The organism is Chryseobacterium sp. RU33C (genome assembly GCF_900156015.1).
Classification (GTDB): Bacteria; Bacteroidota; Bacteroidia; order Flavobacteriales; family Weeksellaceae; genus Chryseobacterium; species Chryseobacterium candidae.
The window spans coordinates 1-46598 of the sequence record NZ_FTMT01000030.1 but is presented as its reverse complement, the minus strand read 5'-3'; the positions used below and the strand labels follow the sequence as shown (position 1 = coordinate 46598).

Sequence of the window (46598 nt, the reverse complement as noted above, 5' to 3'; positions counted from 1 at the left end):
TAATAAAAAGTTATTTCCGTAAAATTTTTTGAGCTATGAGGGCTCAAAATTTTCCAGAATAACTTTTTAACTTACACAGTTAGTGAAACACTACCGACATTTTTTGTGATGTATAATATTGATGCAAGAGTTTTTTGACGCAAAAGGCATAGTAATTCGAATGTTTTTTATTTCAGGAGGCAAAGAGCTGCGACATTGTCGCTGATGAAGCTTTGAGTAATACATTCGCTTAGAAAGAATCAATGAAATGGATTCCGGCTTTGCTCTCTTAAAAATATTACGATATTCAGAGAAAACTTTGCGTGAAAAAGATTCTTTGAAATTCACAATTCATCCAGCGGATTCCAAAAGAGTTTTCTGAAGTTTTTTATTCTAAGATTTTCCACAATGATTCCTTCAGCTTCCAGCTTAGGCTGAAATTCGGGGACAGATAATACTCCTGAGCTTGAAATCACTCGGTGTGCAGGAACATCTTTGGGACATCCTCCCATCGCTTTTCCTACATGTCTGGAATGATTAGGGTAACCAACAGCCTTTGCTATGGCGCCATATGTAGATACTCTTCCTTTGGGAATAAGTCTTGCCACTTCGTAGACCTGTTGTTTGAAAATTTCGTCCATATCTGTTTTCTATATTTTTGCATCATTTTTGAATTCTATCAAACTCGATGATGTTTCATTAAAAGATAAAGATATGAAAAAATCATTTTTCAGGCTGTTGAATACCGTTAATAGAAAAGTTCTTCCGAAACTGAGTAATAAAGATCCTAATCATCTGACTAAGATAGAAAAGGGAATTCTGGCCTATCGATACTTTGTGCTGGTGAATTCTTTGGATTGATTTTATTTTCCCACGGATTGCACAGATGTTTGTAAAGAATTTTTGGAAAACGCAATCTAACAAATAAAAAAGCGCTCCAAATGAATTGAAGCGCTGGTATTGTAATCTCTGGTGAGACTTTTATTCTTAAGCGTTTTCTAAGATATAAGAGAACATCAATGGTGCACAGATGGTTGCATCACTTTCAACGATAAATTTCGGTGTAGTAATATCCAGTTTACCCCAGGTGATTTTTTCATTTGGAACCGCTCCTGAATATGAACCGTAAGATGTTGTAGAATCAGAAATCTGGCAGAAATAAGACCAGAAAGGAATATCATGCATTTCCATATCCTGATATAGCATTGGAACTACACAAATAGGGAAATCTCCAGCGATACCTCCACCAATCTGGAAGAATCCAACTCCTTTTCCTCCTGAATTTTTAGTATACCAGTCTGCAAGGTAAGTCATATATTCGATCCCTGATTTCATGGTAGTCGCTTTAAGCTCTCCTTTGATACAGTAAGAAGCGAAGATGTTACCCATTGTAGAATCTTCCCATCCTGGTACTACAATTGGTAAGTTTGCTTCTGCAGCAGCAATCATCCATGAGTTTTCTCTAGGAATTTCATAATACTGCTCCAATACTCCTGAAAGGATCATTTTGTACATAAATTCGTGAGGGAAGTATCTTTCTCCTTTAGCTTCTGCATCTTTCCAGATCTCCACGATATGTTTTTGTAATCTTCTGAAAGCTTCTTCTTCAGGGATACAGGTATCTGTAACTCTGTTCAGGCCTCTTTCCAAAAGATCCCACTCATCCTGAGCTGTTAAATCTCTATAATGAGGAACTCTTTCATAGTGAGAGTGTGCTACAAGATTCATTAAATCTTCTTCAAGGTTAGCCCCTGTACAAGAGATAAAATCCACTTTTCCCTGACGGATCATTTCAGCAAGAATCTTTCCTAATTCAGCAGTAGACATTGCTCCTGCCAAAGTAATCATCATTTTTCCGCCATCTTTAAGATGTGCAACATATCCTTTAGAAGCATCCACCAATGCAGCTGCGTTGAAGTGCAGGTAATACTTTTCTATGAATTCAGTTATCGGTTTGCTCATTTTTTTAATTTTTGCAAAGATAAAACTTAAAAACGGAATGAAGCTAAAGCACCTGAAGAAAGTGTGATAGAAGAGTATTTTTTATCATTTGTTAAATTCCAACGCTGTTTTGTAAAATATGCAAAGAGTTCCCAAACATAGCGCCTTAAAGCTTTTAACTTATAAAAAAACTTGTGCCATTTAATTTTTAAGATGGATTATATTAATAAAAAAGCGCAGCCCAAATAAGCCGCGCTTTCATTGTAATTCAACTTAATAATATTCAAAGAGATTTATCCTTCCCAGGCTTCCACTTTCAGGATCTCGATTTTCCTTTCTCCGTCTTTGAAAGGCCAGTTGATGATATCTCCTACTTTATACCCTACTACTGCAAGCGCAATCTCCGACAGTATGGAATGCTTATTCTTTTTTAGTTTTTCTTTGTTAGATGCCACAAAAATATACTCGTGTTCAAAATCTAAGGTATGGTCTTTTAATGTTACTTTTCTTTCAACCGTTACAATATCTGCAGGAAGATCTCTTCTCAACACTTGTTTTGCCTTTCTAAGTTCTTCAGTTAATCTCTTTTCTTCTCCGATGCTCACTTTTTTTCTTCTCAGTGTATCTTTTATAGCATCATAAATTCCGGTGGTTACAATAATATGATTAGACATTTTCTTCATTTTAAAAAAATTAAATGCAGTTATTCCCTGATGATCCAAAGTAGAATCCAGGCATATAACAGCCTTCTTCTCTGGAAAACTGCAAAAAGCGATAAATAAAATTCGTGATGATTCCCTGTCCTGGATCCTGACAGGGCTTAAATAATGAAGTCCTTAGAACTTTTCAGAAAAGAATCTGTGTGAAGATAAAGTAAAGACAGCAGCAATCCTGACCGTCGGTGTTCTGCAGATAAAAAGATTGTTGCTGTCATTATCAATTATTATTAATTCTAACAAAGATACGGCTTAAAAACGAAATGTAGCGGCTGCACTTAAAGAAACTCTGTGCAAACCTTCTTTTTGGTCATCATCAAATTTATAGGTAACTCCGTTTATCTTCATTTTATTCAGAGTACCGCCGCTTAAACCTACTTTTGGCCCAATCAGAAAATTCTTGCTTACCTGATATTGATATCCAAAATCAACTTCTGCCCCGAACGTACTTCCGGTACCTTTTACAGATCCTGTTTTTGTAGTATAAGATAGTACTCCCAGTGCGATATCTGCAAATACCTTATGTCTGGTAGACAGATGGTTATTTGAAATAAGTCCGGAGAAACCGAAAAATGTAATATCATCTTTTGTTGTTACAGGAACAGAGACAGGCATTCCGTTGACATTTCCAAGTAAAAATCCGTCACTGGACGCACTGTAATTAGAATACTTCAGTCCAAACGCAAGACCGTTTTTCACTTCATAATGGGCAGCAATATCAAAGTTCACTCCGTTTTTAAGACCTTTTACATATTGTTCTTCTTCCCTGCTAAGGCCGGAAATTGTTTTTGCTGTTCTCCATGCATATCCTACGGAAGGCCTGATAGAAAATTTCTGAGCGAAAGATAAAGTGGAGATTGAGAACACTCCAACTACGATTATTTTTTTTATCATGGTTTTAAAGTTTCCGACAAAAATAAAGTTTTTTATGGAAAAACTAATTAAAATCTGAAACGTCTGTTTTCTTTTTTGTCTGAAAGCTTTTTCTTGTTATCCAGCCTTTTTTGTTTCTGTCCTTTTGAAGGCTTGGTTGCTGTTCTTTTTTTGGGAACAACAAGAGCTTTGTTTACCATTTCAAGTATTTTTTCAATGGCTTTATTTTTATTCATGAGCTGGGTTCTACTTTCAGAAACTGAGAGGAATAAAAAACCGTCTGCATTGATCCTGTTTTTCAGTTTAAGCTGAATCAATATTTTTTCGTCTTCATTAAAAAACTCTGATACATCTACTTTCCAAAGTACGGTGACTGCAGTCTCCACTTTATTGACGTTTTGTCCTCCTGCACCGCTGCTGCGGGAAGTTTTGAAACTGAGTTCTTTTGAAAAGTCTTTCATGGTTTTTAAGATTTTAAAATAATAGAATCAAAAGCTGAGACTATTGGTTTGAGTTTATATTTTTATACAATTCTAATCTATTTATTTTTCCATTGGGAGTTCTTGGAATTCCACTCACAAAAATAATTTCTTTAGGTCTGTGAAAATTTTTCTCAAATGATATTTCTGAAACTTTCTTTTTCACCTCATCAGATTCATCTCCTTCTATAATCAATATCAATTTCTGACCTAAACTTTCGTCAGGCAACCCCATAAATACAGCTTCGTTCGGGAATTCTTTTTTTACCAGGGCTTCCAGGGTTTCCGGAAAAATTTTTGCGCCTCCGGAGTTAATTACATTATCAATCCTGCCAAGGAATTTAAACTGTTTATCATTTCTGATTTCAACTAAATCATTAGTTTGCAACTCTTCAGCATTTACATTGGGAGCAAAAATCTTCAGACAGCCTCTGTCATCTAAAGAGATTTTTACATTTTCAAAAACGGTGAAATACTCTTCCTGTTCCGGCATCAATTGCTTTAAGCCAATATGGGAAAGGGTTTCAGACATTCCATAGGTTTCAAAAATACGATTTGAAGGACTAAGATTCATTTGCAGGATTTTACTTTTCAGACTTTCTGAGACGGCAGCACCACCAATGATCAGGTTTTTAATCAGATGAAGCTTTTCCAGAGAGTTTTCCACCTGAAGGGGTGTCATGGCACAAAAGTCTATTTCTTCATCCAGACCTTCCATTGGTTTTAAAGAAGGATCAGTAATTTTTAACTTCAGTTTTCTTTCTATGGAACGCACAATCATCATTTTCCCGGAGATATATTCTACAGGCAGACAGAGTAATGCGGCATCCCCTTCTTTTAATCCTAAAAAATTACAGGTCATTACTGCTGAATTGACCATTTTCTTTTTTTCGATCTCAAAAATTTTCGGAACTCCGGTAGAGCCTGAAGTCTGGACCTTTACTACTGCATTTTCTGAAAACCATTCTTCGAGAAAAATTTTCACTTTCTTTTCAAATTCGGTACCGAATGATAATTGATTAATATTGAGATTATTGAAGTCTATCAGCATGTTTTCCGTGAATAAATTCTACAGTAAATTTAAAAAAAAAATCAAAAAGTTCTTGTATGTAAAGAAAAAAGCTGTAAATTTGCACCACTAAAACAAACACAGACTCATGGTGTAGCGGTAACACTACTGATTTTGGTTCAGTCATCTGGGGTTCGAATCCCTGTGAGTCTACAAACCATCCTTAAAAAGGATGGTTTTTGTTTTTTATTCTAAAATTAGTAAATCAAACACAAAAGTTGGGAAAAGAAAAAGTTTAGCTGATCTAAAAAGAAAAATGTACTGTTTATCACTTCCTCTAAGCTTAGTACAGGAAAATATTTTTCTATTTTAAGAATCAATCCTTCAATTAAAATACAAAATTGAAATTCCTATTTTTCATTGATTAGTTTCAGGCAAAAGAATACTTTGATATGAAAAAAAATAATGTGAGATTACGAAAAAATAAGAGTGAAATTTCTTCCACTCTTATCTAATTTGATGATAATATTAGAGCAAGTATTAAACTTACTTATAAGGCTTTCCTTTACAATACCAATCATGTCTAATAATTGTATCTTTTTTATGAATGACAAGTTCTAGATTTCCCGCTCTCTTAATTATTGTATCTCCTGCTTCCACTTCATTATAATCATCAATCCAGTTATTGTGCACCATAATATTTGATTTTTTATAAGTTATAGGATGATAACCTATAATTTTGATCCAGGAATTATCTATACTTGCTTCTCCGACAATCAAATTATATTCATCAGGATAGAACGCTTTTTTCACATCATTGCAATCAGGTTCCACACATGAAGACACCAAGATTAAAAAGCTAAAAAAAACAAATATTTTCATACTTTAATCGAATTGAGGCTTAAGGTAAATAGTTTTTTTAAACCAACTTTCATTTAATATAGTTATTTGAGTAAAGGAATACAATCATCATATTATTTATTTTTTAAGCTCATCAATTTCTTCCTGTATTGATTTGATTTTATCCCTTAATTCCTGACTTACTTTTCCCGGAATTTTTTTGACTTTTCTTAAGTCTAAAGCCAGCATAATGGAAGCTATTCCCATGAAGATGAAAGAAACACCAGTAAGGGTAACCAGTGAAATTCCTGTGAATACCGGATTGAATATCAGCAACAGGGAAAATATTATGCCTCCTACACTCGCCAAAGCTACATTTCCCCAACTCATTATTCTCATGCTTTTCAGGTCAAATGCAAAGCCCAGTAATTGAAAGGAACGAAACAGCAAAGTAAATCCGATTACAAACGGAAGTACCGTCATGGAAATCTGAGGGTTTGCAATTAGGTAAACTCCTATTGCTGTTGTTAATAATCCACTTACAAGAAACCAGCCCCAACCCTGTAACGATTTACTGTTTTGTAAGGAAAAGAATATTTCTGTTATTCCTGAAAATAAAAAGGAAACACTGAAAAAAATTGAGAGTGTAACATATGTTGCCAAAGGCACACTGAATACATAAAAACCACAGATAAGGAAAATAATCCCGAAGATTAATGGAATATACCAATGTTTTACGGTATTGGTAAGGGTTTGAAATAAATTGGCCATAGGTGTCTTTTTTGATAATGCCTACTTTTTGTAACGGTTTTCGGCTTCTCCGCAGGTATTGCAACCAGATTATATTTTTTTCACCTGAATTTGAAATATAACCTCTTACTAATATACAAAAAATAAGCGAAAATAGGAAGTACTCATCCAATGATTTTTATCTCTTCCTTTTTTAGAAAGCCCATCAAAAGATCCTCAGAAAAAAAGGTGAAAATCATTTGATTTTCACCTTTCCAAAACAAGTATGGATCTGTTTTATATTTTTATTTTGGTTTGTACAATTTATACATCACGAACAAAAAGCCAATCCATATCGGAATAAGAATTACCTGAATTTCCATTCCTGTAATGCTCATAAGCCCTAAGATCAGAACCAGAAATGCAATACAGATATAGTTGGATATAGGATAAAATATAGACGGGAATTTTGACTGAATACCTTCCGCATTGATTGATTTCTTGAATTTCAAATGCGTGTAGCATATCATCAGCCAGTTAATGATCAATGTTGATACTACCAAAGCCATTAAATATTCAAAAGCTTTTTCCGGAACTAATTTATTAATGATAATACAAATCCCTGCAAAGCATGATGAAATAATGATTGCGTTGGTAGGAACTGAGTTTTTATTCAGTTTTTTCAGGAATTTGGGAGCATTTCCCTGCTGAGCCAATCCGAAAAGCATTCTGCTGTTACTGTAAACACTACTGTTGTAAACAGACAAAGCGGCTGTCAAAACAATAAGGTTAAGAACATTCGCAATTAATGTATTGAACTGAATTACTTTACCAAAAAGACTGAATTCAAGTCCGTTCAGATTCTGGAATACCATTACAAAAGGGCTTGATCCTTCTGTAATATCTCTCCAGGGACTCAATGCAAATAAAATCACCAAAGCACCTACATAAAAAATAAGGATTCTGTAGATCACCTGATTGGTTGCCTGTGGAATAGTTTTTTCCGGGTTCTTGGCTTCTGCCGCTGTAATTCCGATAAGTTCAAGTCCTCCGAACGAGAACATAATCATCGCCATTGCTGCAAATAATCCTGAATATCCGTTTTCTGTTTTATTAAATAATCCTTTGGGAAAGAAACCTCCGTCATTCCAAAGGTTAGTGATGCTTGCTTTTTCTCCTCCTGTTCCACTTATTAAAAGATAGACTCCGAAAATAATCATCGCAATAATAGCTACTACTTTGATGATGGAAAACCAGAATTCTGTTTCTCCGTATACCTTTACAGAAGCCAAGTTAAGCGCATTGATTACCACAAAGAAGAATAAGCTGGAGACCCAGAGTGGTATTTCCGGCCACCAAAAATGAATGTAATGCCCGATAGCGGTAAGTTCCGCCATACTTACCAGAATATAGAGAATCCAGTAGTTCCATCCGGAAGCAAATCCCGGGAAATTTCCCCAATATTTATAGGCAAAGTAACTAAAACTTCCCGAAACAGGTTCCTGAACTACCATTTCACCCAGCTGACGCATAATAAAAAAGGCTATAATTCCTGCTAAAGCATACCCTAAGATTACAGAGGGTCCTGCCAGTACTGCTGCTGGCCCAATTCCCAGAAACAGCCCTGTTCCTATAGCTCCTCCAAGGGCAATTAATTGTATGTGTCGATTTGTTAATCCTCTAACTAAAGTCTCGTTTTGTCCTGTTTTATTTTCGTTGCTCATTGAATGAATTATTCGGTCGCTAAATATATAAAAACTTTTCAGAGAAATTCACATTGCATGGGGTAAATTGAGAATTCAGACTCATCCGCATCTTTTCTTTTTACTTCATTATAAATAAAGTTTAAATACAATTACAAAAACATTCTTAATAAGTGTAGTTAAGATTGTATTTTACCCTATCAATACTAAATAATTCACCTCCTTCTATATCAAAAGAATGACCTCTTTCTATTTTTGAAAGAGGTCATTCTTTTATAAATTATCTAAGAAAGGTCTATAAAAATTCTTTCGGAATTGAAATATCATTTTTTTTCATGTATTCCAAAAGGTTTTGGTATTTATCTTCATATCCATCAGTTCCGCACTTATGCGAAATACTACAGATATCAGATGGCTTGATGTCTAAAATATCGGATATTTTAGTCAGTATTTCCAGGTTGATCTTCACCTTGGAATTCTCAATATCGGAATATGCCTTTTGGGAAATCCCCATTTCAAAAGCCATGTATTCCTGCGTAAGATCTCTGCTCCTACGTATTTTCCTGATATTTTGTCCACATACTTTCATCGTTTTCGTTTTAGTAGTTTTCGGTATATTTTAGAAGATTATCTATTAGCCTCTAACAAAGTTAATAAATACCTTTGGCAAAACATTACACACGTTACATGATATTTATTTTCAATAGAGAAAAGGCTTAAAAATACGTCTTTTTTCAGAGAAAATATCACTTCGGTAAACACTATTGGAATTTATGGAGACGCAAAAATTTAATTATGACAATAATATTGTCAGAGCATTCCTTTATGCGACTATCGCATTCGGACTTGTAGGATTTCTGCTGGGGCTTACAGCTGCATTGATGCTTTTTTATCCTGAACTGCCTGAATTTTTATTCGGTACAGATGATACAACTATTAAAAGCTTAGCTTCGGGTAATATTCAGGGACTGATCAATACTCAAGGTGCCATGGGCTTCGGAAGAATCAGAATGCTTCATACCAGTGCTGTCATTTTTGCTTTTGTATGTAATTCCTTTTTCTGCGGTGCTTATTACAGTATGCAGAGGCTTCTTAAAACCAGAATGTACAGTGACACTCTTTCATGGATTCACTTCTGGTCTTGGCAGCTGATGATCGTTAGTGTAGTCATCACTTTCCTTATGGGAATCAATACTTCTAAAGAATATGCCGAACATGAATGGCCAATCGATATCTTAATTGCATTCTCATGGATCATTTTCGGAATCAATATGTTCGGAACTATTGCTAAGAGAAGAGTGAGACACCTTTATGTAGCAATCTGGTTCTATCTGGCAACCTGGATTGCTGTAGCTATGCTTCACATCTTCAATAACCTTGAAGTTCCGTTATCTTTCACAAGCTGGAAATCCTATTCTGTATATGCAGGGGTAAAAGATGCATTAGTACAATGGTGGTATGGGCACAATGCGGTAGCATTCGTATTAACAACCCCTGTATTAGGTCTTATGTATTACTTTATGCCAAAAGCAGCTCAGCGGCCGGTATTCTCATACAAACTATCCATTATTCACTTCTGGTCGCTGATCTTTGTATACCTTTGGGCCGGCCCTCACCATCTGCAATATACAGCTTTACCGGCGTGGGCACAGGCAGTAGGAACAGGATTCTCTATCATGCTTATTGCTCCATCATGGGGAGGGATGCTGAATGGTCTTCTTACCTTAAGAGGTGCATGGGATAAAGTAAGAGAAAATCCTATTCTTAAGTTTTTCGTAGTTGCTGTCACATGTTATGGTATGGCTACATTCGAAGGACCTTTATTAGCAACAAAATCATTAAATAAAATTGGACATTATACCGACTGGGTAATCGGGCACGTACACATTGGTGCGCTCGGATGGAATGGTTTCATGGCATTCGGAATTGTTTATTACCTGGTACCGATTATGTGGAGAACATCCCTTTGGTCTAAAAAACTGGCCAACTGGCACTTCTGGCTGGGAACATTAGGAATTATTTTCTATGCAGTACCCATGTATATTTCAGGATTCACACAGGGGTTAATGTGGAAACAGTTCAACCCGGACGGAACCTTATTATGGAAAAACTGGCTGGATACTGTAACAGCTGTCATTCCTTACTATAAAATGAGATTCTTAGGAGGACTGTTCTATCTTTCAGGAGCTATCCTAATGGTTGTAAATGTTATTAAAACTATTAAAGCTGGTTCATTCCAGAAAGAAGTTCCGGCAGAGGCTCCTGCGTTAGCCAATATCGGTAGTTCAAGAAAAGAAGGCGAAGGCATACACCTTTGGTTGGAAAGAACACCTACTCTCCTTTCTGTATTAGCTTTCATCACTATAGCAATCGGTGGATTGGTGGAAATTGTTCCTACGTTGTCACTGAAGCAAAGTGTTCCAACAATTACTGCGGTAAAACCATATACGCCATTGGAGCTGGAAGGCAGAGATCTTTATATCCGTGAAGGATGTAACTCATGCCACTCACAAATGATCAGACCTTTCCGTGATGAAGTGGTAAGATTTGAAGGGAAAAACGGACAGTATTCCAAAGCAGGAGAGTTTATCTATGACAGACCTTTCTTATGGGGTTCTAAAAGAACAGGGCCGGATCTTCAAAGAGAAGGAGGAAGAAACCCGGATTCATGGCACTTCAAACACATGTATAACCCAAGAATTACTTCTGCAGGTTCCATCATGCCTCGCTTCCCATGGTTAATCAGCAATAAACTGGACAGAACACAAATGGTGGATAAAATGAAACTGATGAAAAATGCCTTCGGTGTTCCTTATACAAAAGCTCAGATAGATTCTGCCAACCAGTGGGCAGACAACCAGTCCAAAGCAATTGTACAGAGAATTTATTCTGAAGCAACAGATGTAAAAGATCAGATGGGCAAAGAAAAAACAGCAAAAGGATCTGCTTATGTACCCCTTGAACAAAGAGAAATTGTAGCGATGATCGCTTACCTGCAAAGATTAGGTACAGACATTAAAACAACACAGGTACAGACTGCAAGCGTAGAGTAACATTTAAAATTAAACTGAAATGAAAACGAGAACCCCCATTTCAATATATATCGCAACTACGATAGGTTTAACGATCATGGCCTTTGAAATGTTCGCCGGAGATTCAGGATATTTTTCTTCTCCTTTTTTCTGGGCGCTGATATTAATCGCCACTATCCTATTGCTGATCATGAACTCTATTGGAGATCTGGTGGAAAATGAAAGTTTCAACAGATTATCCGAAGAAGAGAAAAAAAAATATCTGGAAGAAAAAAAAGTTCCATACTACCAGAAATTATGGAACTCTGCCTTCAAAAAACAAACCGCTACAGAAGAAAAAGATATTCTTATCGACCATGGTTTTGATGGAATTACAGAGCTTGACAACTCTCTTCCGAAATGGTGGATCGGCCTGTTCTGGTTCGGATGTATTTTCTGTGCAGTTTATCTGTTTGCCTTTTCTTTTACAGATTATGCCCATCCGGATGCAGAGTACACCAAAGAAACAAAAACCATGTTAGCATCCATTGCTGAATATGAGAAAACGGCCCCTCAGATCAATCTGGAATCTGCAAAATACAGTGCTGATAACATCGCCGAAGGACAGGAACTTTTCAAAACGAATTGTGTTACCTGCCACGGAGATGGAGGAAAAGGAGGTATAGGTCCCAATCTTACTGACACTCACTGGATTAATATTAAAGAAAAAAGCCTATTTAAAAATGTATTCTGGATGCTTGAAAACGGCTCTCCAAACAATCCTACCATGAGACCTTTCATTAAGGAAGGAACCATTACCGGAAGAGATGCCGAGAAAATCGCCGCTTATATTTATCACATCAATCAGGAAACCGCTCCTATTACAACAGCACAAGGTGGTGCAGCTCCTCAGGGAGAAGAAGTGAAATGGGAAAACGGAAACAACTAAATTATTATCTATCATATTAAACCATGCCACGCCCCCTAACAACTACTAACATTTGAATTTCATTTTTGCTAACTAACCTTTTCAACATTAAAAAATGATAAAAGGGGGCGTTTTTTTAGCATAACAATCCCTGCCTTGGCTCGTCTTACTCAACTATTCACTTGACAACTACAAACTAAAAATTCCATAATAAGACAGCCAAGGCAGGATTTTTGCATTCTCAAAGAGTACCACAACAAAGACCAAATAAAATAGTATTATTATCTTTGTTAGAAACCTCTTCGCATTTGAAACTGAAAATCAACACCACAAAACTCTTAAGGCGTATTGCCATAACCTTTATTTCGATATTGGTTCTCATTACTCTATTGATCCTGAGCTTAAGACTTCCTGCCGTTCAAAACTTCATTAAAGACAAGCTCGTTGTCTATCTGGAAAAAAAAATAAAAACTCCCGTAAGTCTTGAAAGAGTTTATATAGGATTTCCCAACAGCCTTGTCATGGAAAACCTCTATCTCAAAGGACAGGATGTAGATACTCTTCTGGCTGTTAAAAAGCTCGATGTAGGACTTCATATGATGAAGCTTCTTAATTCTACTGCAGATATTACTTCTGTTAATATGGAAGGAGCGCGCGCCAATGTTGTAAGGAAACCTGATGGCAAATTCAATTTTGATTATATTATAGATGCTTTTGCTTCCAGTGATAAGGAAGAAAGCCCTTCCAAGCCATTTATTATCTCTCTTGATAAAATTAATTTAAAAGATGTTGGAGTAACATTCAACGACCAGCAGTCTAAGAATGATATTCAACTCTACTTTACATCTTTCGATACCAGAGTAAAAACTTTTGATCTCAGCAAAAACAATTATGCCGTTAATGATATCAATCTTGACGGATTAAAATTGAAGCTAAAGCAGGGCCTTGTAGAAGAAGTAGCCAGCAAAGTAGAGAAAAAAGTAGATTCTCTCAATGATAAGAAGCCTATGAATATCGGATTGAGAGGCATCAAGCTTACTCATTTTGATATTGATTATGGGGATGAAAATACGAAAACATTCGCAAAGGTTATATTCAAAGAGCTGAGTACAAAGGTTAATAAACTTGATCTTGAAAATAACGCTTACAATGTTTCCAATGTATTTCTTTCAGGGGCAGATATCAATGCTAATCTTTATCTTCCTGCTCAGAATGCCAATCCGAAAAATACAAAAGAACCAGAAGTTTCCAAAGCTTCCGATCAGGATAAAGCCATGAAACTTCTTTTAGGAAAACTTATTCTAAATGATGTAAAGGTCAATTATAACAACACCGCTATTGCTCCAACCCAACAAGGAATGGACTTCAACCACCTTCATTTTTCAAAAATGAATGTGGAGGTGAGAAGCTTTAAAATGGAGAATAATACCTTTGCAGGAACTGTAAATTCGGCAGAAATCAAAGAACGAAGAGGCCTGGATATCCAGAAATTCAATACCGATTTTGTTTATGCAGAAAAAGAAGCCTACCTGAAAGATCTTTATCTTCAGACACCAAAAACCATATTGCGTGATGAAGTTATTTTAAATTATAACTCCATTAATGATCTTAGCAAAAACTTAGGTGCTGTAAAGATTTCAGCCAATATCAAAGATTCAAAAATAGGATTCTCAGACATACTGAATCTGGTTCCGACGTTAAAAAATACAGTTCCATTTAATAAATATCCGAACGCTGTTCTCAACGTAAACGCTAACGTAAAAGGAAGCGTGAATGATCTCTTCATTCAGGATCTGAAAGTTTCCGGGTTAGATCAGCTGAGGATAATGGCCTCCGGAAAAATTAAAAATGCGATGAACCCGGACCAGTTATATTATGATCTGAGAATCGGAGAGTTTTCTTCCGGCGCCAAAACAATATTCAATCTTGTCCCTAAAAATACAATTCCTTCCAATATTTCGCTTCCTTCCCATTTCAGCATCAAAGGAAATGCAAAAGGAACTACTAAAGTAGTCAGTACAGACCTTAACCTCTACTCTACTTTGGGGAATGCTGCCATTATCGCACAGGTAGACATGCGCAGAAAGAATCATGAATTGTATGATGTAAAGGCAAATCTGCAGGGAATTCAGGTTGGAAAACTTATCCAGAATAAAGATATCGGTCCTGTCACAGCACAAATTGCAGCCAAAGGAGAAAGCTTTGATTTTAAAAATGCCAATGCAGACTTAAAAGGTCATGTTGCTTCCGCGGTTTACAAAGGATACCGTTATCAAAACATGAATCTTACCGGAAAAATCAATAAAGGAGCTTATCATGTTATTCTGGATTCCAAAGACCCGAATGCCAGTTTACAACTGACCGCTTCCGGAGTTTATGATGAAAAAAATCCTACGGTAAAAGTGAATGGAGAAGTCATTAAACTGGATGTCAACAAGCTTGGCTTCTATGAAAAACCGATGATTATTGCCGGAAAAATTGATGGAGATTTCACCAGCTTAGACCCCAATAATCTGAATGGATTTTTAAACCTTAAAGATTTTGCATTTTCAGATACCAAAGAAGTCTATCCGGTACAGGAGGTCAATCTGAAAGCTTCATCCACAAATGATTCTACACAGATTATTTTCAATTCTCAGATCGCAGATATAGAGCTGAAAGGTAAATACAAACTTACTCAGATTTTCGGTGCTTTAACGAAAACCGTTAATCAGTATTATCAGTTCCAGAAGCCGGATAAAAAACAGAAAATAGATCCGGGGCAGCATTTTACCTTTACGGCTAAAATTAAAAATGATGACCTGATCAGAAAATTTGTTCCGGATCTGAAAGATTTTGAAACCATTAATCTTGTTGGAAATTATGATGCTGATTCTCAGAAAATTGAAATTGACGGACAGATTCCACGATTATTATACGGTGAAAATACCATTGAAAAAGGAGCTTTAAAAGTTACTAATGAAAATCAGGCATTGCAGTACAGCCTGAATGTTGCTGCTTTGAAAAGCTCAAGTTTTTCTTTAAACAAAATAAATATTGACGGAGATGTGGCAGACAATACCATCCGATACAATGTCACCACAAAAGATGAGAAGGACGCTACCCAATTCCTGATTGCTGGAAATGCAAAATCACTGAATGATATTACCGAAATATCTCTTAACCCGAACGGTTTAAAGCTCAATTATACAGATTGGAATGTTGCGGAGAACAACAAAATCCAGATCAGTAATAAAGGGATTCTGGCAGATAACTTCATTCTATCCAATGGAAACAGCCAGATTGCAGTTCAGTCTGAAAGCAATAGCCCAAGTAGTCCTTTGAACATTTCGTTGAAAGATTTCAAAATTGAAACCATTACGGAACTTATCAAAAAAGATACGGTTCTGGCAAGAGGAACTATCAACGGAACAGCCCAGCTCCGGGATGTAACGAAAAAAATGACTTTCAATTCTGATCTGAATATTTCAGACTTAATTGTGTATGGAAGTCCTGTCGGAAATCTTGCTGTAAAAGTGAACAATGCTTCACCTAATATTTTAAATGCAGACATTGCCCTTTCCGGAAATAACAATGATGTAAAAATCCTTGGGAATTATAATACTTCTTCCAGTACTTTCGACCTGAATATGGCTATCAATCAGCTTCAGATGAAGAGTATTCAAGGGTTTTCCATGAATGCCATTACCAATACGGAAGGATATCTTTCCGGAAATTTAAAAATCACCGGCACTGCTGACAAACCTAATATTTTAGGAAAAGTAAAATTCAATGATGCCGGACTGGAAATTGCAAAAACAGGAAGTGATTTCCGACATCTGAGTGATGAAATAGATTTTACCAGCCGTGGAATTGAGTTTGATAAATTCAAAATTAAAGATAAAGACGGAAATGCTCTTGTTGTAGACGGACAGGTGCTTACTCAAACTTACAGAGATTTTGCCTTCAATCTGAATGTAAATGCCAGAGATTTTAAAGTTGTTAATTCTGAAAAGACCAATGATGCCATGATGTATGGTGTACTTGCAATTGATGCCAGACTTCATATCCGTGGGAACCTTGATCTCCCTAAAGTAGACGGAAAACTGAATGTAGCAGACAACACGGACTTTACTTTTGTGCTACCTCAATCTTCCCCATCTTTACAGGAGAGAGATGGTATTGTAGAATTTGTGGATCAGGATCAGGTGGTTTTAAATAAAACAATTAAAGCAGATTCTCTGAACTCCAAAAGCCGTATCAAAGGGATGGACATGAGTGTCAACATTGAAGTCAGCAAAGAAGCTAAACTCTCTATTATTATTGATAAAGTAAACGGTGATTTTGTAAAACTTCAGGGAGAAGCGGAATTAACCGGTGGAATTGACCCTTCCGGAAAAATGACGTTAGTAGGAGTTTATCAGGTGGAAAAAGGAAGCTACGATCTTTCTGTTAGTTTGCTTAAACGTAAGTTTGATATTCAGAAAGGCAGTACAATTACCTGGACAGGCGAACCTACTCTGGCCCAAATGGATATTACTGCCATCTACAAAACAGAAGCTCCGCCAATTGATCTTTTAGAGCAACAACTCAGTGGAAAAGCAGCTTCACAGATGAATCAGTATAAACAAAAAATTCCTTTCAATACTTTATTAAAAATGAAAGGTGAGCTTTTGAAACCACAGCTCTCTTTTGACATTACTACTGATGAAAAAAATAATTCTGTTGCATCAACAGTCACCGAGGATGTGAATGCAAAACTCGCACAGCTCAGAACCCAGGAATCTGAAATGAACAAACAGGTATTTGCTTTATTGCTACTGAACCGTTTCATCGGCGAAAATCCATTTGAAAGCGGAGCCGGAATGTCTGCGGAAACCATGGCAAGACAGAGTGTGAGTAAGATCCTTTCTCAACAGTTGAATAATCTTGCTTCCGGACTTATCAAAGGGGTAGATCTTAACTTCGGGCTGGATTCTACGGAAGATTATTCCAGCGGAGAGAAAAACACCAGAACCGATCTGAATGTAGATATCAGTAAAAAATTACTGAACGACCGACTAAAAGTGACGGTAGGAAGTAATTTCGGACTGGAAGGCCAGGCACGTCAGAATGAAAATATGACCAATATTGCGGGTAATGTTTCCGTAGATTACAGTCTTTCCAAAGATGGAAGGTATATGCTGCGTGCTTATCGTAAGGACGAATATCAGGTGGCTCTTCAGGGGCAGATCATAGAGACAGGTGTAGGATTTATTATCACGTTGGATTATGATAAATTCCGGGAGATTTTCCAGAAATCCAAAGATAAGAAGCAAAAAAAGAATCAAAATAATCAAGTGGTAGAATTTAAGTAATGAATAATAAGTTCCAAATATATTGTAAGTATCTGTTGGTTTCCGGAATGGCATCCACAGTAGTCTCGTGCAGCAATACAAGGTTTTTGAAAGAAGGACAGATGCTGTATACAGGAGCCAAGGTAAAGATTGAAAACGATACGATTTCAAAAAAAGAAAAAAAAGATCTTCAGGCTGCATTGGAAGCTAATCTCACCCCAAAACCCAATTCAACATTTTTGGGAATGCGTCCTAAGCTGTATTTTTATAATATCGCCAAAGAACCCAAAAAAGATAAAGGTTTTAATTACTGGCTAAAATATAAAATGGGTGAAAAGCCTGTATTATTAGCAGATGTAGACCGTGAGTTCAACAAAAATATTATTGAAAATTATTCTGAAAACAAGGGATATTTCAATGCCAAAGCTTCTTATGATACGGTATCGAAGAATAAAAAGGCTCAGGTTATTTATACCTTAAGACCAGGTTCACGCTATCTTATTGATGGTGTAAAGTTCCAGAAGGATTCTACCTTGGTAAATCAGGAAATTCAAGGTTTAACGAAAAGAACGTTTCTTAAAAACGGAAAGCCATTTGATCTGGATGTCATCAAAGCAGAAAGAGAAAGAATTGATAATGGTTTAAAAGAAAGAGGTTTTTATTATTTCCATCCTGATAATATTATCGTTCAGGCAGACAGTACAGTAAGCAAGAATCATAAAGTAGAACTTAACGTAAAGCTGAAAGACAATACTCCTGACTTAGCAACACAGCAATTCAGCATTAATAATGTTATTGTATTTCCCAATTACAATATTCAGGATGTAAAAGAGGGAAAATACAGCATTCCGATGAATAAAGATTCTTTGTCCAAATACGCTTTTGATGATATTTACGTCATTGATCCTCAGCATAAATTTAAACCGAAGATTTTTGACAGAGCTTTATATTTCAAAAAAGGTGATCTTTACAATCGTTCCAATCATAATCTGACACTGAACAGATTGATCAGTCTAGGTGTTTTCAAATTTGTAAAAAATGAATTCGTTGTTTCAGATTCATTAAGCCATAAGTTTGATGCTTATTATTTATTAACTCCAAGACAAATCCAGTCACTTCGTCTGGAAGCGTTGGGAAGAACAAACTCTGCGAACTATGCAGGTAGTGAGCTTAATCTGAACTGGACCCACCGAAATTTCTTCAGGGGGGCAGAACAATTCAAGGCAGCAATCTTCGGCGCTTTTGATTTTCAGATGGGAGGATCTCAGGATGCCAATAATATTTTCCGTGCAGGAGCGAATGCACAGCTTTCTATTCCAAGAATTGTTGCACCATTCCGTTTTCATTCTTCAAGTGAGTTTGTTCCGAGAACCAACATTACATTAGGATATGAATTCCAGAACAGAACACAATATTATACTTTAAATAACTTCACCGGATCATTCGGATATTTATGGAAAGAAAATGCCAGAAAAGAACATGATCTGAAAGTGATTGATATTACTTTGGTATCCCCTGCAAATGTTACGGAAGAATATAAAACTAAATCTGCCGGAAATCCTGCCATGCAGAGAATTGTACAAAAACAGCTTATTTTTGGACCAACCTATTCTTACACCTACACCAACACGATGCTTCCAAAGACCAATACCGTTTATTATAAAGGGACGCTTGATCTTGCAGGAAATATTACAGGGTTGGTAACAGGAGCCGATGTAAAAAAAGATAAGGAAAAGAAAATATTTGGAATTCCTTTCAGCCAGTATGTAAAGATTGAAAACGATTTCAGATTCTATCATAAGTTCACTGAAAAATCTTCACTGGCAACGAGATTTATCGGAGGAATTGCCTATCCATACGGAAATTCAGAGTATATTCCTTTCTCCAAGCAGTTTTTCTCAGGAGGGAGTAACAGTATCAGAGCATTCCGTGCGAGAACATTAGGACCGGGAAGTTTTGATCCAAGAACGCTGGAACCGGGTACTTATTTTGATCAATCCGGAGATATCAAACTAGAATTAAATGCGGAGTACCGTGCTAATCTTTATAAATTTTTAAATGCTGCCGTTTTTGTAGATGCCGGAAATATCTGGCTGCTTCACGATGATGATACGAGACCCGGCGCTAAATTTTCAAAAGACTTTTTAAATGAAATTGCGGTGGGAGCTGGAGTAGGTCTGAGACTGGATTTTTCTATCCTGATTCTGAGACTTGACCTTGCGATGCCACTGAGAGTTCCCTACTATCAGAAAGGGGACAGATGGGCCTTCGATAAAATTAATTTCGGAGACTCAAACTGGAGAAAAGATAATCTTGTTCTAAATATTGCCATCGGATATCCTTTTTAATATGATCAAAACAGCTAAATTCTTCTGGGAAGTTCTGAAAGATACGTTTACTGAATGGAACAATTCTTCTGCATCAAAAGATTCAGCAAGTCTTGCGTATTATGCCATCTTTTCTATTCCGGGATTATTAATCATTATCATCTGGGTACTTGGAAATTTCTTCGGCGAAGAAGCTATCCGCGGACAGATCAGCACGCAAATCAGCGGGATTATGGGCCCGGATGTGGCTAAAAGTATTGAGGGGATGCTCGCAGGTGCTTTGATTGACAAAAAGAATGTTTTTATGAAAGCTGTGGGAGTAGGATCATTGGTTTTTGGTTCTACTACTCTTTTCTTTCAACTACAGCATACGTTAAATACCCTTTGGGAAGTAGAAGCTGCCCCCAAAAAAGCACTGGTCAAATTCTTATTAGACAGAGCCAATTCTTTAGGGATGATTCTTATTCTGGGATTTCTTCTGATGATCACCATGGTTTTGTCTTCTCTGATTAGTCTTTTTAATACGATTATCACCCAATATTTTGGCTTTGAAACCTATATGCTGGTAGAAACCGTAAATTTTGCCGTAGGTTTTGGCCTTGTCATGCTCTTGTTTGCTTTAATGTTTAAAGTACTGCCTGATGTTTTGGTGAGCTGGAAACCAGTATGGAAAGGAGCGTTCCTGACTACAGTTTTATTTACGCTCGGAAAATTTTTATTAAGTCTTTATTTTAATCAGGTAAAACCTACTTCAGCCTTCGGAGCTGCCGGGACGGTTATTCTGATAATGATGTGGATCAATTATTCCTGTATGCTGATATTCTTCGGCGCAGAATTTACTAAAGTGTATACCTACAAAAAAGGCTATAAAGTGATTCTTTCCAAACATGCACGATGGACTCCTGCTAAATTGTATGCAGATAGTTTGAAACAGATGCATGGACAGGATAATGACAAAACATAAACTCGGGTTTCGGGATTCTGGTTACGCTGATACGAGATTATTAATTCTCATATATAAAAAAGCCTCCCGAATTTTTCAGGAGGCTTTCTGTTTTTACATTCTGTTTACTGTTCCGATTCCCAGGAGTTCCAACGATTTTTTGATCGTCTTTCCTACGATATCTGAGATATTTAAACGGAATTGTTTTACATTTTCATCTTCCTGATTCAGGATAGGATTATTCTGATAGAAAGAGTTGTATGCTTTCACAAGATCATATACATAATTTGCTACTAAAGCAGGGCTTAATGTTTCTGCTGATTTAGCCACTACAGTTTTAAAGTTGGCCAGCTGCATAATCAATTCTTTTTCAGACTGATTCAATTCAGTATCAGCAGTTTCTGTCTGTAAAGTACCTGCTTTAGACAATAATGACTGAATACGCGCATAAGTATATTGAATAAACGGACCTGTATTTCCGTTGAAATCAATACTTTCTGCAGGGTTAAATAACATCTTTTTCTTAGGATCTACTTTCAGCATGAAATATTTCAGTGCCCCCAATCCTACTGTTTCATAAGATGCTTCTTTATCTTCTTCTGAAAGGGTTTCCATTTTTCCTAATTCCTGAGCTTTAGATTTTGCTGTTTCATACATTTCCTGCATCAGGTCATCTGCATCTACTACAGTTCCTTCACGAGATTTCATTTTACCTTCAGGGAGTTCTACCATTCCGTAAGAAAGGTGGAACAACTGCTCTGCCCATTCATATCCTAATTTTTTCAGGATTTTAAATAAAACCTGGAAGTGATAATCCTGTTCGTTTCCTACAGTATAGATCAGTTTCTGAATATTATTTTGCTTAAAACGCTCCACAGCTGTACCAAGATCCTGAGTCATGTAGACTGAGGTACCGTCTGAACGTAATAATAATTTCTGATCTAACCCTTCGTCAGTAAGGTCACACCAAACAGAACCGTCTTCTTTTTGATACAGAACTCCTTTCTCCAATCCAGCCTGAATAAGATCTTTTCCTAAAATATAGGTATTGCTTTCATATTGAACCTGGTCAAAATCAACGCCTAATCTTTTATAGGTTTCATTGAATCCTTTATAAACCCAAGAATTCATTTCTGCCCAAAGCGCTCTTACTGTTTCATCACCATTTTCCCAATCCAAAAGCATTTTCTGAGCTTGTTTCATCAACGGAGTCTCTTTTTTAGCCTGCTCTTCTCCTAAACCCTGGCCAACTAAATCTGCAATTTCTTTTTTGTAGTTTTTGTCAAATTCTACATAGTAGTTTCCAACAAACTTATCTCCTTTGATGTGGGTTGTTTCCGGAGTTTCTCCATTCCCAAACTTTTCCCAGGCCAGCATCGATTTACAGATATGAATACCTCTGTCATTGATGATCTGAGTTTTGATTACTTCATATCCCGCTTCTTTTAAAATCTGGGCTACCGAGAAACCTAATAAATTATTTCTGATATGTCCTAAGTGTAGCGGCTTATTGGTATTCGGAGAAGAATATTCTACCATTACCGTAGCATTTTTCTTTTCTATAGTTGAAAAATTCTTGGTTACGGATCTGAAATTGTCTACAAATAACAGGTTCTTTACCTTTACATTAAGGAAACCTTTTACTACGTTAAAGCTTTCGAAAAGCTCTGTCTGCTCTGTCAAAGCTTCACCTAATTCAACCCCGATACTCTCAGGATTTTTTTTCAATTGTTTAACCAACGGAAAAGTGACAATAGTAAAATCTCCCTCAAATTCCGTTTTATTTTCCTGAACTTCCAACTTAATGTCTTTTAACTGATATACGTTTAAAATAACTTCTGAAAGTTTTTTTTCTATAATATCTTTAATATTCATGTGTTCATAATTATTTTTTCAAAGGCCACATGTAATAGCCCGCATTTCATTTCAAAATTTTGAAGTACAAATATACGGAAAGAGTTCGGTAACAATTACCGAACTCTTTTATAATTCATAAACGTAATTCCTTTAGCTTTTAAGCTATAGGAGCTATTAATAACATTTGTCCGGATTGTAAATTCTACAAGGTCCATTCTCAGTATACTGACAAGTTCCTTCCGGGCATCTTCCTCCTTGTGGAGGAACCCATCCTCCAACTACATTTTTCAACTCTGAATGAGATAATTTTCTTAGATTTTTCATAATATTAATTTTTTAATTTGGTTGGTAAAAACTGTAAAATGCTTTATAAACTAAGGTAATAAATAAATTTGAAGTAAAAAAATTTACGTACCCATTCTGTTGAAATATTTATTTTATAACTGTAAATAAAAAACCGCCCGAAGGCGGTATAATATAAGGAATTACTCTTTAACAAAGACTAAAATTGCATTATCATTTCCAGAAGTATCATCTAAATCTTTAGAATTGTCTGAAATTCTTAATTCAAAATTATCAAATGACTGAACAGTTTTCTTGAATGTTTTTACATTTCCCCCGTCACTATAAGTTAATGTTAAATTACTATTTTCAAAACTCCACTTACCAGTGTAAGATTCAATAAGACCACAATTACCAGAATCAACAATATTATAATTTTCATAAACACCTGAGAAGTCTGTGTTAATTGATATTTGACCTTTTTTCTCACATTCATTTAACAAGATTGTTTTTCCTCTAAATTCATACTTATATGGCTTCCAATTTCCAGTGATATTTACACTATCCTCTATAATAGTATTATCATCAGTATTAGAAGAACATGAAGTAGCCGTCATAAATATAAAAACTCCTATAAAAAACTTTATACAAAACATTAGATTTTCAATTTCGCAAATTTGTTTTAGATATTAAAATTTATCCCAAAATAGCTTTGTAGTCGCCTTATCACCTCCTATTTTGCTAGCAGCTACATTAACATTCGCTCCATTTAGTACATATTCCTGATCAGAATAAGGCATTCTATATGGTACGGAGGATAAGTTAGATTTTGGCGGGTTTACAAGAATTGGATAATCTAAACGTCTTGTAAAATTCCACGCAGCAAACCCTTTATTGAACATAGCAATCCATGCCTGAACACCAATTGATTGTTTCCAATTAGCAGCATTATAAGGATTTGTTGCTAAATAAGATGCAATAAGACCATCTGTAACACCATTTTCCTTCATAGATGCTGTAACCGCAGTAGTATAAAGTTCTGCTGCTGTACCTCCTGCTGAATATCCTCTTGCTGCAGCTTCAGCTTTAAGAAATGCTACTTCTGCATAACTTAATAAGTTTGAAGCTGTTGTTGAAGACCTGAAGTAATCATTTAAGTGAGAAAAATCACTATACGGATCATTTAATTCACCAAAGACCCCTCCTTTATACACCCCATCAACCTTTGTAAACCATTTATCCATTCTCGGATCAGATAAAGAACTCATAGTATTGATAACTAATTCACTTGGAATAAAATCATCTCTGTTAGAAGCTACTAGATTATCAAAAACAGGATTTGAAAAAGTATTTCCATCATATGCAAACTTATAAGCTTCACTTTCAGAAGAAATAACCCCTCCCGCAATTGCAGACTCAACAGTTGCTTTTGATAATGTAGGATCAACATCTGCTAAGTTTATTCCCAATCTTAATTTAACAGAATTGGCAAATTTCACCCATTTATCCATATTACCAGAATAAACCAAATCTCCAGAACCATATCCTTTTGCTAAAGGTTTTACAGTTGCGATGACAGCATCAATCCTTTTTATTAAATCTGTATAAATAGTTTTAGCGTCATCATATTTTGGAGTAAGAATCTCGTTAGGCTTAAAAGCTTCAGAATAGGGCACATCACCAAAAGTATTAACTAAGTTTTCCCAAATGAAAATCTCTTCAATTTCCAAAGTTGCTAACTTGTTAGTACGAACATCATTAGTTTCTACTTCTGCTTTCAGATTTTCCTTTGCCTGCCGAATATTATTAATACTGTATACATACATCCTATTAAAATGATTTCGAGGCTGATTTCTGGTTACCAGATCATATTGTGTTTCCTGAGGATATTGCCCTTCTGCCCATTGCTGAGTAAAAAAACGGTAATTATTAAAATTCACACTAGGATTATCCATATAGTAAGAAGACTGGAATAATGCAGTAGCTAATAAATTTTCTGAAGGTAAAATCGACGGGTGCTTGGGATCTTCATTCAGCGAAGTCATATCACTTTGACATGATACCAAGCTTGCAGATATAAATATGCCAACTAGGGCAGTTTTTAATATATTTTTCATTTTTGATTTTTTAAAATTTAAATGTAACGTTTACTCCAATATCTCTTGTTGTTGGCATAGATCCAATTGACCATCCATAAGAATTAATTCCTCCACCAATCATAGCTTCAGGATCAGCATATGGAAGATTTTTGTGAATGATCCACAAATTTCTACCTACAATAGATATTTTCGCATCATAAATTTTAGTTCCAGCCAATAATGATTTAGGAAGCATATAGCCAATACTAGCCTCTCTTAGCTTTATGAAAGATCCATCATATACAAACTCTTTTGCCGGCTGAGTTTCATATCCATAATTACTTCCTGTTGTAAACTGCGATAACGCTATATTGTTAGGAGTTCCATCTGGCAAAACTCCAGGAAGTATAACATCTTTATCTCTATAATCACCAATAGCTGTCTCTTTATAAAGCCCTGTATCCATTCCATAATACATATCCGTTGAGAAGATATCTCCACCTTTACGCATATCAATTAAGAAACTTAAAGAGAAGCCTTTATAGCTAATGGTGTTTCTAATACCTCCAATCCAGTCAGGAGTAGTATTACCTATAATTTGATTTGACTTGATTTGATAAATTCCTGTTTCAGGATCAATAACTCTTTGTCCATTCAAATAGACATAGTCCCCCCCAATTAGAGTTCCCCATGCCTCACCTACTCTGGCATTTAGAGAAACTCCTCCTTGAAAGCTATTCAAAAGAAGGTTAGTAATTCCAGGATATAGACTCACAACTTCGTTTTTATTTTTAGACCAGTTTGCATCAATAGTCCATGTAAAATCCTTTGATTTTATAGGAACCAAGCCTAACTGAACTTCAAATCCAGTATTATCTATTCTTCCTGCATTAATAACTTTACCTGTATAACCTGTTCCTGAAGAAACAGGAAGTGTGATAATCTGATCAATAGTTTTTGTTTTATAATAAGCAAAATCAACTGTTATTCTATCCTTTAGGAAGTGAGCTTCTGTACCTACTTCAAATTCTTTAGACCTTTGAGGTTTTAGATTAGGGTCGGCTTGATTCAAAATTGAATTATATATTCCTACACCTGATAAAATCCCTGCAGATCTATAATTATTTGTCAGCATATAAGGATCTGCAGTACCTCCTACTTCTGCGTAGTTCGCTCTTAATTTCCAGAAATTCATCCAACTCTTAGTATCCAAAATTTCTGACATAATTAGAGATCCAGTCACTGAAGGATAGTTATATACATTATTACCAGCCGGTAGCGTTGAACTTTGGTCCACTCTCCAAGTACCATCTATATAAAACTTTTTGAAAAAATCAAATGATGCTGTGATATATCCTGAATTAGTTTGTGTTGTATACTCACTCTCATCTGATGCTAATGGAGCTTTTTTAGAATTTGATAGTGCATATATTCCAGGTACCACTAAACCTCCTTCAGTTGAACCATATACAGAATTAAAATAATTTCTTCTTATATTTCCACCTAAAACTCCTGAAACATTAATGTCATCAGTAATGTTAAATTTATAATTCACCATCAAATCATAATTTGTTTCAGTTCTCAATACATCACGTCTTGCATAACCAGAAGAGACATCATTTCCTGATTGTCCAAAAGGTTGAGCTATAGATCCTACTGCTACCCTATTTTCTGCAAAAAGATTTGATCTGTCATAAGATACCTTTCCAGTTAAAGAAATATTATCTAATAAGTCATAAGTTAACTGAGCATAAGTAAAATTTCTATGTCTCTTATCACTTGTATAATTTTGATATGCCTGAAAATATGGGTTATTCCAATATGCAGGAGATCCATTAGCAGCAGACTTTCTGTTCCATGTGACATTCCCATAATTATTCGCCGCACTAGCAATACTAGGATGAACATTAGCAAAATAAGCTCTTTCAAGATCCTTTACATCTACGTTAGTTTGCCACCATTGTCTGAAACCCGTAACTGTATTATCGCTATATCCAGTTATACTACGTCCTTTCGTATCCTGTAATGTCATTGTAGAGTAGAAAGAAGAATGTAATTTAGAAGTCAGATCATAATTCACTTTTAAGGAAAAAGTATTTTTATTGATATGCGAGTTAGGCATAAGACCATCCGACATCATATTGTCATATGTAAAACTAATATTTTTCCCCTTCTCACCTTTTTCTAATGTTACAGTATTTGTATATGTAGCAGGATTATTAAAGAATTCAATCGGACCATTTTTAGCTGCTACCCAAGGGGTTGCTTTTCCATAATTAGGAGATGTTGGATCAAAAGAATCCCATTGATATACCAACAGATTAGGGTCAAATTTTGGTCCCCAAGAAGCATCTGCTCCAAAATTAGCATTATTTAAACCTCCAGGACCTTTAGATCCAAATTTTTGAGAATATCCAGCCCCATATCTAGTCTGATATTCCGGAAATGTTGATTTATCAATAAAACCAACATTTACTGAAGATGATAAAGTAACACCCCATGAACCATCATCTTTTCCTTTACCATTTTTAGTCGTGATAACAATAACACCATTTAAACCTCTTTCTCCGTATAAAGCCGATGCTGCGGCACCCTTTAATACGTTAATTGATTCTATGTCTTCCTGATTAATATCAGATAATGCGTTACCGTAATCAATTGATTTTTCTTGTGTATAAGTATTATTAACAGGTGATCCATCAATTACAATCAATGGATTTCCTCCTCCTAATGTTTTAACACCCCTGATAAGCAAATTTGCTGAACCACCAAAGTTATTGTTAGTGGTAACATTAAGACCGGCTACCTTACCAGATAGTTGAGCTCCAATGTTACCTGTGTTTGTTGTTCCATCAGAAAGAGCACTTGCTTTAATCTCCTGTGAGGCATATCCCAAAGATTTCTTTTCTCTCTTAATACCAAGAGCGGTTACGACTACGCCCTCAATCTCTTTTGTTTTAATAGTATCATTCTTCTGCTGGGCATTTGCGACAGCAATAGAAGAAGATAATACCAAAACAAGAAGACCTGTTGTTATTTTCTTCATATCAAATTAATTTTGTACCCTACAAATTTGTAAAACTTTCTTAATAACACAAAGAAAAAAACAAAAAAAATATCAATATTTCAACATTACACAAAAAAAAACGATGAAAAAATAATATTTTTTGTTAAAAATAGAGTATTTAACAAAAATAAAACATTGAGACATTATGTTTTTTAAGAAAAATTAACAATAATAAATATTTATATTATCTATAGAAAATTTTTACAAAACAAATTACAATACACTGATTAGCAATAATATAAATCACAGCTAAAAGATAAAAACTTATTTAAAAGCCCAAATGCAATGTAATGCATATAATATTTCTCATTCCAAAAACACAATAAATCACCCACAAATATTTAAAAAAGATATTTAATTATTAGAATGCCAATCGAAATAAATAATAGCTGAAATAATGATAATAATAAACCATAAAATAATTTCCTGGAAAATTCCATATTTTTGCAGTATAGAAACAATTCATGGAGCTAATAAAAAACTGGTCAAACCTATACATTGAGGCAGGATGCGATGAAGTAGGAAGAGGATGTCTAAGTGGTCCGGTGGTAGCGGCCGCGGTAATTTTGGATGATGATTTTAAACAGAATCTGGTGAATGATTCAAAAAAATTAACGTTCAAAACAAGGATGGAGCTGGATAGTTACATCAAAGATAATGTGAAAAACTACGCTATTGCAGAATTACCACCTTCCTTTATTGATGAGCATAATATTCTCAATGCAAGTATCCATGCAATGCATCGTGCGCTGGATAAGCTAACGATAACTCCTGAACTTATTTTGGTGGACGGAAATAAATTCCATCCTTATAACTACATTCCGCATCAATGTATTATCAAAGGAGATTCCAAGATTTTATCTATTGCTGCGGCCTCTATTCTTGCTAAAAATTACAGGGATAAACTGATGATTCAACTCCACGAAGAACATCCTGAATATGGTTGGGACACCAATTTTGGCTACGCCACAAAAAAACATCAGGAAGCCCTTATAAAACATGGCCCAACACCCCATCACAGACAATCTTTCAGGCTGAAATATGATTAAAAGCAACCGATTTTCAATTATCAAATTCGCAATCACCAGTTAGAAATTTAAAATATTTCTAAATAAAAACCCAGATAAAAAAAGAGAAGCAATACTTAATTGCTTCTCTTTTTTAACATATTATTAAGAATTTTATTTCTTCTTATTTCTTTGCTGCTCCTGAGCTTTTTGCTGTTCCTGAGCCTTCTCCATCATTTCTCTCATTCTCTTCTGGAACTTACCTTCTGCTTTTGGTTTTTCCTTGTTAGACTGAATCTGGGCATGGATTTTCTTTTCATCCAAAATCACATACTTAATAACAAGGATGATCAGAATGTTAATCGCATTCGATACAAAATAATACCATGAAAGACCTGAAGCCGAAGTATTAAGGAAGAACAGGAATGTAATCGGGAAGATATACATTAACACCTTCATGTTTGGCATTCCTTCCTGCTGTGGCTGCTGCATATTTCCTGAAGTCATTACAGTATAGATCAAGATAACAACCGTACAAGCTAAAGCAAAAATACTTAAGTGATCTCCAAGGAATGGAATATTAAACGGAAGTTTGATCAAATCATCATAAGCTGTCAAATCTTTCGCAAACCAGAATCCCTGTCCTCTCAGATCAATAAAGTTCGGGAAGAAACGGAATAAAGCATAGAAGATTGGAATCTGCACCAATGCCGGTAAACATCCCGCCATCTGGTTCACTCCGGCTTTTCTGTACACTTCCATCGTAGCCTGCTGCTTCTTCATTGGATCTGCATCCTTGAATTTGGCATTTACCTCATCAATTTCCGGACGGATCACCTTCATCATTGCACTTAATTTGTGCTGCTTATACATAATTGGTGAAAGGATCAGCTTTACGATGATCGTCATTACGAAAATCACCCAACCTGCTGACAATCCCCACGCAGCGATAATGCTGTATAGCCACATAAAGAAATAACGGTTCATTGCCCCGATGAATGACCAGCCTAACGGAAGAATTTCATCAAAGTTTTTATCATAGGATTTAAGCAGTGGTAAATCCAATGGCATGAAATACCAAGTAAAATCCTGATTCAGCTCACTTCCGGTCATCTGAACAAAACCTTCGTAGTTGAACTTCTTTAAATATTCTCCTTCTTCAACATTTTCCTGGTTTCCTTTACTTTGAGTAAATCCGTTTTTAGCTTCAATGACAGAAGAGAAAAACTGCTGCTTTACACCAATCCAGTTAAGGGTTTCTTTTTCTTCTTCCATAGTGGTTCTTCCATCATAATCATAATCTTTATAATTATTGAAAGCATAAGAAAATTCTGAGTGAGACTGCTCCTGTGCTCTACCCTTTTCCAGGTTTCTTACATTATAATCCCAGATAAAATCTGCTTTATTATCAGAAGTAATTTTAGAAAGTCCCTGAGTTCTTACTTTAAAGTCTAAGGTATATTTTGGTAACAGTGTATAAATGAATTGAATGACAGCACCATTATAATCTGCAGTTAAGGTAACAGCGTTTCCGTTAACAGCAGGTGAGAAAACTAAATCTTTAGTATTAACAATCTTCCCTGTTTTATCTTTAAACTGAAAACCGTAGTTCGAGTTATTCTTGTTAATAAGATAAAGCGGCTGATCTGCATTGTCTGTTTTATGGTTGTAAGCTTTATACTTTAAAAGCTCTACTTTGGAAACCTGTCCTCCTAAGCTTGAGAATTCAAGTTTTAATTCATTATTTCCCAGACTTGCTGTCTGGATTGCAGTAGGAGTTACATTTGGATTGATATTGCTTGCCTGAGTTTGCTTTACGGCATTTTTAGCCTGTTCCGTTTTCTGCTCCTGAGCTTTCAACTCCGCTTCTTTCGTTTGTTTGTTCTGGAAGTAGAACATAAAACCGAAGAGAACAAGGCATAAAACCGCGAAACTAATCATTTGCTTCTTATCGATTCCGTTGTTTTGTTGCATTTTATTTTATATTAAAATTTTAAATTTAAAATATACGTACTGGCGTACGTAATTTGAGCTGACAAAAATACTGTTTTTTTATCAAAACTCTATGCTTTACGTTGTTACTATATAATAAACTCAAGCTGAGAATAATCAGCCTGAGTTTATGGGTAGACGTTTATGATAAAATTTTACCTTATTTCTTTTCGCAAGCCTTGATGAAAGCTCTGAATAAAGGATGCGGTGTTGCTACCGTACTCTTATATTCCGGGTGATACTGAACCCCTACATAGAACGGGTGATCAGGAAGTTCCAGGGCTTCTACCAAACCTGTTTCAGGGTTAGTACCTGTAGCCAGGAAACCATTTTTTTCAAATTCCTGAAGATAATCACTGTTGAATTCATAACGGTGACGGTGTCTTTCAGAGATATTTTTGCTTCCGTAGACATCATATAATTTAGAACCGTTTTTCAAAGAACATTTCCATGCTCCAAGGCGCATTGTTCCTCCTTTATCTACTACATTTTTTTGTTCTTCCATCAAAGAAATTACAGGATCCGGAGTAGCCGTATCAAATTCCATAGAGTTTGCTTTGGTATGTCCTAAAACATTTCTTGCAAATTCAATCGTCATAATCTGCATTCCTAAACAGATTCCCAACATTGGAATTTTATTTTCTCTTGCATATTTTGCGGTAAGAACTTTTCCTTCAATCCCTCTGTCTCCGAAACCAGGAGCTACAAGGATACCATTCACACCTTTCAGTGTATCTTTAATATTTTCTTCCGTAATATCTCCACTGTAAACCCATCTTACTTTTACTTCAGTTTCAAGGTCAGCTCCTGCATGTTTGAAAGCCTCAGCAATAGAAATATAAGAATCCTGAAGGGAAACATATTTTCCTACCAATGCAATTTCAACGGTTTTCTTAGGGTTCTGGAATTTTTTAAGGAAACTCTTCCAGTCTTTAAGATCTGCATCTTTATCACTTTTCAGATCCAGCTCTTTTAAAACTACATCATCAAAGTTTTGTTTCTGAAGATACATTGGAACTTCATAGATGGTTTCAAGGTCTTTACATTCGATAACGTTATCTAAAGGAACGTTACAGAACTGAGCCAGTTTTGCTCTCTGATCTTTAGGAATCTTATGTTCTGTTCTGCACACTAAAACATCTGCCATAATTCCGCTTTCCATCAACTGACGAACGGAGTGCTGGGATGGTTTTGTTTTTAATTCTCCACTTGAAGCAAGATAAGGCAGTAAAGTAAGGTGGATCACCATAGAATTACTCTCTCCCAGCTCCCACTTCAACTGGCGAACAGTTTCAATGTATGGTAAAGATTCTATATCCCCTACCGTTCCTCCGATCTCAGTAATGATGATATCGTAGTTCTGTTTTGAAAGGATTTTAATTCTACGTTTGATTTCGTTAGTAATATGAGGAATTACCTGAACTGTTTTTCCAAGGAAGTCTCCTTTTCTTTCTTTTTCAATGACAGTCTGGTAGATTTTTCCTGTAGTAACGTTGTTGTTTTGGGATGTAGGAGCATCAAGGTAACGCTCGTAGTGGCCTAAATCCAGATCCGTCTCCGCACCATCTTCAGTCACATAACACTCTCCGTGCTCATAAGGATTCAAAGTTCCTGGGTCGATATTGATATAAGGATCTAATTTTTGGATCGTTACATTAAAGCCGCGTGATTTTAGTAGAAGTCCCAGAGAAGCAGAAACGATTCCCTTTCCCAAAGATGAAGTTACACCTCCTGTCACAAAGATGTACTTTGTATTCTTTTTACTCATTAGATTAGGTTTGTGCAAAGTTAGGGGAAAAAGAAATACAAAGCAATCTTTTACATTTTGAAAATGATAAAACATCCCTCAAACAATTATAAAACCTAATAAAATTTTTATCAATATTTAGTATAAGCAAATGAAACAAAGCTATGATCAACAGGATTTCATCTATCAACGAAAAAGGTTTTCCATTGGAGCGGAAAACCTTTTTATAGTTTATATTCTGAAATATTATTGCTTAGTCAGTTCAAAGTAAGCCGTTACTTCAACATCTTTTGCGATTCCTGCTCCTGATGGATCATATTTGATACCATAATCCAGACGGTTCACGGTAAATTTTGTCTGAATCCCCATAATCTCTTTTCCGTCTTTATTTTTTGTAATTCCTCCAAACGTAACCGGAGCAGTGATTTCTTTTTCCACACCTTTCATCGTCAGCTTCCCTTTTACAATGTAGTTGTTGTTCTTATCTTTTGTAACAGAAGAACTTTTAAATTCAATCGTAGGATATTGGGCAACATCGAAAAACTCTTCACTGATAAGATGTCTGTCTCTCATATCCACTCCGGTATTAATGGAAGGGACACTGATAGAAAAGCTTACATCGGCATTATCCAGATTAGCGCCTCCTGTAGCTGCTTTTCCGTCAAATTTATCAAACCTTCCCTGTACAAAACTAATCCCCATGTGCTTGATATTAAAGTTGACCGATGAATGCATCTGGTCTACCTGCCAGGTTCCCTGTGCAAAAGCAACGATATTTAAAAGCGTAAATACGAAAGATAAAAATACTTTTTTCATTGTAATGATATTTTACATTAATATTTTAATTGAAGAAAGCTAAGATAAGAAAGATATTCCTACTGCAGACGTATTAGTTTTTTTATATTAAATCCATTTAGATTCCGAAAGAAAAATGCTTTTTTTATAACTTCGCAGTATGGCAAAACTGAAAACAGCATATTTCTGTCAAAACTGCGGAACCCGGTACCCTCAATGGCTGGGGCAATGTAAAAACTGTGGAGAGTGGAATACTTTAGTAGAAGAAGTTGTAGAAAAACCTTCTCACAAAACTCCTCCTTTCTCAAAAACCAAACAACATGTTATCAATATTGTTGAAGTGGAAACAAGTGAGGAACCAAGGATAAAAACACCTTCTGAAGAACTGAACCGTGTCTTAGGAGGCGGTATCGTTTTGGGTTCTGTGACTTTGATTGGCGGCGAACCCGGAATCGGGAAATCTACCCTTCTGCTTCAGCTTGCTTTAAAAATGAAGAAAAAAATCTTCTATGTTTCCGGGGAGGAAAGTGCTTCTCAGATTAAAATGAGAGCGGACAGGCTTACTGATATTCAGAATCCGAACTGTTTTCTTTTTACTGAAACTTCACTGGAAAAAATCCTTCATGAAGCAAAAAAACTGGAGCCTGATTTCATGATCATCGATTCTATCCAGACTCTGCAGTCTCAGCTGATAGAAAGTTCTCCGGGAACCGTATCCCAAATCCGGGAATGCTCCAATGAGATCATCAAATATGCCAAAGAAAATAATACTCCGGTATTTCTTGTAGGCCACATCACCAAAGACGGACAGATTGCCGGACCAAAGGTTCTGGAGCATATGGTGGATGTTGTTTTGAATTTTGACGGAGACCGAAATCATCTTTTCAGATTATTGAGAGCCAATAAAAACCGTTTTGGTTCTACTTCCGAAATTGGAATTTATGAAATGGTTTCCCAGGGATTGAAAGAGATTAAAAACCCTTCCGAAATTCTGATTACCAAAAAATTTGAAGAACTTTCCGGTAACTCTGTTGCCGTAACCCTTGAGGGAAACAGACCTATGCTTCTGGAAATTCAGGCATTGGTAAGTACGGCCGTTTATGGAACTCCACAGAGAAGCTGCACCGGTTTTGATTCCAAAAGACTGAATATGCTTCTGGCCGTATTAGAAAAAAGAGCAGGTTTTCAATTAGGAGCAAAAGACGTTTTCCTGAATATTACGGGCGGAATAAAAACAGATGACCCTGCACTGGATCTGGCGGTCATTGCTTCTGTTCTTTCCTCTAATGAAGATATTGCCATCTCAGAACATTACTGCTTTGCCGGAGAAATTGGTCTGAGCGGAGAAATACGTCCGGTAGCCCAGATTGAACAGAGAATTACTGAAGCGGAAAAACTGGGTTATGAAAAAATATTCGTTTCCAATCTTAATAAAATCCCGAAAAGAAAATTTGGAATCAAGATTGAAGAAGTGAGTAAGATTGAAGATTTTCACGAGAGGCTTTTTTAATGTGAATGGTCAATTTTACTACGTAAGTCAATAGTCAATTAATATCACGATAAAAAATTAACAAGCGAAGCGAATTCACTTTTCACCTTTCACTATCCACATTTAATTCATACCTTTAAATTATGAATTATCTGGCGCATTCTTTTCTTTCTTTTACCGACGGGCAGATCGTGGGGCAATTTCTTGAAGACTTTATCCGCAACAGAGATCGTTTCTCTTTCCCAAAGGAAATTCAGGACGGAATTACCCTGCACAGAGCAATTGACACTTTTACAGATTCCCATCCGGCTATTCATGAGGCCAAAAAAGTGTTTGCCCCATTGGTAAGATTGTACGCCGGTGCATTTGTGGATGTTTCTATGGATCATTTTGTAGCCAGAGACCTATCACTGAATTCTCTGACAGAATGGAAATCGCATTCCCTCAAAGTTTATCGTGTTTTAAATACCCATGAACAGTGGCTTCCTGAAAATTTCAAAAAGATGCTGGTAAAAATGGAGCATGATGACTGGCTTTATAATTACCGTGAAGACTGGGGAATCAAATTCAGCATTCAGAATGTACTTAATAAAGCAAAATATCTTGATAGGGATATTCCTGTTTTTGAAGCTTTTTTAAAGAACAAGTATCATCTTCAGCAGTGTTATGATGATTTTTTTCCTGATCTGATGGCTCACGCAAAAGGAATCAATACATTGCTTCAGCTGGAAAATTAATATTCTCAGAACTGTTTATAGAGATATCGGTTAGGATAGATAAGTTTTTCACTGTTTCTTTGTCCGTTTACAATGATATGAACAATATTGATCTGATCATCAAAAAGATTGTACAGAAAACTTACCGCGGTTTCTACTTTTTTCGGAGGGGATACAGGTTCGGATTCTAGAAAGATATTTACAGATTCCTGGTCTTCTTCATAGCCAATATAATTTACTTTTAAAAATTTATTATCAACTTTTAGTTTAAAATATTCTGAGCTGTATTTTTGCAGGGCATCATTCAGTTTGGTCTTGTATTTTTCGTCATTAAAATGAAAAGCGCCTCCATATTTTTTTCCCAAGCCATTTTCCAGGTCATCAAGAAAGAATCTTCCGGTCACTTCAAATGTTCTGGATTTTGAATTATAATTAATCTCTACAGAGCCTACGTGATAGGGGTGAAAAGCTTCACTCCCTGTAAAACTCTGAAAAGTCATTATTAATACGAAAAGAAAACTCCCAAAAAACTTACCTGACATGAATCTTATTTTACAGCAAATATAAAAAAAGCAACAGTTTCTATAACTGCTGCTTTTCATTGAATATCATTGACGAAGATTTATTGTTTAATTATTTTTTTTGTAATTTTTGTGTTATCCTCCAGCATTATGGTGAACAGATACGTTCCTTTTATCAGCTCTGAAACATCAATTTTACCTGAATTAGTATTCACATTTACGGTTTTAATCAATTTTCCTGAAGCATCATAAATGGTTACCGCCCCTTTAGAATGTCTTCCCAATATCACATTAACAAAATCTTTCGCAGGATTCGGAGTGATATTCACTTCTGAATTCATCTTAACATCGGCTGTGCCTAATGTTGTTCCTGTTTTAACAAAATATCCCCCGAAACCTGTTGCCTGGAAACTGACTTCCCAGTATTGATAGGTATCATTCCAGATAATATCTGCAATATCAGGAGTAATAATTGTTGCTGCTCCACCAAAAGAAGCTATGGTACCAGTAGTGCTTGTTCCCGTATATTTTTCAATAAAAAGATTCGCTTTGTTCGCAACATCAGTGGGTGAAGTAGGTAATTTCACTCCATTGGTCAGATTATAGGCATCGAAATCACTCTGCTTGAAATATAAAGTTACTTTTCCGGTTGCTGTATTAGTATTTACATCTGAATTGATTTCATATCTTCTTGCAACATAATTGGGCTGTGCATTATCTACCCATACTTTTGATGTCACATTTCCTGTTACTGTACTGGCTGCTTCTTTTTCTATTCTTGAGATAAGCTGGCAGGAATTTGTAAAATAGTTATAACCATTAGCCACCGTACTGGCTTTTGTCTGGTTGGAAGTTGCTAAATTTTTTACTTCAGCAACATTTTCATAAACTACGGCTCTCATTTTAAGATCAAATGTTCTTGAAGTCCATGCTGTACCATCTGTAGAAGTTTTAGACCTGTTGTTCAACACCGCATTCTCAGCTTTCATGGCAATCCTTCCGCCTAATCCGTTTACGACGATATAAAAGTCTTTCCCGGTTACCATTTGTACGTTCAGATCTGAAAGATTTACATAATTCCACGTAAATCTTTGAGAACTATTCAGCCATGAAGTAATAGTTTTAGTGGCTATAATATCTCCTGGATTTCCATTGGCATTCACTTTTCTGATTTGAATATCAACAGGAATATCCGAAGGAAGAGAAGTACCCGTTAAAAATGAAAAGCCTCCCAACTTCCCTGTTAATGTAGGCGTATATCTTACTGCCAGGGCAACATTATCAAAGTAATAGTTAGATTCTGTATTGGCAATAATATAAGGTTCATCGTACCCTACTGTTTCAAAATTAGATTTAACACATCCTAATTCATCCGTAACAGCTTTGTAGATATCCAATTTTCCATATCCCCATCTCATATTAGGAACAGTTCCTGTTGCTCCATCCATTCTTGCATTGGAAGTAAGACGTGCTTTCACCTGTGCCGCCGTTAATGAAGGATTAGCCTGAAGCAATAATCCGACAGCTCCTGCTACACCTGGTGAAGACATACTTGTCCCCTGATTTTTCACATAATAATTGGTTCCTGCAATAATATCTGTCGCTCCGGGAGAAGAATCAGCAGATCTGGAAGAAATTACGTTCTGGCCCGAGCCTGCGATATCTGGTTTCTGAAAACCATCTACTCTTGGTCCCTGCGAACTGAATGAAGAGATTGATTCCTGTGGAGTAAGTGTAAAATAACCGCTTGTTCCGCTATACCAGCTTGCTCTTCCCATGTATGAAGCTACTGTAATTGCATTGGAAGCATTCCCCGGAGATCCTACTATATATTCATTATCTCCGTTTTGCAACGTGGTTTGCACTCCCTGGCTATACAGCCAGCCGTGGGTCGTGATCTGCTGTGTTCCGTTATTCGTAATTTCCAATGCATAATTCCCCTGAACATTGGTGGTTCCTGAAGTTCTGGTAACAACCAGCTGAACATACCTTTTGTTGTTATCATTGCTCCAATAGTTATACATGGTTGCTGTAAGGCCTCCTCCCAATATAGTGTGAGCTGTAGTTGTACTGATATTCTGCGTATACTGCTGGCCGTCCGGAGTAGTCAGCTTGGCAGTAACAGGAGTATTATCATTGGCATACATAATGAATGAAAATACCGAAGCTGCAGAAGTATTGCTTACTACTGTAAAATTATATATCTGTGCCGCACCAGCTGCAATATCTACTTTTCTGTGAAGATTAGCTCCATAATCATTTCCAGCAGAAATCACAACTACTCTTCCCGCTCCTGAAGTGGTGAAATTATTAACTGCTACTTCATGGCTGGAAGTTCCGTCGTGGGCAGATCCCTGTCCGCCGATACTCATATTGACAACGATGGGTTTGTTGAGAGCAGTAGCTACATTTTTGAAATAAGTTAAGGCATTAATGGTATTGGTTGTGGGAAAAGACCCGTTTCCTCCTTTTACAAAAACAATATCCGCATCAGATGAGAATCCCTTATGTCTTTTATCGGTAAAGGCAGCACCATTCCCGGCTGCCGTGCCGGAAACGTGGGTTCCGTGACCATTGGTATCATTTTCACGAACAAAGCCTGTTGGTGTTCCGTCCAGTTCATCTTCAATCTGCGCTCTGGTATATTCTACACCGGTAGAAAATCCTGCGGGAGCAGTTTCTCCCGCCTGTGCAGTTAATGTCTGATCCCAGATGGAGACAATTCTGCTTTTGGTCTGATCATCAGCTTTTCTGAAATCCGGATGTTTCCAGTCTATCCCACTATCATAAATTCCTACTAACACTCCTGTTCCATTATAAGCGGTGTTATTGAAAACACCATCCTGCAGAAGACTTGCTCCGGACTGAGCTCTGCTCACATCGTTATGAAGTACATCAAATTCCGGTGCCATTACTGAGGTTACATAGGGAAGCTGAATCAGTCTTTCAATGTCTTCAAGAGAGACTAAAGCTGTAGAAAAAGAAGGCAATTGGCTTTGTACCAGAAATCCGTCTTCCTTTAGTTTTTCAGGCTCTTTAGTGTAAACAATACATGAATACATAGTCTGCGCTCCCTTTGAGGTCACCACCAGGTGCTGGTCTAGTTTCATATCAGGACGTTCCAGTTCTTTTACCGCTCTTCCATTAGCAATACTCTCTTTATTTTTCAATAAAATATCAAAACGGGAATCCAGTTTCTGTACCTGCCCGTAAAAAGCGTAGGAATACAATCCCAAAAAGGCTGCTGTAGCATTTCTGAGAAGCTTCGCTCCTCCATATGAAATGTTTACATTTGTAAAAAATAATTTTTTAATATTCATATTATATTTTTAAGCAATACAATTATACAATTTTTATTCAAAATACAAATGACATAAAATATTAACAAATATTGAGTACTAAAATTACTCAAAATAATAAAATCAATAACAATTTAACAATATATTCAAAATATAATTTTTTTTAACCAAAATGCAGGATTTTCTTTTTTATTTACACCTTGGATGGGAACATATTATTTCTCTGGATGCTCTGGATCATCAGCTTTTTGTTCTGGCCCTGATCGCTGTATATTCTTACAGTGACTGGAAAAAAATTCTGATTCTTGTGACCGCATTTACAATTGGACATTCCATTACCTTAGCCCTAAGCATTCTGGATGTTTTCAGGGTTCCTTCTGATTGGGTAGAGTTTTTAATTCCTTTAACCATTGTTCTGACTTCACTGGATAATATTATCATGAAAAATCAGAAACAGGCTTTGATGCGGGCCAACTATTATCTTGCCCTGATCTTCGGCCTTGTTCATGGAATGGGATTCGCCAATACAGCAAGAGTAATGATTGCCAAAAGCCAGAGTATAGCTTTACCTCTTCTTGGGTTCAATATTGGTCTGGAGCTTGGCCAGATTGTAATTGTTGCTGCAATTTTAATCATCCTGTTCATTTCACTCAATCTTTTCAAGGTGAATAAAAAAGACTGGATACTTTTTGTTTCTTCGGGAGTATTTGCTTTATCCTTAAAAATGACTTTGGAAAGAATTCCTTTTTAAAAGTTAAATATTCTTATGAATTCAACAGGTTATTACTATCTTTGATCATTAAAAAATCATTCCGGTTATGAAACTAAAAGTTGTTATACTTTCACTTTCTGTATTTGCATATACAGGTTTCACCGCACAAAATATTCAGAATAATCCGGGCAGTAATCATGGCAACAGGTTTGAGCAGCTGGGAACAATTCTGCCAACACCCAACATCTACAGAACGGCATCAGGAGCTCCCGGACACGGATACTGGCAGAACAGAGCCGATTATAACATTACCGCTTATCTGGATGAGGATAAAAGAAATCTGAAAGGTTCCGAAACGGTGACGTATTACAACAATTCTCCGGATGATCTGGACTATATCTGGCTTCAGCTTGATGAAAACGAGCATTCCAGCATTCGAAATTCGGGGTATGATACTTCATCTGTTCTTCATCCGTCAACAACAGACCAGCAGCTTAAAATAACTGAACTTCCTGTTAAGGATAACGGGTATGGTGTAAGTCTTGAGAAAGTGACTGATGTTTCAGGAACTCCCCTGAAATATACCGTTAACAAAACCATGATGCGTATTGATCTTCCCAAAGTTTTGAAAAAGGGGGAGAAATTCGTTTTCAAAGTAGACTGGAACTACAATATTCCCAACAGAATCAGGATGGGAGGCCGCGGCGGTTATGAAAACTTCCCTGAAGACGGAAACGATCTGTACACCATGGCACAATGGTATCCAAGAATGTGTGTATATAGTGATTTCCAGGGCTGGCAGAACCATCAGTTTACCGGAAGAGGTGAATTTGCACTTGTTTTCGGAGACTTTAAAGTTTCCATGAATGTTCCTTCCGATCATATTGTTGGAGGAACCGGAGAATGTAAAAACTACGATCAGGTGTTGACATCTGATCAGCTGTCAAGATATAGAAAAGCTGAAAATGCTTCTGAACCTATTGAAATTGTAACATTGGATGAAGCTAAAAAGGCAGAAAAAAATCATTCAAAACAAAGAAAAACATGGGTTTTTGAAGCAAAAGATGTACGTGATTTTGCATGGACTTCTTCCCGAAAATTTGTCTGGGACGGAATGCGCGTAACGATTCCAGAAAATAATAATAAAGTAATGGCCATGAGTTTCTATCCCAAGGAATCTTATGGTCTTTACAGAAAGTTTTCCACAAAAGCAGTTGCTCATACCATTAAAACCTATTCGGAATTTACGATTCCTTATCCATACCCTGTAGCCCAATCTGTAGAAGCAGCAAACGGAATGGAATATCCGATGATCTGTTTCAACTTCGGAAGAACGGAGAAAGACGGAACCTATTCTGAGGGGACCAAAAACGGAATGATCGGAGTAATCATCCATGAGGTTGGTCATAACTTTTTCCCTATGATCATCAATTCTGATGAAAGACAATGGGCATGGATGGACGAAGGTCTGAATACCTTTACGGAGTATCTTACGGAAGAAAAATGGGACAATAAATTCCCATCCAAAAGAGGACCGGCATGGACGATCGTAGATTATATGAAACTCCCGAAAGATCAGCTGGAACCCATTATGAGCAACTCTGAAAATATTGTTCAGTATGGTCCGAACGCTTATTCAAAACCCGCCACAGGACTGAATATTCTTCGTGAAACGATTATGGGAAGAGAGCTTTTTGACAAAGCTTTTAAAACGTATGCTAAAAGATGGGCATTCAAACATCCTGAACCTGCTGATTTATTCCGTACCATGGAAGATGCCAGCGGTGAAGATCTTGACTGGTTCTGGAGAGGATGGTTCTACGGCACAGATCCTGTAGATATCGCTATTGATAAAGTAACGGCAGCTGTTCCAAACCTTGAAACGGATCCAAAAGCAGCTGCTGAAATAAAATATCAGGTTGAAAAACCTTTGGTAAACAGTTTTGAAGACCTTTCAAAAATCAGAAACAGAGAAGATAAGAATATCAAATTCTACGTAGAGGGGGACAAAGATCTTCAGGATTTCTATTACAGATATGACAGAGGCCAGGAAAAGCTTGATAATAATAAGCAATACACCATCAAAACTGAGGCTGGTCTTCCTTTAGATACCAGGGATAAAGAGAAATTCAAAAATATTACAGCATATCAGATCGATTTTGTAAACAAAGGTGGTCTGGTAATGCCTATCATTCTTGAATTCACTTTTGAAGACGGCTCAAAATTATACGATAAATCTGCAGCACAGATCTGGAGACTGAATGAACAAAAAGTTTCCAAAACCTATTATTTTGATAAGAAATTGAAATCTATTCAGCTTGATCCCATGAGGGAAACTGCTGATATTGATACTACCAATAATTTCTGGAGCAGCACCGGAACGGGTACTGAAACTTCAAAATTCCAGCTCTTTAAACAAAAACAGGAAGGCGGAAGTGTAAGAGGAGGCTCAACCGGAAAGGTTAATCCAATGCAGGCTGCAGGAAAAAGTTAACATCAGGAAGTTGTAGACTTTAACAAATACAGCACTGCTTCGTATTAAAAGATGATAAGAATAATTCTTTTTAATACGAAGTAGTGTTTTTTTTGCTTACAATCTGTCTAGACAAAAAGTTCAGAGATCAATTGCCCTTCCTTAGACAGTGGTCTTATCACAATTATCATAAAGCCGGAAGTGTCCGTATTTTCTATTTATATTCTCAACCTCAGGATTTCGAACAAAAGCCATTAACAACTGATAACCAAAATTTTATTAAAAAAAACACCAATAAAATATATCACATAACAAGGAAAAACCGTATCTTTGATTCACTTCTTTTACACCAAATGTCAAAATCCTGATTGACTTTAAATGCTCAGGATGTACAACCAAAATATTTTTAACTATGAAAAATGCCAAAGTATTAAGCAGAGATGCTCAGAAATCTATCAATGGCGGAGCTGCAGGACGTTTTTGCTGCGAGTACAATTACAAAGGACAATGTATTCTATGGATCGGTCCGGGGCAGTATTGTCCGTAATCCGTTACTTGACAACCATTTAAGATAAAGCCGGAAATTTCCGGCTTTATCTTTTTACCCTAAATGTTCTTTTACATTCTTTTTACAGGTTCTCCCCAAAGGAAGTTCTTCACCTTTTTTAAAAAAACATGGCTGGAATTATACGAATTAATATGTTCTGATTATAGGAATTTTAGCGATGAGATTTATCGCGCAGGGGTTTGTTTGTCTCACACAGGTATTTCCTTTCCTGGAAACGGCCGCTTTTATTGTGATTGCTATTTTAGGAATCAAACCAAGTATGTCTTTATATGAACACTTCTACCCTGCTGCGGTATTTGCTCATTCTTTAGCCAGCCATACTATGGAAATTTTAGTTTCCGCTATTACCGTTCTTTTGTTTATAGTGCCCGTAGCAACGAGTTATTTTTTCGGATTCCCAGCCCGCAAGAAATAATTTTTCTGCCAAATTTTCACATTCACAAATAAAAATCTGCCATTTCAGCCAGCAGTGTCTTATGGCATACATTTAGAGAATTACAAGACAGAATAATTAAAAAATAAATAATATTATGTCAGTAAACTTTAAACCATTGGCAGACAGAGTTCTGGTAGAGCCAATCGCAGCAGAAACTAAAACAGCTTCAGGTATTATCATCCCGGATACTGCAAAGGAAAAGCCGCAAGAAGGTACTGTAGTGGCAGTAGGTCCCGGTAAGAAAGATGAGCCTACAACAGTTCAGGTAGGTGACAAAGTTCTTTATGGAAAATATTCAGGTTCCGAATTAAAATTGGAAGGGAAAGATTACTTAATTGTAAAGGAAGGAGATTTATTGGGAATCATTGGGTAAAATGCAGTAAGCATTAAGCTATAAGCAGTAGGCAATGAGAGACTACAAAAAATATGATACCTGGAAAATTGCCCATGAACTGGTAAAAGAAATTTATATTATTTCTGAAAATTTCCCTAAGTCTGAACTTTTGGGTCTTACCTCTCAAATAAGAAGAGCAGCAGTCTCTATTCCTACCAATATCGCAGAAGGTTGTGGAAGATCCACAGAGAAAGAATTTGCAAGATTTTTAGAAATAAGTATAGGTTCCACAAATGAAACGGAATACCTTCTTTTACTTTCTTGTGATTTAGGATTCACTTCTGAAGATAAAATAGCAAATCTTAATGCAACACTGAATTTAATCAGACAAAAACTTATACAACTCAGAAAAAAATTATTAAATAATAATTAATTGCTAAAGGTAAAAGCTTATTGCTTAAAGCCTATAGCCTAAAGCTTAAAATTATGGCAAAAGAAATAAAATTCGATATTGAATCAAGAGACGCTCTGAAAAGAGGAGTTGATGCATTGGCTAATGCAGTAAAAGTAACTTTAGGTCCTAAGGGAAGAAACGTAGTGATCGAAAAATCTTTCGGTGCTCCACACGTAACTAAGGATGGTGTGTCTGTTGCAAAAGAAATCGAACTTGAAGACAGAGTAGAAAATATGGGAGCGCAGATGGTAAAAGAAGTGGCTTCCAAAACCAATGATATTGCAGGAGACGGTACTACTACCGCTACTGTTTTAGCACAGGCTATCGTAAGAGAAGGTCTTAAGAACGTAGCTGCTGGTGCTAACCCAATGGATCTTAAAAGAGGAATCGACAAAGCAGTAACTGCAGTTGTTGAAAACCTTAAAACACAGTCTCAGGCTGTGGGAGATTCTACAGATAAAGTAAAGCAGGTAGCTTCTGTATCTGCTAACAATGACGAAACTATCGGTGCTTTGATCGCTGAAGCTTTCGGAAAAGTTGGAAAAGAAGGTGTAATCACTGTAGAAGAAGCTAAAGGTATCGATACAACAGTAGATGTTGTAGAAGGTATGCAGTTCGACAGAGGTTACCAGTCACCTTACTTCGTGACGAACCCTGAGAAAATGCTAGCTGAACTGGAAAACCCATATATCCTTTTAGTAGAGAAGAAAATCTCTTCAATGAAAGAATTACTTCCGGTTCTTGAACCAATTGCACAAGGCGGTAAATCTCTATTAATCATTTCTGAAGAAGTGGAAGGAGAAGCTTTAGCTACTTTGGTAGTGAACAAACTAAGAGGTTCTCTTAAAATTGCTGCTGTAAAAGCTCCGGGATTCGGAGACAGAAGAAAAGCAATGTTGGAAGATATCGCGATCCTTACAGGTGGACAGGTGATCTCTGAAGAGCAAGGTTTCACTATGGAAAATATCTCTCTGGATATGCTTGGAACTGCTGAGAAAGTAACCATCGACAAAGACAACACTACAGTTGTAAACGGTGGTGGTGACGAAGCGAAAATCAAAGGAAGAGTAGCTCAGATCAAAGCTCAGATGGAAACTACAACTTCTGACTACGACAGAGAGAAACTTCAGGAAAGATTAGCTAAGTTAGCTGGTGGTGTTGCCGTACTTTACGTAGGTGCTGCTTCTGAAGTAGAAATGAAAGAGAAAAAAGACAGAGTAGATGATGCCCTACACGCTACAAGAGCAGCTGTAGAAGAAGGTATTGTTGCTGGTGGTGGTGTTGCTTTAGTAAGAGCAATTAAATCTCTGGAAAGCCTTTCTGGTGCTAACTCTGACGAAAATACAGGGATCAAAATCGTGAAAAGAGCCATCGAAGAGCCATTAAGACAAATCGTTGCTAATGCAGGTGGTGAAGGTTCTGTAATCGTTGCTAAAGTAGCAGAAGGTTCAGGAGACTTCGGATACAATGCGAAAACTGATGAATATGTAAACATGCTTGAAGCAGGAATCATTGACCCTACTAAAGTAACAAGAGTTGCCCTTGAAAACGCAGCTTCTGTTTCCGGAATGCTTTTAACAACTGAATGTGTGATCACTGAAGTAAAAAAAGACGAACCAGCTATGCCAATGGGTGGTGGAATGCCAGGAATGATGTAACGGTCAGCGACCGAGGCAATTTAATATACTAACCGTTCTGCTTTTGTAGAGCGGTTTTTTGTTTAATATTGTATTATAATATTCAATATCATTCAGAGATTTATGCATTTTAAAAAAAATAACTAAAGAACATTTTCTTCAAAAGTTGTTAAGTTTCATATATTTGAGAATTGGATTTTACTGAAAAAGAAAATCAATAAAAATATAATGATACTCAAAATAAAAAAGGTAGTGTTTCACTAACTGTGTAAGTTAAAAAGTTATTCTGAAAAATTTTTGAGCCCTCTAAAGCTCAAAAATAATTTTCGGAAATAACTTTT

At 36.3% G+C, this 46598-nt stretch carries 36 protein-coding genes and 1 tRNA gene; 17 read left to right on the top strand and 20 right to left on the bottom strand.

Features of this window, described 5'->3' with window-relative positions; all coding sequences use genetic code 11:
• Nucleotides 1–323: 323 nt before the first annotated feature.
• The gene (locus BW946_RS19515) at nucleotides 324–620 is read right to left on the bottom strand and encodes an MGMT family protein (RefSeq protein WP_076597759.1); all 297 of its coding nucleotides are present in this window, start codon (nucleotides 618–620) and stop codon (nucleotides 324–326) included.
• A 73-nt stretch (nucleotides 621–693) separates the two neighbouring features.
• Here BW946_RS19515 and BW946_RS21540 point away from each other — a divergent pair, with 73 nt between their 5' ends.
• The gene (locus tag BW946_RS21540; protein ID WP_170872109.1) at nucleotides 694–840 is read left to right on the top strand and encodes a hypothetical protein; all 147 of its coding nucleotides are present in this window, start codon (nucleotides 694–696) and stop codon (nucleotides 838–840) included.
• 126 nt (nucleotides 841–966) lie between these two features.
• On the opposite strand, the gene BW946_RS19505 is transcribed toward BW946_RS21540, so the two are convergent.
• The 5 genes from BW946_RS19505 to BW946_RS19485 form a co-directional block, all read right to left on the bottom strand.
• On the bottom strand, nucleotides 967–1941 hold the full coding sequence (locus tag BW946_RS19505; RefSeq protein WP_047097747.1) for a deoxyhypusine synthase family protein: 975 nt from the start codon (nucleotides 1939–1941) through the stop codon (nucleotides 967–969).
• 272 nt (nucleotides 1942–2213) lie between these two features.
• On the bottom strand, nucleotides 2214–2594 hold the full coding sequence (locus BW946_RS19500) for a GreA/GreB family elongation factor (protein WP_076597757.1): 381 nt from the start codon (nucleotides 2592–2594) through the stop codon (nucleotides 2214–2216).
• A 294-nt stretch (nucleotides 2595–2888) separates the two neighbouring features.
• Nucleotides 2889–3530: a hypothetical protein gene (locus BW946_RS19495; RefSeq protein ID WP_076597756.1), complete on the bottom strand. Its 642-nt coding sequence runs from the start codon at nucleotides 3528–3530 to the stop codon at nucleotides 2889–2891.
• 47 nt (nucleotides 3531–3577) lie between these two features.
• Nucleotides 3578–3970: an alternative ribosome rescue aminoacyl-tRNA hydrolase ArfB gene (gene arfB, locus BW946_RS19490; protein ID WP_076597755.1), complete on the bottom strand. Its 393-nt coding sequence runs from the start codon at nucleotides 3968–3970 to the stop codon at nucleotides 3578–3580.
• Nucleotides 3971–4010: 40 nt separating this feature from the next.
• Nucleotides 4011–5039: an AMP-binding protein gene (locus BW946_RS19485; protein ID WP_076597754.1), complete on the bottom strand. Its 1029-nt coding sequence runs from the start codon at nucleotides 5037–5039 to the stop codon at nucleotides 4011–4013.
• Between the two features lie 100 nt (nucleotides 5040–5139).
• Between BW946_RS19485 and BW946_RS19480 the strand changes: the two genes are divergently transcribed.
• A tRNA-Gln gene (locus BW946_RS19480) sits at nucleotides 5140–5210 on the top strand.
• Between the two features lie 333 nt (nucleotides 5211–5543).
• On the opposite strand, the gene BW946_RS19475 is transcribed toward BW946_RS19480, so the two are convergent.
• The 4 genes from BW946_RS19475 to BW946_RS19460 form a co-directional block, all read right to left on the bottom strand.
• The gene (locus tag BW946_RS19475) at nucleotides 5544–5879 is read right to left on the bottom strand and encodes a hypothetical protein (protein WP_076597753.1); all 336 of its coding nucleotides are present in this window, start codon (nucleotides 5877–5879) and stop codon (nucleotides 5544–5546) included.
• Between the two features lie 96 nt (nucleotides 5880–5975).
• A complete protein-coding gene (locus tag BW946_RS19470) occupies nucleotides 5976–6608 on the bottom strand; it encodes an HdeD family acid-resistance protein (protein WP_076597752.1) in 633 nt (210 codons plus the stop codon).
• Between the two features lie 263 nt (nucleotides 6609–6871).
• Complete coding sequence (locus BW946_RS19465) at nucleotides 6872–8290, bottom strand: amino acid permease (protein ID WP_076597751.1); 1419 nt, start codon at nucleotides 8288–8290, stop codon at nucleotides 6872–6874.
• Between the two features lie 274 nt (nucleotides 8291–8564).
• Complete coding sequence (locus tag BW946_RS19460; RefSeq protein WP_047435138.1) at nucleotides 8565–8858, bottom strand: helix-turn-helix domain-containing protein; 294 nt, start codon at nucleotides 8856–8858, stop codon at nucleotides 8565–8567.
• Nucleotides 8859–9042: 184 nt separating this feature from the next.
• Between BW946_RS19460 and ccoN the strand changes: the two genes are divergently transcribed.
• The 5 genes from ccoN to BW946_RS19435 all read left to right on the top strand — a co-directional run bounded on the left by ccoN (nucleotide 9043) and on the right by BW946_RS19435 (nucleotide 20814).
• Nucleotides 9043–11322, top strand: a complete 2280-nt coding sequence (gene ccoN, locus BW946_RS19455) for a cytochrome-c oxidase, cbb3-type subunit I (RefSeq protein ID WP_076597761.1) — start codon at nucleotides 9043–9045, stop codon at nucleotides 11320–11322.
• A gap of 19 nt (nucleotides 11323–11341) precedes the next feature.
• Nucleotides 11342–12229, top strand: coding sequence for a cbb3-type cytochrome c oxidase N-terminal domain-containing protein (locus BW946_RS19450; protein WP_076597750.1), 888 nt, complete (start codon nucleotides 11342–11344; stop codon nucleotides 12227–12229).
• A 287-nt stretch (nucleotides 12230–12516) separates the two neighbouring features.
• Nucleotides 12517–17544 (top strand): translocation/assembly module TamB domain-containing protein, encoded by a 5028-nt coding sequence (locus BW946_RS19445; RefSeq protein ID WP_083688927.1) that lies wholly within the window; start codon nucleotides 12517–12519, stop codon nucleotides 17542–17544.
• Nucleotides 17544–19871, top strand: a complete 2328-nt coding sequence (locus BW946_RS19440) for a translocation and assembly module lipoprotein TamL (RefSeq protein WP_076597749.1) — start codon at nucleotides 17544–17546, stop codon at nucleotides 19869–19871. Before BW946_RS19445 ends, BW946_RS19440 begins: the two co-directional genes overlap by 1 nt.
• 1 nt (nucleotide 19872) lies before the next feature.
• The gene (locus BW946_RS19435) at nucleotides 19873–20814 is read left to right on the top strand and encodes a YihY/virulence factor BrkB family protein (protein ID WP_076597748.1); all 942 of its coding nucleotides are present in this window, start codon (nucleotides 19873–19875) and stop codon (nucleotides 20812–20814) included.
• 93 nt (nucleotides 20815–20907) lie between these two features.
• On the opposite strand, the gene argS is transcribed toward BW946_RS19435, so the two are convergent.
• The 5 genes from argS to BW946_RS19415 form a co-directional block, all read right to left on the bottom strand.
• A complete protein-coding gene (gene argS / locus BW946_RS19430; protein ID WP_076597747.1) occupies nucleotides 20908–22668 on the bottom strand; it encodes an arginine--tRNA ligase in 1761 nt (586 codons plus the stop codon).
• Nucleotides 22669–22824: 156 nt separating this feature from the next.
• Complete coding sequence (locus BW946_RS21535) at nucleotides 22825–22974, bottom strand: bacteriocin-like protein (RefSeq protein WP_170872108.1); 150 nt, start codon at nucleotides 22972–22974, stop codon at nucleotides 22825–22827.
• A 161-nt stretch (nucleotides 22975–23135) separates the two neighbouring features.
• Complete coding sequence (locus tag BW946_RS19425) at nucleotides 23136–23549, bottom strand: lipocalin-like domain-containing protein (RefSeq protein ID WP_170872107.1); 414 nt, start codon at nucleotides 23547–23549, stop codon at nucleotides 23136–23138.
• A gap of 72 nt (nucleotides 23550–23621) precedes the next feature.
• Nucleotides 23622–25049, bottom strand: a complete 1428-nt coding sequence (locus tag BW946_RS19420; protein ID WP_076597745.1) for a SusD/RagB family nutrient-binding outer membrane lipoprotein — start codon at nucleotides 25047–25049, stop codon at nucleotides 23622–23624.
• A gap of 10 nt (nucleotides 25050–25059) precedes the next feature.
• Nucleotides 25060–28056: a SusC/RagA family TonB-linked outer membrane protein gene (locus BW946_RS19415; protein WP_076597744.1), complete on the bottom strand. Its 2997-nt coding sequence runs from the start codon at nucleotides 28054–28056 to the stop codon at nucleotides 25060–25062.
• 485 nt (nucleotides 28057–28541) lie between these two features.
• Here BW946_RS19415 and BW946_RS19410 point away from each other — a divergent pair, with 485 nt between their 5' ends.
• A complete protein-coding gene (locus BW946_RS19410) occupies nucleotides 28542–29126 on the top strand; it encodes a ribonuclease HII (protein ID WP_076597743.1) in 585 nt (194 codons plus the stop codon).
• A gap of 132 nt (nucleotides 29127–29258) precedes the next feature.
• Here the strand turns inward: BW946_RS19410 and yidC are convergent, their stop codons facing one another.
• The 3 genes from yidC to BW946_RS19395 all read right to left on the bottom strand — a co-directional run bounded on the left by yidC (nucleotide 29259) and on the right by BW946_RS19395 (nucleotide 33639).
• Nucleotides 29259–31058 carry a membrane protein insertase YidC gene (yidC, locus tag BW946_RS19405; protein ID WP_076597742.1) on the bottom strand — a complete coding sequence of 600 codons (1800 nt, stop codon included), beginning with the start codon at nucleotides 31056–31058 and terminating at the stop codon, nucleotides 29259–29261.
• 178 nt (nucleotides 31059–31236) lie between these two features.
• A complete protein-coding gene (locus BW946_RS19400; RefSeq protein WP_076597741.1) occupies nucleotides 31237–32844 on the bottom strand; it encodes a CTP synthase in 1608 nt (535 codons plus the stop codon).
• A 225-nt stretch (nucleotides 32845–33069) separates the two neighbouring features.
• Nucleotides 33070–33639, bottom strand: a complete 570-nt coding sequence (locus tag BW946_RS19395) for a YceI family protein (protein WP_076597740.1) — start codon at nucleotides 33637–33639, stop codon at nucleotides 33070–33072.
• Nucleotides 33640–33778: 139 nt separating this feature from the next.
• Between BW946_RS19395 and radA the strand changes: the two genes are divergently transcribed.
• Both radA and BW946_RS19385 read left to right on the top strand, forming a co-directional pair.
• Complete coding sequence (gene radA, locus BW946_RS19390; RefSeq protein WP_076597739.1) at nucleotides 33779–35128, top strand: DNA repair protein RadA; 1350 nt, start codon at nucleotides 33779–33781, stop codon at nucleotides 35126–35128.
• Between the two features lie 122 nt (nucleotides 35129–35250).
• The gene (locus tag BW946_RS19385; protein ID WP_076597738.1) at nucleotides 35251–35844 is read left to right on the top strand and encodes an acyl carrier protein phosphodiesterase; all 594 of its coding nucleotides are present in this window, start codon (nucleotides 35251–35253) and stop codon (nucleotides 35842–35844) included.
• A 5-nt stretch (nucleotides 35845–35849) separates the two neighbouring features.
• On the opposite strand, the gene BW946_RS19380 is transcribed toward BW946_RS19385, so the two are convergent.
• Together BW946_RS19380 and BW946_RS19375 are read right to left on the bottom strand one after the other, a co-directional pair.
• The gene (locus BW946_RS19380; RefSeq protein WP_076597737.1) at nucleotides 35850–36365 is read right to left on the bottom strand and encodes a DUF6702 family protein; all 516 of its coding nucleotides are present in this window, start codon (nucleotides 36363–36365) and stop codon (nucleotides 35850–35852) included.
• An 80-nt stretch (nucleotides 36366–36445) separates the two neighbouring features.
• Nucleotides 36446–39664, bottom strand: a complete 3219-nt coding sequence (locus tag BW946_RS19375) for a S8/S53 family peptidase (protein ID WP_076597736.1) — start codon at nucleotides 39662–39664, stop codon at nucleotides 36446–36448.
• 151 nt (nucleotides 39665–39815) lie between these two features.
• On the opposite strand from BW946_RS19375, the gene BW946_RS19370 reads away from it, so the two are divergent.
• The 7 genes from BW946_RS19370 (at nucleotide 39816) to groL (ending at nucleotide 46278) form a co-directional block, all read left to right on the top strand.
• The gene (locus tag BW946_RS19370; RefSeq protein ID WP_076597735.1) at nucleotides 39816–40394 is read left to right on the top strand and encodes a HupE/UreJ family protein; all 579 of its coding nucleotides are present in this window, start codon (nucleotides 39816–39818) and stop codon (nucleotides 40392–40394) included.
• Nucleotides 40395–40461: 67 nt separating this feature from the next.
• Nucleotides 40462–42849, top strand: a complete 2388-nt coding sequence (locus BW946_RS19365) for a M1 family metallopeptidase (RefSeq protein WP_076597734.1) — start codon at nucleotides 40462–40464, stop codon at nucleotides 42847–42849.
• Between the two features lie 391 nt (nucleotides 42850–43240).
• On the top strand, nucleotides 43241–43375 hold the full coding sequence (locus BW946_RS21830; RefSeq protein ID WP_262484577.1) for a hypothetical protein: 135 nt from the start codon (nucleotides 43241–43243) through the stop codon (nucleotides 43373–43375).
• 178 nt (nucleotides 43376–43553) lie between these two features.
• Entirely contained in the window at nucleotides 43554–43811 is a 258-nt protein-coding gene (locus BW946_RS19360) for a hypothetical protein (protein WP_185116527.1), read from the top strand.
• 115 nt (nucleotides 43812–43926) lie between these two features.
• Nucleotides 43927–44205, top strand: a complete 279-nt coding sequence (gene groES / locus BW946_RS19355) for a co-chaperone GroES (protein WP_076597733.1) — start codon at nucleotides 43927–43929, stop codon at nucleotides 44203–44205.
• 34 nt (nucleotides 44206–44239) lie between these two features.
• On the top strand, nucleotides 44240–44599 hold the full coding sequence (locus BW946_RS19350; RefSeq protein WP_076597732.1) for a four helix bundle protein: 360 nt from the start codon (nucleotides 44240–44242) through the stop codon (nucleotides 44597–44599).
• Between the two features lie 53 nt (nucleotides 44600–44652).
• Complete coding sequence (gene groL / locus BW946_RS19345; protein WP_076597731.1) at nucleotides 44653–46278, top strand: chaperonin GroEL; 1626 nt, start codon at nucleotides 44653–44655, stop codon at nucleotides 46276–46278.
• Nucleotides 46279–46598 lie beyond the last annotated feature (320 nt).

Excerpts from the sequence above, each read along its gene's own strand:
- BW946_RS19515 (WP_076597759.1), bottom strand. The coding sequence starts at position 620 with ATGGACGAAATTTTCAAACAACAGGTCTACGAAGTGGCAAGACTTATT.
- BW946_RS21540 (WP_170872109.1), top strand. The coding sequence starts at position 694 with ATGAAAAAATCATTTTTCAGGCTGTTGAATACCGTTAATAGAAAAGTT.
- BW946_RS19505 (WP_047097747.1), bottom strand. The coding sequence starts at position 1,941 with ATGAGCAAACCGATAACTGAATTCATAGAAAAGTATTACCTGCACTTC.
- BW946_RS19500 (WP_076597757.1), bottom strand. The coding sequence starts at position 2,594 with ATGTCTAATCATATTATTGTAACCACCGGAATTTATGATGCTATAAAA.
- BW946_RS19495 (WP_076597756.1), bottom strand. The coding sequence starts at position 3,530 with ATGATAAAAAAAATAATCGTAGTTGGAGTGTTCTCAATCTCCACTTTA.
- arfB (WP_076597755.1), bottom strand. The coding sequence starts at position 3,970 with ATGAAAGACTTTTCAAAAGAACTCAGTTTCAAAACTTCCCGCAGCAGC.
- BW946_RS19485 (WP_076597754.1), bottom strand. The coding sequence starts at position 5,039 with ATGCTGATAGACTTCAATAATCTCAATATTAATCAATTATCATTCGGT.
- BW946_RS19475 (WP_076597753.1), bottom strand. The coding sequence starts at position 5,879 with ATGAAAATATTTGTTTTTTTTAGCTTTTTAATCTTGGTGTCTTCATGT.
- BW946_RS19470 (WP_076597752.1), bottom strand. The coding sequence starts at position 6,608 with ATGGCCAATTTATTTCAAACCCTTACCAATACCGTAAAACATTGGTAT.
- BW946_RS19465 (WP_076597751.1), bottom strand. The coding sequence starts at position 8,290 with ATGAGCAACGAAAATAAAACAGGACAAAACGAGACTTTAGTTAGAGGA.
- BW946_RS19460 (WP_047435138.1), bottom strand. The coding sequence starts at position 8,858 with ATGAAAGTATGTGGACAAAATATCAGGAAAATACGTAGGAGCAGAGAT.
- ccoN (WP_076597761.1), top strand. The coding sequence starts at position 9,043 with ATGGAGACGCAAAAATTTAATTATGACAATAATATTGTCAGAGCATTC.
- BW946_RS19450 (WP_076597750.1), top strand. The coding sequence starts at position 11,342 with ATGAAAACGAGAACCCCCATTTCAATATATATCGCAACTACGATAGGT.
- BW946_RS19440 (WP_076597749.1), top strand. The coding sequence starts at position 17,544 with ATGAATAATAAGTTCCAAATATATTGTAAGTATCTGTTGGTTTCCGGA.
- BW946_RS19435 (WP_076597748.1), top strand. The coding sequence starts at position 19,873 with ATGATCAAAACAGCTAAATTCTTCTGGGAAGTTCTGAAAGATACGTTT.
- argS (WP_076597747.1), bottom strand. The coding sequence starts at position 22,668 with ATGAATATTAAAGATATTATAGAAAAAAAACTTTCAGAAGTTATTTTA.
- BW946_RS21535 (WP_170872108.1), bottom strand. The coding sequence starts at position 22,974 with ATGAAAAATCTAAGAAAATTATCTCATTCAGAGTTGAAAAATGTAGTT.
- BW946_RS19425 (WP_170872107.1), bottom strand. The coding sequence starts at position 23,549 with ATGACGGCTACTTCATGTTCTTCTAATACTGATGATAATACTATTATA.
- BW946_RS19420 (WP_076597745.1), bottom strand. The coding sequence starts at position 25,049 with ATGAAAAATATATTAAAAACTGCCCTAGTTGGCATATTTATATCTGCA.
- BW946_RS19415 (WP_076597744.1), bottom strand. The coding sequence starts at position 28,056 with ATGAAGAAAATAACAACAGGTCTTCTTGTTTTGGTATTATCTTCTTCT.
- BW946_RS19410 (WP_076597743.1), top strand. The coding sequence starts at position 28,542 with ATGGAGCTAATAAAAAACTGGTCAAACCTATACATTGAGGCAGGATGC.
- yidC (WP_076597742.1), bottom strand. The coding sequence starts at position 31,058 with ATGCAACAAAACAACGGAATCGATAAGAAGCAAATGATTAGTTTCGCG.
- BW946_RS19400 (WP_076597741.1), bottom strand. The coding sequence starts at position 32,844 with ATGAGTAAAAAGAATACAAAGTACATCTTTGTGACAGGAGGTGTAACT.
- BW946_RS19395 (WP_076597740.1), bottom strand. The coding sequence starts at position 33,639 with ATGAAAAAAGTATTTTTATCTTTCGTATTTACGCTTTTAAATATCGTT.
- radA (WP_076597739.1), top strand. The coding sequence starts at position 33,779 with ATGGCAAAACTGAAAACAGCATATTTCTGTCAAAACTGCGGAACCCGG.
- BW946_RS19385 (WP_076597738.1), top strand. The coding sequence starts at position 35,251 with ATGAATTATCTGGCGCATTCTTTTCTTTCTTTTACCGACGGGCAGATC.
- BW946_RS19380 (WP_076597737.1), bottom strand. The coding sequence starts at position 36,365 with ATGTCAGGTAAGTTTTTTGGGAGTTTTCTTTTCGTATTAATAATGACT.
- BW946_RS19375 (WP_076597736.1), bottom strand. The coding sequence starts at position 39,664 with ATGAATATTAAAAAATTATTTTTTACAAATGTAAACATTTCATATGGA.
- BW946_RS19370 (WP_076597735.1), top strand. The coding sequence starts at position 39,816 with ATGCAGGATTTTCTTTTTTATTTACACCTTGGATGGGAACATATTATT.
- BW946_RS19365 (WP_076597734.1), top strand. The coding sequence starts at position 40,462 with ATGAAACTAAAAGTTGTTATACTTTCACTTTCTGTATTTGCATATACA.
- BW946_RS21830 (WP_262484577.1), top strand. The coding sequence starts at position 43,241 with ATGAAAAATGCCAAAGTATTAAGCAGAGATGCTCAGAAATCTATCAAT.
- BW946_RS19360 (WP_185116527.1), top strand. The coding sequence starts at position 43,554 with ATGAGATTTATCGCGCAGGGGTTTGTTTGTCTCACACAGGTATTTCCT.
- groES (WP_076597733.1), top strand. The coding sequence starts at position 43,927 with ATGTCAGTAAACTTTAAACCATTGGCAGACAGAGTTCTGGTAGAGCCA.
- BW946_RS19350 (WP_076597732.1), top strand. The coding sequence starts at position 44,240 with ATGAGAGACTACAAAAAATATGATACCTGGAAAATTGCCCATGAACTG.
- groL (WP_076597731.1), top strand. The coding sequence starts at position 44,653 with ATGGCAAAAGAAATAAAATTCGATATTGAATCAAGAGACGCTCTGAAA.